This window comes from Lactiplantibacillus sp. YT640 (assembly GCF_049745435.1).
GTDB classification, from domain to species: Bacteria; Bacillota; Bacilli; order Lactobacillales; family Lactobacillaceae; genus Lactiplantibacillus; species Lactiplantibacillus plantarum.
This window is the reverse complement of record NZ_JBMNVY010000004.1, coordinates 1-57,671: the sequence shown is the minus strand read 5'-3', so window position 1 is coordinate 57,671 and position 57,671 is coordinate 1. Positions and strand designations below refer to the sequence as shown.

Annotated in this window: 57 protein-coding genes and 3 pseudogenes; 51 read left to right on the top strand and 9 right to left on the bottom strand. The window is 45.5% G+C overall.

The genetic code is table 11. From position 1 onward, the window contains the following. Nucleotides 1–65: 65 nt before the first annotated feature. The 41 genes and pseudogenes from ACOV1R_RS04300 to ACOV1R_RS04100 all read left to right on the top strand — a co-directional run bounded on the left by ACOV1R_RS04300 (nt 66) and on the right by ACOV1R_RS04100 (nt 42,164). Entirely contained in the window at nt 66–413 is a 348-nt protein-coding gene (locus ACOV1R_RS04300; RefSeq protein ID WP_003640380.1) for a putative DNA-binding protein, read from the top strand. Nucleotides 414–435: 22 nt separating this feature from the next. Further along, nucleotides 436–1,890: a signal recognition particle protein gene (gene ffh, locus ACOV1R_RS04295; RefSeq protein ID WP_003640381.1), complete on the top strand. Its 1,455-nt coding sequence runs from the start codon at nt 436–438 to the stop codon at nt 1,888–1,890. Nucleotides 1,891–1,986: 96 nt separating this feature from the next. After that, on the top strand, nt 1,987–2,259 hold the full coding sequence (gene rpsP, locus ACOV1R_RS04290; protein ID WP_003638633.1) for a 30S ribosomal protein S16: 273 nt from the start codon (nt 1,987–1,989) through the stop codon (nt 2,257–2,259). Nucleotides 2,260–2,276: 17 nt separating this feature from the next. Continuing rightward, nucleotides 2,277–2,534, top strand: coding sequence for a KH domain-containing protein (locus tag ACOV1R_RS04285; RefSeq protein WP_003640382.1), 258 nt, complete (start codon nt 2,277–2,279; stop codon nt 2,532–2,534). Nucleotides 2,535–2,694: 160 nt separating this feature from the next. Continuing rightward, on the top strand, nt 2,695–3,219 hold the full coding sequence (rimM, locus tag ACOV1R_RS04280; protein WP_003645145.1) for a ribosome maturation factor RimM: 525 nt from the start codon (nt 2,695–2,697) through the stop codon (nt 3,217–3,219). Beyond that, nucleotides 3,219–3,959 carry a tRNA (guanosine(37)-N1)-methyltransferase TrmD gene (gene trmD / locus ACOV1R_RS04275; RefSeq protein WP_003640384.1) on the top strand — a complete coding sequence of 247 codons (741 nt, stop codon included), beginning with the start codon at nt 3,219–3,221 and terminating at the stop codon, nt 3,957–3,959. Before rimM ends, trmD begins: the two co-directional genes overlap by 1 nt. A gap of 157 nt (nt 3,960–4,116) precedes the next feature. Then, nucleotides 4,117–4,473 (top strand): 50S ribosomal protein L19, encoded by a 357-nt coding sequence (gene rplS / locus ACOV1R_RS04270; protein ID WP_003640385.1) that lies wholly within the window; start codon nt 4,117–4,119, stop codon nt 4,471–4,473. A gap of 435 nt (nt 4,474–4,908) precedes the next feature. Next, on the top strand, nt 4,909–5,229 hold the full coding sequence (locus tag ACOV1R_RS04265) for a hypothetical protein (protein ID WP_003645144.1): 321 nt from the start codon (nt 4,909–4,911) through the stop codon (nt 5,227–5,229). Between the two features lie 627 nt (nt 5,230–5,856). Next, nucleotides 5,857–12,513, top strand: coding sequence for a mucin-binding protein (locus ACOV1R_RS04260; protein ID WP_424743353.1), 6,657 nt, complete (start codon nt 5,857–5,859; stop codon nt 12,511–12,513). A gap of 21 nt (nt 12,514–12,534) precedes the next feature. After that, nucleotides 12,535–13,005, top strand: a complete 471-nt coding sequence (locus tag ACOV1R_RS04255) for an alcohol dehydrogenase (protein ID WP_003645142.1) — start codon at nt 12,535–12,537, stop codon at nt 13,003–13,005. A 496-nt stretch (nt 13,006–13,501) separates the two neighbouring features. Continuing rightward, a complete protein-coding gene (locus tag ACOV1R_RS04250) occupies nt 13,502–14,266 on the top strand; it encodes an ABC transporter ATP-binding protein (protein WP_003640390.1) in 765 nt (254 codons plus the stop codon). Then, entirely contained in the window at nt 14,259–15,854 is a 1,596-nt protein-coding gene (locus ACOV1R_RS04245) for a hypothetical protein (RefSeq protein ID WP_016511669.1), read from the top strand. The genes ACOV1R_RS04250 and ACOV1R_RS04245 overlap by 8 nt, the downstream gene beginning before the upstream one ends. A gap of 472 nt (nt 15,855–16,326) precedes the next feature. Next, entirely contained in the window at nt 16,327–17,763 is a 1,437-nt protein-coding gene (locus tag ACOV1R_RS04240) for an anthranilate synthase component I family protein (RefSeq protein ID WP_054519031.1), read from the top strand. After that, a pseudogene (locus ACOV1R_RS04235) lies at nt 17,747–18,321 on the top strand (anthranilate synthase component II). The gene ACOV1R_RS04240 and the pseudogene ACOV1R_RS04235 overlap by 17 nt, the downstream one beginning before the upstream one ends. Before the next feature lie 24 nt (nt 18,322–18,345). Continuing rightward, nucleotides 18,346–19,365, top strand: a complete 1,020-nt coding sequence (trpD, locus tag ACOV1R_RS04230) for an anthranilate phosphoribosyltransferase (RefSeq protein ID WP_003645139.1) — start codon at nt 18,346–18,348, stop codon at nt 19,363–19,365. Further along, the gene (gene trpC / locus ACOV1R_RS04225; RefSeq protein ID WP_021357136.1) at nt 19,362–20,144 is read left to right on the top strand and encodes an indole-3-glycerol phosphate synthase TrpC; all 783 of its coding nucleotides are present in this window, start codon (nt 19,362–19,364) and stop codon (nt 20,142–20,144) included. Before trpD ends, trpC begins: the two co-directional genes overlap by 4 nt. Then, a complete protein-coding gene (locus tag ACOV1R_RS04220; RefSeq protein WP_011101491.1) occupies nt 20,141–20,767 on the top strand; it encodes a phosphoribosylanthranilate isomerase in 627 nt (208 codons plus the stop codon). The genes trpC and ACOV1R_RS04220 overlap by 4 nt, the downstream gene beginning before the upstream one ends. Nucleotide 20,768: 1 nt before the next feature. Next, nucleotides 20,769–21,968 carry a tryptophan synthase subunit beta gene (trpB, locus tag ACOV1R_RS04215; protein WP_054519032.1) on the top strand — a complete coding sequence of 400 codons (1,200 nt, stop codon included), beginning with the start codon at nt 20,769–20,771 and terminating at the stop codon, nt 21,966–21,968. Then, nucleotides 21,961–22,755: a tryptophan synthase subunit alpha gene (trpA, locus tag ACOV1R_RS04210; protein ID WP_003640398.1), complete on the top strand. Its 795-nt coding sequence runs from the start codon at nt 21,961–21,963 to the stop codon at nt 22,753–22,755. Before trpB ends, trpA begins: the two co-directional genes overlap by 8 nt. 160 nt (nt 22,756–22,915) lie before the next feature. Next, nucleotides 22,916–23,455 carry a cysteine hydrolase family protein gene (locus ACOV1R_RS04205; RefSeq protein WP_003645134.1) on the top strand — a complete coding sequence of 180 codons (540 nt, stop codon included), beginning with the start codon at nt 22,916–22,918 and terminating at the stop codon, nt 23,453–23,455. Beyond that, nucleotides 23,456–24,406: an alcohol dehydrogenase catalytic domain-containing protein gene (locus ACOV1R_RS04200; RefSeq protein ID WP_003645133.1), complete on the top strand. Its 951-nt coding sequence runs from the start codon at nt 23,456–23,458 to the stop codon at nt 24,404–24,406. It begins immediately after the preceding gene. Nucleotides 24,407–24,620: 214 nt separating this feature from the next. Beyond that, a complete protein-coding gene (locus ACOV1R_RS04195) occupies nt 24,621–25,121 on the top strand; it encodes a GNAT family N-acetyltransferase (protein WP_003644329.1) in 501 nt (166 codons plus the stop codon). A gap of 208 nt (nt 25,122–25,329) precedes the next feature. Beyond that, nucleotides 25,330–26,568: a hypothetical protein gene (locus ACOV1R_RS04190; protein WP_054519386.1), complete on the top strand. Its 1,239-nt coding sequence runs from the start codon at nt 25,330–25,332 to the stop codon at nt 26,566–26,568. 12 nt (nt 26,569–26,580) lie between these two features. Beyond that, on the top strand, nt 26,581–27,714 hold the full coding sequence (locus ACOV1R_RS04185; RefSeq protein ID WP_064578230.1) for an amidohydrolase: 1,134 nt from the start codon (nt 26,581–26,583) through the stop codon (nt 27,712–27,714). A gap of 288 nt (nt 27,715–28,002) precedes the next feature. After that, entirely contained in the window at nt 28,003–29,046 is a 1,044-nt protein-coding gene (locus tag ACOV1R_RS04180) for a zinc-binding dehydrogenase (protein WP_016511666.1), read from the top strand. 306 nt (nt 29,047–29,352) lie between these two features. Then, nucleotides 29,353–29,715: a DUF1648 domain-containing protein gene (locus tag ACOV1R_RS04175; RefSeq protein ID WP_003645128.1), complete on the top strand. Its 363-nt coding sequence runs from the start codon at nt 29,353–29,355 to the stop codon at nt 29,713–29,715. A gap of 289 nt (nt 29,716–30,004) precedes the next feature. After that, nucleotides 30,005–30,812 (top strand): annotated as a pseudogene (locus ACOV1R_RS04170) (oxidoreductase). 14 nt (nt 30,813–30,826) lie between these two features. Then, entirely contained in the window at nt 30,827–31,813 is a 987-nt protein-coding gene (locus tag ACOV1R_RS04165) for a helix-turn-helix domain-containing protein (RefSeq protein ID WP_128485040.1), read from the top strand. A gap of 461 nt (nt 31,814–32,274) precedes the next feature. Further along, on the top strand, nt 32,275–32,718 hold the full coding sequence (fabZ, locus tag ACOV1R_RS04160) for a 3-hydroxyacyl-ACP dehydratase FabZ (RefSeq protein WP_003640408.1): 444 nt from the start codon (nt 32,275–32,277) through the stop codon (nt 32,716–32,718). 74 nt (nt 32,719–32,792) lie between these two features. Next, nucleotides 32,793–33,779 carry a beta-ketoacyl-ACP synthase III gene (locus tag ACOV1R_RS04155; protein ID WP_015640345.1) on the top strand — a complete coding sequence of 329 codons (987 nt, stop codon included), beginning with the start codon at nt 32,793–32,795 and terminating at the stop codon, nt 33,777–33,779. Nucleotides 33,780–33,835: 56 nt separating this feature from the next. Further along, a complete protein-coding gene (gene acpP / locus ACOV1R_RS04150; protein WP_003640410.1) occupies nt 33,836–34,084 on the top strand; it encodes an acyl carrier protein in 249 nt (82 codons plus the stop codon). Between the two features lie 3 nt (nt 34,085–34,087). Beyond that, nucleotides 34,088–35,020, top strand: coding sequence for an ACP S-malonyltransferase (locus tag ACOV1R_RS04145; protein ID WP_003645125.1), 933 nt, complete (start codon nt 34,088–34,090; stop codon nt 35,018–35,020). Next, nucleotides 35,007–35,735 (top strand): 3-oxoacyl-ACP reductase FabG, encoded by a 729-nt coding sequence (gene fabG, locus ACOV1R_RS04140; RefSeq protein WP_015640346.1) that lies wholly within the window; start codon nt 35,007–35,009, stop codon nt 35,733–35,735. Before ACOV1R_RS04145 ends, fabG begins: the two co-directional genes overlap by 14 nt. An 18-nt stretch (nt 35,736–35,753) precedes the next feature. Then, nucleotides 35,754–36,986 carry a beta-ketoacyl-ACP synthase II gene (gene fabF / locus ACOV1R_RS04135; RefSeq protein ID WP_016511663.1) on the top strand — a complete coding sequence of 411 codons (1,233 nt, stop codon included), beginning with the start codon at nt 35,754–35,756 and terminating at the stop codon, nt 36,984–36,986. Continuing rightward, nucleotides 36,983–37,444: an acetyl-CoA carboxylase biotin carboxyl carrier protein gene (locus tag ACOV1R_RS04130; RefSeq protein ID WP_003645122.1), complete on the top strand. Its 462-nt coding sequence runs from the start codon at nt 36,983–36,985 to the stop codon at nt 37,442–37,444. Before fabF ends, ACOV1R_RS04130 begins: the two co-directional genes overlap by 4 nt. After that, nucleotides 37,444–37,857, top strand: coding sequence for a 3-hydroxyacyl-ACP dehydratase FabZ family protein (locus ACOV1R_RS04125; RefSeq protein WP_003645121.1), 414 nt, complete (start codon nt 37,444–37,446; stop codon nt 37,855–37,857). The genes ACOV1R_RS04130 and ACOV1R_RS04125 overlap by 1 nt, the downstream gene beginning before the upstream one ends. A 14-nt stretch (nt 37,858–37,871) precedes the next feature. Continuing rightward, nucleotides 37,872–39,260 (top strand): acetyl-CoA carboxylase biotin carboxylase subunit, encoded by a 1,389-nt coding sequence (locus tag ACOV1R_RS04120; protein WP_003645120.1) that lies wholly within the window; start codon nt 37,872–37,874, stop codon nt 39,258–39,260. Further along, entirely contained in the window at nt 39,229–40,071 is an 843-nt protein-coding gene (locus ACOV1R_RS04115; protein WP_003645119.1) for an acetyl-CoA carboxylase carboxyltransferase subunit beta, read from the top strand. The genes ACOV1R_RS04120 and ACOV1R_RS04115 overlap by 32 nt, the downstream gene beginning before the upstream one ends. Continuing rightward, nucleotides 40,064–40,834 (top strand): acetyl-CoA carboxylase carboxyltransferase subunit alpha, encoded by a 771-nt coding sequence (gene accA, locus ACOV1R_RS04110; RefSeq protein ID WP_003645118.1) that lies wholly within the window; start codon nt 40,064–40,066, stop codon nt 40,832–40,834. Before ACOV1R_RS04115 ends, accA begins: the two co-directional genes overlap by 8 nt. A gap of 20 nt (nt 40,835–40,854) precedes the next feature. Continuing rightward, a complete protein-coding gene (fabI, locus tag ACOV1R_RS04105) occupies nt 40,855–41,613 on the top strand; it encodes an enoyl-ACP reductase FabI (protein ID WP_003645117.1) in 759 nt (252 codons plus the stop codon). Continuing rightward, nucleotides 41,613–42,164: a 4'-phosphopantetheinyl transferase family protein gene (locus ACOV1R_RS04100; protein ID WP_003645116.1), complete on the top strand. Its 552-nt coding sequence runs from the start codon at nt 41,613–41,615 to the stop codon at nt 42,162–42,164. Before fabI ends, ACOV1R_RS04100 begins: the two co-directional genes overlap by 1 nt. A 193-nt stretch (nt 42,165–42,357) precedes the next feature. On the opposite strand, the gene ACOV1R_RS04095 is transcribed toward ACOV1R_RS04100, so the two are convergent. Beyond that, entirely contained in the window at nt 42,358–43,083 is a 726-nt protein-coding gene (locus tag ACOV1R_RS04095) for a DUF554 domain-containing protein (protein WP_003645115.1), read from the bottom strand. A 126-nt stretch (nt 43,084–43,209) separates the two neighbouring features. Here ACOV1R_RS04095 and ACOV1R_RS04090 point away from each other — a divergent pair, with 126 nt between their 5' ends. The 3 genes from ACOV1R_RS04090 to rsgA all read left to right on the top strand — a co-directional run bounded on the left by ACOV1R_RS04090 (nt 43,210) and on the right by rsgA (nt 46,126). Then, nucleotides 43,210–44,097: a LysR family transcriptional regulator gene (locus tag ACOV1R_RS04090; RefSeq protein WP_003645114.1), complete on the top strand. Its 888-nt coding sequence runs from the start codon at nt 43,210–43,212 to the stop codon at nt 44,095–44,097. Nucleotides 44,098–44,302: 205 nt separating this feature from the next. After that, the gene (locus ACOV1R_RS04085; protein ID WP_003645113.1) at nt 44,303–44,803 is read left to right on the top strand and encodes an acyl-CoA thioesterase; all 501 of its coding nucleotides are present in this window, start codon (nt 44,303–44,305) and stop codon (nt 44,801–44,803) included. A gap of 264 nt (nt 44,804–45,067) precedes the next feature. After that, nucleotides 45,068–46,126 (top strand): ribosome small subunit-dependent GTPase A, encoded by a 1,059-nt coding sequence (gene rsgA / locus ACOV1R_RS04080; protein ID WP_015640351.1) that lies wholly within the window; start codon nt 45,068–45,070, stop codon nt 46,124–46,126. A 60-nt stretch (nt 46,127–46,186) separates the two neighbouring features. Here rsgA and ACOV1R_RS04075 read toward each other — a convergent pair whose 3' ends face one another. Continuing rightward, nucleotides 46,187–46,738 (bottom strand): TetR/AcrR family transcriptional regulator, encoded by a 552-nt coding sequence (locus ACOV1R_RS04075; protein WP_003645111.1) that lies wholly within the window; start codon nt 46,736–46,738, stop codon nt 46,187–46,189. Nucleotides 46,739–46,827: 89 nt separating this feature from the next. On the opposite strand from ACOV1R_RS04075, the gene ACOV1R_RS04070 reads away from it, so the two are divergent. Next, nucleotides 46,828–48,531 (top strand): MFS transporter, encoded by a 1,704-nt coding sequence (locus tag ACOV1R_RS04070; RefSeq protein WP_015640353.1) that lies wholly within the window; start codon nt 46,828–46,830, stop codon nt 48,529–48,531. Nucleotides 48,532–48,691: 160 nt separating this feature from the next. Continuing rightward, nucleotides 48,692–49,558: an SPFH domain-containing protein gene (locus ACOV1R_RS04065; RefSeq protein WP_011101510.1), complete on the top strand. Its 867-nt coding sequence runs from the start codon at nt 48,692–48,694 to the stop codon at nt 49,556–49,558. Nucleotides 49,559–49,759: 201 nt separating this feature from the next. On the opposite strand, the gene ACOV1R_RS04060 is transcribed toward ACOV1R_RS04065, so the two are convergent. Together ACOV1R_RS04060 and ACOV1R_RS04055 are read right to left on the bottom strand one after the other, a co-directional pair. Further along, nucleotides 49,760–50,098, bottom strand: a complete 339-nt coding sequence (locus ACOV1R_RS04060; RefSeq protein ID WP_011101514.1) for a hypothetical protein — start codon at nt 50,096–50,098, stop codon at nt 49,760–49,762. A gap of 127 nt (nt 50,099–50,225) precedes the next feature. Next, complete coding sequence (locus ACOV1R_RS04055) at nt 50,226–50,426, bottom strand: hypothetical protein (protein ID WP_097558147.1); 201 nt, start codon at nt 50,424–50,426, stop codon at nt 50,226–50,228. 333 nt (nt 50,427–50,759) lie between these two features. On the opposite strand from ACOV1R_RS04055, the gene ACOV1R_RS04050 reads away from it, so the two are divergent. From ACOV1R_RS04050 to ACOV1R_RS04035, 4 genes and pseudogenes are all read left to right on the top strand, one after another. After that, nucleotides 50,760–51,932 carry an SAM-dependent methyltransferase gene (locus ACOV1R_RS04050; protein WP_097558148.1) on the top strand — a complete coding sequence of 391 codons (1,173 nt, stop codon included), beginning with the start codon at nt 50,760–50,762 and terminating at the stop codon, nt 51,930–51,932. A 137-nt stretch (nt 51,933–52,069) separates the two neighbouring features. Then, nucleotides 52,070–52,396 (top strand): transposase, encoded by a 327-nt coding sequence (locus ACOV1R_RS04045; protein WP_003645105.1) that lies wholly within the window; start codon nt 52,070–52,072, stop codon nt 52,394–52,396. 15 nt (nt 52,397–52,411) lie between these two features. Beyond that, nucleotides 52,412–52,720, top strand: a pseudogene (locus ACOV1R_RS04040) (DDE-type integrase/transposase/recombinase); the annotation flags it as partial. Between the two features lie 239 nt (nt 52,721–52,959). Beyond that, nucleotides 52,960–53,565, top strand: a complete 606-nt coding sequence (locus ACOV1R_RS04035; protein ID WP_003640437.1) for a lytic polysaccharide monooxygenase — start codon at nt 52,960–52,962, stop codon at nt 53,563–53,565. A gap of 374 nt (nt 53,566–53,939) precedes the next feature. Here ACOV1R_RS04035 and ACOV1R_RS04030 read toward each other — a convergent pair whose 3' ends face one another. Beyond that, on the bottom strand, nt 53,940–54,221 hold the full coding sequence (locus ACOV1R_RS04030; RefSeq protein WP_015825545.1) for a putative quinol monooxygenase: 282 nt from the start codon (nt 54,219–54,221) through the stop codon (nt 53,940–53,942). A gap of 389 nt (nt 54,222–54,610) precedes the next feature. Here ACOV1R_RS04030 and ACOV1R_RS04025 point away from each other — a divergent pair, with 389 nt between their 5' ends. Continuing rightward, on the top strand, nt 54,611–54,859 hold the full coding sequence (locus tag ACOV1R_RS04025; RefSeq protein WP_003640439.1) for a hypothetical protein: 249 nt from the start codon (nt 54,611–54,613) through the stop codon (nt 54,857–54,859). A 144-nt stretch (nt 54,860–55,003) separates the two neighbouring features. Here the strand turns inward: ACOV1R_RS04025 and ACOV1R_RS04020 are convergent, their stop codons facing one another. The 4 genes from ACOV1R_RS04020 to ACOV1R_RS04005 form a co-directional block, all read right to left on the bottom strand. Continuing rightward, complete coding sequence (locus ACOV1R_RS04020) at nt 55,004–55,489, bottom strand: TspO/MBR family protein (protein WP_003644344.1); 486 nt, start codon at nt 55,487–55,489, stop codon at nt 55,004–55,006. A 27-nt stretch (nt 55,490–55,516) separates the two neighbouring features. Then, nucleotides 55,517–55,975, bottom strand: coding sequence for a universal stress protein (locus tag ACOV1R_RS04015; protein WP_003644345.1), 459 nt, complete (start codon nt 55,973–55,975; stop codon nt 55,517–55,519). Between the two features lie 157 nt (nt 55,976–56,132). Beyond that, the gene (locus tag ACOV1R_RS04010) at nt 56,133–56,498 is read right to left on the bottom strand and encodes a DUF805 domain-containing protein (protein WP_003645101.1); all 366 of its coding nucleotides are present in this window, start codon (nt 56,496–56,498) and stop codon (nt 56,133–56,135) included. A gap of 146 nt (nt 56,499–56,644) precedes the next feature. After that, nucleotides 56,645–57,541 carry a diacylglycerol/lipid kinase family protein gene (locus tag ACOV1R_RS04005; protein ID WP_217203278.1) on the bottom strand — a complete coding sequence of 299 codons (897 nt, stop codon included), beginning with the start codon at nt 57,539–57,541 and terminating at the stop codon, nt 56,645–56,647. Nucleotides 57,542–57,671: the final 130 nt, after the last annotated feature.

Sequence of the window (57,671 nt, the reverse complement as noted above, 5' to 3'; positions counted from 1 at the left end):
ATGGCGATAAAATCGGTACTCTTATTTAGTGTGTAGTCTGTATGATAAGCGTGAGGAGTCCCCACATGGAAATTGAAAAAAATTATCGAATCAATTCGTTATTCGAGTTTTATGAACCGTTATTAACGAATAAGCAAAAAGCCTATATTCAACTGTACTACGCTGATGACTATTCCTTAGGCGAGATTGCAGCAGAGTTCTCAGTTTCGCGCCAGGCCGTCTATGATAACATCAAGCGGACCGAAAAGATTTTAGAAGGTTATGAGGCTAAGCTGCATCTCTACCACGACTTTGTGGAACGTAATCACGAAGTTGACGCGATCTCTGACTATATTAAGCAAAATTACCATGGGGATACCCAGTTAATTAAGATGATTCAACAACTAGTCAACTTGGAAGCTGACTCAGAATAATAATAAAGGTTAGGTGACACTAATGGCATTTGAAGGCCTAACGGAACGTTTACAAAAAGCAATGACCAATTTACGGCGCAAGGGGAAGATTTCGGAAAGTGATCTTCGAGCAACCATGCGTGAAATTCGGTTAGCATTACTTGAAGCCGACGTTAACTTTACGGTGGTCAAGGATTTTGTTAAAACGGTTCGCGAACGTGCGCTCGGCGCAAAGGTGCTGGAAGGTTTAAATCCAGCCCAACAAATCGTTAAAATCGTTGATGAAGAATTAACGAAAACAATGGGTGAAAAGGCAGTTCCACTGAACAAATCGCCGAAGATTCCAACGGTCATCATGATGGCTGGGCTCCAAGGGGCCGGGAAAACGACGACGGTCGGAAAATTAGCCCTCAAATTAAAGAACGAACAGGATGCCCGACCATTAATGATTGCGGCCGACGTTTACCGGCCAGCCGCGATTGAACAATTGCAACAAGTTGGTCGCCAAATCGACGTTCCAGTCTTCCAACTAGGAACCGATGTCGATCCCGTTGAGATTGTGCGTCAAGGGATGGCACAGGCACAAGAAAACCACAATGATTACGTGTTTATTGATACGGCTGGTCGGTTACAAATCGATGAGCAGTTGATGAACGAGTTGGCCAATATTAAAGATCTCGTTCATCCTGACGAAATTTTGTTAGTGATCGATGCGATGACTGGTCAAAACGCCGTTAATACGGCGGAGGGCTTTAACGATAAGCTGGATGTGACCGGGGTCGTCTTGACGAAGTTAGATGGTGATACTCGTGGTGGGGCTGCACTATCAATTCGGGCCGTCACTGGTAAGCCAATCAAGTTTGTCGGTCAAGGCGAAAAGATGACTGATCTTGATGTCTTCCATCCAGACCGGATGGCGGATCGGATTCTTGGTATGGGTGATATGCTGACGCTGATTGAAAAGGCGCAACAGCAATATGACGAAAAACAAGCCGAAGAAATGAACCTGAAGATTCAGGAAAACACTTTTGACTTCAATGACTTTATCGACCAATTAGACCAAGTTGACAAGATGGGGAACATGGAAGATATCATGAAGATGATTCCCGGCATGGCTAACAATCCAGCGATGAAAAATATCAACATGGACCCGAAAGACATTGCCCATATCCGGGCAATCGTTTATTCGATGACCAATGCCGAAAAAGCAGATCCGGATTTGTTGAACCCATCTCGGCGTCGACGGATTGCGGCTGGTTCCGGGCGGCCAATTCATGAAGTCAACCGGATGATCAAGCAATTCAACCAGACCAAAAAGATGATGAATCAAATGTCCAAAGGGAACTTTGCTGGTATGGAAGGTCTCATGGGTGGTGCCAATGGCGGTGGCGGTATCGGTGGTAAGATGCAACAAATGGCCATGAAGCGAATGGTTCGTCAAACTAAGAAGAAAAAACAAAAGCGCTTAGCCAAAGCAATGCGGCGTCGCAAACGCTAATTTATAAGTTTTTTTAGCCTGTCAAGAAAAAGTCCTTTACAAGCTATTGATTTACTGGTATATTATTACCTGTTAAAGAATTCGGGAGGTGTTTAAATGTCAGTCAAGATTCGTCTAAAGCGGATGGGTTCTAAGAAAAATCCATTTTACCGGATTGTTGTCGCAGATTCACGTTCACCACGTGATGGTCGTTTTATCGCCCAAGTCGGCACATACAACCCACTTACAGAACCAGCCCAAGTTAAACTTGAAGAGGAAGATATCCTCGGTTGGTTGAACAATGGTGCCCAACCTTCAGATACGGTTAAGAATATCTTATCTAAGGCCGGTATCATGAAGAAGTACCACGAAGCTAAGTTCACTAAATAATAAAGCGGTAATAGATCATGGCAGATATTAAAGCTTTAATCACCACGGTTGTCACCCCGTTAGTTCAATATCCAGACGATATTAAAGTTGATTTTAAGGAAACCACGCGTTATCTTGAATACAACTTAACGGTTAATCCCGAAGATATCGGCCGGGTCATTGGTCGGCAGGGACGGGTTGCTTCGGCAATTCGGACAATTGTGTATAGTGTCCGAGTTTCAGGACCTAAACGTGTCCGGCTTACGATCGAAGACGGACAACAAAAAAACTCTTGAGCGAAGCAGTGATGTTTTGTTTAAGAGTTTTTTTATATCTTGTTCCGGTTTTTGAGGACGAGTCAAAGTATCTCGATGACCGTCGTTGAGTAGATTAGTTGTAACATGTTGATGACATTTAAAACGAATAACAATCAAGCTAATTAAGAGGAGGAAGCTAATGGATTACTATCGTGTTGGCACCCTAGTTAACACCCACGGCATTCGTGGTGAAGTGAAAGTCGTTGTCGTGACTGATTTTCCAGAAGAACGCTTTAAAGTAGGGCAACAATTGAATTTATTTAAAACCCCAGATGAAACGACTGGCGGGATTACTGTCAAAATCGCGAAGGCCCGTGAGCAAAAGGGGCTGTACTTTCTTACCTTTGAAGGGCTCGATAACATCAATGATGTGGAGCGCTATAAGGGGTGGACGATCAAAGTTCCTGCTGAAGCATTACATGCCTTACCAGCGGGTGAGTACTACTATCACCAGATTGTCGGCCTACAAGTTGTGACGACCGCTGACGAGCCTTTAGGGACTATTAAAGAGATTCTGTCACCTGGTGCGAATGATGTTTGGGTGGTCAAACGGGATCATGGTCAGTCTGACGTCTTACTACCTAAGATTCCCCAGGTCATTAAAGATGTTGACTTGGATGCGGGCGTGGTGACTGTTGAACTAATGGAAGGGTTGATTGATTAATGCAAATCGATATTTTAAGCCTGTTTCCAGAGATGTTTGCGGGGCCGCTTCATGAGTCGATGATTGGCAATGCCATTGAAAATGACGTCATCAATGTTGATGTCACTAATTTTCGGGATTTTACGACCGACAAGCATAACCATGTGGATGATTATCCGTATGGTGGTGGTGCGGGCATGTTACTCCAACCACAACCAATTTTTGATGCTTTGGCCAGCGTTCAGGAAAAACACCCGGCACCCGGTCGCGTGATCTTATTGGATCCGGCGGGAGTCCAGTTCAATCAACACGTTGCTGAAGACTTTGCTCAGGAAGAACACTTGACCTTTATTTGCGGCCACTATGAGGGTTATGATGAGCGGATTCGGTCATTAGTCACCGATGAAGTCTCGCTCGGTGATTACGTTTTAACTGGTGGTGAACTGGGTGCAATGGTCATGATTGATGCGACGGTGCGGCTCTTACCAGGTGTGCTTGGTAATTCGGAATCGGCTCCGGGGGATTCTTTTTCGAGCGGTCTCCTGGAATACCCACAATATACGCGTCCTGCTGATTTTCGTGGTATGAAGGTACCAGATATCTTACTGAGTGGTGATCATGGAAAAATTGATGATTGGCGCTTAGAACAGGCGCTGAAACGGACCTATGAACGGCGCCCGGACATGTTGACGGGGCTATCATTGTCAGGAAAAGCTAAACAGATGTTAGCAGATATCAAGGCGGATGAGTCGGAAGTGTAGGCTATGCCGTTAATTAGGACAAGTTAGTCGTGAAGAGTTCAAAAAAACTTGCGTGCCCACCCTCGAATATGGTATTCTATTTATTGGCTATTGTGCCCATTAACGATGTTCCGCTGACCAGGTTGTCACGAATGTCGGCGAAAGGAAGAAATACATTATGCGTCAAAACCAATTGATCGAAAAGATCACCAATGAACAACTTCGTACGGACATCCCTGATTTCCGTGCTGGAGATACAGTTCGTGTTCATGCACGAGTTGTTGAAGGTACTCGCGAACGGATCCAATTATTTGAAGGTGTTGTTATCAAGCGCCATGGTTCCGGTATCAGCGAAACTTATACTGTTCGTAAGATCAGTAACGGTGTTGGTGTGGAACGGACATTCCCATTACACACACCACGCGTTGCCGCAATTGATGTCGTTCGTCAAGGTCGTGTACGTCGTGCCAAGTTATACTACTTACGTAACTTACATGGTAAGGCTGCTCGGATCCCAGAACGTCGTCGTGGCTAAATCACAACGTCAACAATCATCGGTTGCAGCTTAGGCTGAGCTGATGATGGAAAGCTAGTTAATCATTTTTAATGATTAACTAGCTTTTTTTATTGGCGAAGTTAGTGACACGCTCAATCGTCAAATCATCGACCAATTTAGGTCGGTTCACAATGTGAGCATGCTGTGCTTGGATTTATAATTTAACAATCTTACGAGATAGCTCGTAATTCCTAATTTGAAGTATTATGATAGTAATACGAGTACGCGATGCTTCTTGGGATGCGTCAATTAGCTGAATATGAATCACTTGATATCAGACTAAACTGATTTATTTGAACAGGGTTGTCGCGTACCTGACGTGTATAACTAGTGCTAAGCTGGCGGCCGGGTTAACTAAACGGGAGATTGCTCAAAGCGAGCACGATAAAATAAAAGAGAGTTAGGTGAAAGCCGATGTTTGGATGTACGGGGAAACATCAGGTCGATGAACAGGCGTTATTGAGTCAGTTAGTTGACTTCGTTCTCGACACTAGTCTTACCGACCGTGAACGTAAAATCGGGTTGATGGCCAAAGCCGATTTGGAGCATCATCGCTATTCAATTGCTGTGTTAAATAAATTAGTGGTTAGTTTTCAAATGGAGGCGCTACGCAACAAGGGCCTTTCGAAGGCTGCTTCAAACTTTTATGATCAGATTTATCCAATATTAGTCGCGGCCAAACCAATGGGAACGAATTTAGGCTATATTGGGATGCATAGTACCTATTTAGATTAGGGTGTGTCAGTGATGAAGTTACTAGCGAAACCAGACCGTCTTCAGACGGCTGACGATGGTTTTTGAACGTAAGAGGCTGGCGTTCATCGGAAGTGTGTTGGTAACAGCTTAAATGAGAACATCGTGCGCATGTCCGTGCCCCTTTGAATGAAACCTATTCAGAGGGGCTTTTTGGTGTGGAAAAACAGTTCATGATCTGCGCGTCTTAACAATATTAGGTGATATGGTTGGCGGGCGATAAAAATTGTTTGGTGCTGCTAAATAGCTGGTAAACGATTTTGGCCGTAGAACAAATGCTATACATTGTTTGATAAGTACCGAACTGGGATGTGGATGAGCCAGATTCAAAATAAGTGTGTCAATATGTTGGTTATATCAGTATTTTAATGCAGTGTTATAGCGTGAACTGATACTACAATTAAATAATCTCAAAAATAATTTCGTCTATTTTTTGTTATGCACTTGTTATTTCAACTTATTTGAACGCATACTAATGATTGAAGGGGTCAATTAGGTGATAGTTTGATGATTAACACAATCGTTTCGGCACGGTACGAAACGCACCAAATATTACTCAGCTAAATAACTTGATTGCTCCAGGTACGGTTGAACTTTGGAGGCAGAATTATGCGGAATCGTTTAAATAAGTTGGGATTGGAAAGTAAGTCTCACTATAAGCTTTATAAATCGGGGCGGCGCTGGGTGGCTGCTAGTATCACAGTATTTTCAGTTGGCATCGGTTTGACTTTTAGCCAAGTTGAACAAGTGAAAGCCGCAACGGGTACGGGGGTTGACACGGCCGACAATAGCGCTAGCGTTAGTTCCGACATGGCAGAACCGAGCAATGCCGTCGTACTAAAATCAGCTAGTACGGCGACAGTTACTAAGACCGCGACTCAGGATGCAAAAGCTGCTACTGATGTAACGGCCGCGACTCAGGATACTAAAGCGACTACTGATTCAACTGGGGCAACATCAGCTTCCAGTAATCGTCAGTCGACAGCAGCTACGAAGCCAGCTGCCGAAGTCGGTACTGCTTCAAGTCGCGCTGACTCAAGTGCTAGCATATCAAGTACTGATGGCGCAAGTGCTAGTGCACCAAGTGTCACCAGTAAATCTACTGACACGGAAGCCACATCAGCATCCGTAACTAAAACGGCTACTACGAGTGCTGACACAGATGTGCTAAACACTGAGACGACAAGTTCATCAGTGGCAAATGATCTCACTGATGCTACGACAGCTAGCCAAACGCGTACGGAAACTGGGAAAACAGCCAGCATACCTACTGCTGAAGCACCGACCATTACGACTGCAGTGACAAGTCGGGCACTCCCATTGACGGGTGCGCTAGCGAGCAGGTCAGCAAACACGCCGGTCACTAAGTCTACAGTACAGGCGGTTTCAGCTATCACCAGTGAAGCTGAAACGAAGCCGACCGTATCGTTAGTAACTACGGGGACCGTGTCGATGGACTATGGCGAGGCGTCGCTGGCGGATCTAGAATCTCATATTAGTTCTCCAGATGAGACGCCGGCTAACGACGTCGCCTACTACATTCAAGATGCAGCGGGCAATTACTTAGAAGATGTAAACGGCAACAAGGTCAATTTGCTATATGCACTTTTTCTGGACTCTGCTGATGTCAATGATTACGTTGATGTTGTGTATACGGATGAACATGGGCAGGTCACGAAATATTCCGGAGATACGGACTTTTCAACGCTCGACCAAATTGGTAGTTACTCAGTGACGATCAATGCAGCGGGTAAAGCTGGGATGAGCCGGGTTATGCAAGACTATAATGCTTACGATACCTCGACCAGTGATTTGGATGACTTTGTCCCAACCTTTTCGACTGGGGCCTCCGATTATACCTTTACAATTAACATTGTCCCTGTAAAAATCACAGCCACCACTGGTAAGAATGGGCTAATTATACTTCGGCCTTCACAGTTGTATACGGGATCATTGACAATGTTGCCGGTAGTCACCGTTAAAAATGCAACAAAGCAAAATATCCTTCAAATTAGTAACGGCGAAATCGGCGATGCTAAACCAGGCGTAGCCGGCAAGGTCGGTCAACGTGTTTTAACGTTGGCAGATTTTACTTATACGTATCAAGGCACCGAAACTAACTTGACCGGTGCGGACACTGGCAAATATGCAATCACCCTTAATGACGCTGGTCGGAAGGCAGTTCAAGCTGCGCTGGGGTCGAATTATATTCTGGATGATGCGGCAGTTTTCACCACGATTGGTGCGGTGCAGGCTGCTGGTCTCAGGTTAACGATAGCCAATGATACAGTGACCTATAATGGCAAGCCTCAGGGGACATCCGTAGCTGTAACGACTGGAACCGTGTATGATCACTTTGATTTTACTACGACGACTGACACGAACGTCGGTACCTATGACAACCTGACATACGCGTTAGCGGATCCCACGCAAGCGGCGATTTTGGTTAAAAACTATACCGTTACCACGACGGATGGGACGTTGGTGATCACGCCAGCAGATCTGACAGTCACGGTCAAGGATGATAATGCAGTTTATGACGGCCGAGCACATGGCACGACTGCAACTGTTACTAGCGGGACCAATTATGATCAGTTAGCATTTACCGCAGTTGCAGCAGATGGCAGTGGTGCGACGACTTATACTACGGTCGGCACTTATGCAATGACTGGGACTACGGCAGCCGATACCAGTAATTATAAAATTTCGTATGTCAATGGAACGCTGACAATTGATCCAGCCAAAGCAACAATTACGATTCCCAACAAGATTTATTGGTCGGATGGGACGCAAAAGAATTTGGCGGCGGTGGTTACTGGGACAGTTAATGGTGAGACCTTAAAGTATCGTGTGACCAACGGCATGAGTGCGGTTGGAACTAAGACAATTACGGCCACTCCTGATGCTGATGATTCGGTGAATAAAAACTATACCATTTCAGTCATTCCTGGCACCTTGACAATTGGTGATATTGCGGTTAAGTACCTCTACGAACATGTAGATGCTAATGGTGAGACTCAGGTAGATGCTTCGGAAACTGGTACGGCGACACATGCTACGGACGCAACGGCCACGGACTATTTGACCTACACGACGGCAGCCAAACCCAAGACGGGCTATGTGTTAGCACCCAATACTGGACTAGCCTATAATGGCACGTTAACTGATCAGGGCGGTACCGTGACGTATCGTTATTTGGCCAAGACTGAAACGGCGATCGTAACGTATTTTGACCAAACTGATAACAAGGTTATTAAGACGGAACCCTTACAAGGAGCGTACGGGACAACGGATGCGTATCGGACGGCTGATACGATTGCCGCGTATGAGAATGCGGGCTACGACCTGGTCGATGATGACTATCCAACAGCCGGGGTGGTCTATGATCAGGACGGCAGTGTTCAAGAGTACCAGGTTACACTTGTTCATAAATTTGTAACACGCACGCCAGATAATCCGGGTACGCCAGGTGAGCCGGTCGACCCCGATAATCCAAACGGACCCACATATCCAGTGGGGACTGACTTTGAGGATTTAACTGAGCAAGTCAGTCAAACCATTCAGTATTTATACAAGGATGGTCGCACTGCTAAACCGAACAATGTTCAAGCGGTTAATTTTAGTCGTAACGTCACGGTGGATGAAGTTAATGGCACAGTCGTCTACACGGATTGGTTGACTGATGATGGGACCATGACTGGTCGTTTTGAGGCCGTTGATTCACCTTCGATTACTGGTTATACGGCTGACCCAACCAGTGTTGCGGGTCGTGATACGGTGAGTGGGACGGATCTCAGTCCAGATGTACAAGTTTATTATCAGGCTAATCCTGAAAAAGCCACGGTGACCTATGAAGATACGACAACGGGAGCGGTGCTGACGACAGATCCGGTAACTGGTGATTATCAGACCGTCTCGAATTATCGGACAGCAGATCGAATCGCTCAGTACCTTAATATGGGCTATGAACTGGTCAGTGATGATTATCCAACATCCGGTGCTGTGTTTGATAAAGACGGAAGTACTCAGGCTTATACTGTCAAATTGCAACATAAACTCCTGCCGCTCACCCCAGAGAACCCGGGTACGCCAGGCGAGCCGATCGACCCCGATAATCCAAACGGACCCACATATCCAGCGGGTACGGCTGTGCAAGACTTGATTAAGCAGGTTGGTCAAACCATTCACTATCAGTATCAGGATAAAAGTACTGCTGCCGACGCTAATACGCAAACAATCACTTTCAAGCGCAGCGTGACGGTCGATGAGGTTAACAATAAGCTAACTTATACCGATTGGTTGACTGGTACGGCAACGACTGGTCATTACATGCCAGTCGATTCACCGGAAATTAAGGGCTATGTTGCTGATTCAACGCGTATTGCGGGTAATGACGAGGTGCACAATGCGGATGCTGACACGAACATCGTGGTCACGTATCAGGCTAAGCCAGAGAACGCCACGGTCACGTATGTAGACGTCACTACGGGTAAAACGCTCGCTATAAAAAGCTTGACTGGTGACTATCAGACTACGTCCAGTTACCGGACGGCTGAAACGATTGCGAGCTATGTCAAGAATGGCTATCAACTCGTACGTGATAACTATCCCACTTCAGGGGCGGTGTTCGACGTCGATAATTTTGCCAAAACTTATACCGTGACACTGAAGCATAAGTTAGCCACGGTTACACCAGAGAATCCGGGTACGCCGGGCCAACCAATTGATCCGGACAATCCAGACGGACCGAAATATCCAGTAGGAACGACCGCTCAAGATCTGACGAAACAAGTTAGTCAAACGATTAAGTATCGGTATCAAAATGGGGCTTCGGCTGGCACTGACAGCGTTCAACTGATTACGTTTAATCGGGATGCCACGATTGATGAAGTTGAGTCTACCGTAGTTTATACTGATTGGCTGGATGGGACTTCAGCTACTGGTCGTTATACCACCGTGACGTCACCCGTCATTACTGGCTATACGGCTGATAAAACACAGGTTGCTGGTCGTGATTCAGTTGCTAATACAGATTCAGACACACAGGTGGTCGTCACCTATGCGGCAAAACCTGAAAAAGCAACGGTCACTTATGTGGATGTCACGACGGGTAAAACGCTCGTTACGGCCAATTTGACTGGTGACTATCGGACACAATCCAATTATCGGACCGCTGAAACCATTGCAGGTTATGTTAAAAACGGTTATGAACTGGTACGTGATAATTATCCCGTATCGGGGATGCTGTTCGATGTCGATGATTTTGCTAAAACTTATACCGTGACACTGAAGCATAAGTTAGTTACGGTTACACCAGGGAATCCGGGTACGCCGGGCCAACCAATTGATCCAGACAATCCAGACGGACCGAAGTATCCAGTAGGAACGACCGCCCAAGATCTGACGAAACAAGTTAGTCAAACGATTAAGTATCGGTATCAAAATGGGGCTTCGGCTGGCACTGACAGCGTTCAACTGATTACGTTTAATCGGGATGCCACGATTGATGAAGTTGAGTCTACCGTAGTTTATACTGATTGGCTGGATGGGACTTCAGCTACTGGTCGTTATACCACCGTGACGTCACCCGTCATTACTGGCTATACGGCTGATAAAACACAGGTTGCTGGTCGTGATTCAGTTGCTAATACAGATTCAGACACACAGGTGGTCGTCACCTATGCGGCAAAACCTGAAAAAGCAACGGTCACTTATGTGGATGTCACGACGGGTAAAACGCTCGTTACGGCCAATTTGACTGGTGACTATCGGACACAATCCAATTATCGGACCGCTGAAACCATTGCAGGTTATGTTAAAAACGGTTATGAACTGGTACGTGATAATTATCCCGTATCGGGGATGCTGTTCGATGTCGATGATTTTGCTAAAACTTATACCGTGACACTGAAGCATAAGTTAGTTACGGTTACACCAGGGAATCCGGGTACGCCGGGCCAACCAATTGATCCAGACAATCCAGACGGACCGAAGTATCCAGTAGGAACGACCGCCCAAGATCTGACGAAACAAGTTAGTCAAACGATTAAGTATCGGTATCAAAATGGGGCTTCGGCTGGCACTGACAGCGTTCAACTGATTACGTTTAATCGGGATGCCACGATTGATGAAGTTGAGCCTACCGTAGTTTATACTGATTGGCTGGATGGGACTTCAGCTACTGGTCGTTATACCACCGTGACGTCACCCGTTATTATTGGCTATACGGCTGACCGGGCGCGGGTCACGGGAAACGATGCAGTAACTAGTGCGGCGCAACCGACCAACATTATTGTGACGTATGCGATTAACGCAGAAAAGGCGACGGTCACCTATGTTGATGTCACCACGGATAAAACGCTCGCGACCGTCAGTTTGACTGGCGATTATCAGACATCATCCGATTACCGCACGGCTAACACAATTGCTGATTACAGTAATCAGGGCTACGTGCTTGTCCGCGATAGCTATCCAGTTTCAGGAGCTATTTTCAATGATGATGGTGTCGTTCACAGCTATCTGGTTCAGCTTGCACATGTGACAACTGCGACAACCGAGACCAAGACAATCACGCAAACCGTACATTATCAGAGTACGACTGGCACGCAGTTGCACGATGATACGGTCAGAGCGATGACATTCACTCGTACTAAACGGGTTGATCAGGTCACCGGGGACGTAACGTATAGCAATTGGTCGACTAATCAGGCGGATCACACTTTTGAGCGCGTCGCGGCGTTCAGTATTCCGGGCTATCATGCGGTGGTAACGGGTACTCAGGCAGTCATGGTTACGCCAGCTAGCGTGGATGATGTTCAAACGATTCGTTACGTTACCGATAGGCCTTCAACCGGTGAGACACCAAAAACACCGGTGAAGACGGTGACAGTTAATAAGTCGGATAAAATTAAGACGACTGACACGCCAGATAAAGTCGCAACGGTCAAGACGCCGGATAAGGCTCAGACCGTCGCAACAACAACTGCTAAACAAGCTAGCGTCAAGCGGTCAGTGGATCTCAAACAAGCACAGGCTGTTGAACAGCCTGCTCAGACACGACCAGCCAATGTAAAAACGGTTAAACTGGCGAAGACGACTAAATCCGTTAAGCCAACCGCGGCTCATCAATCAGCCACCCACAAACAAGCGACTTTACCGCAAACCAATGATAATCGGCAAGCTAGTGTTGCGGCGGAACTACTTGGTTTGACCGCAGCAACCTTACTAGTTGGTGTGAGTGCAATTTTGAAGAAACGTCATAATTAGCCGTTAAATGGAGGCGTTAATATGACTACTTTAATCGATATCACGGGTCAGAAGTTTGGCCGCTTAACAGTCATTAGACGTTGTGGAACTGCCAAAAATGGCAATGCCCTCTGGTTGTGTCAGTGTCGCTGTGGCAATCAGACCAAAGCTGATTCGTACGCGTTGCGGCATGGGCGAGCAAGAAGCTGTGGGTGTTTGACACGAGAAAGTCGGTCGCAGTTAATTCGACGTAATCCCAAAACGGCTGCCAGTATGGGGCGGTTAAGCAATCTGAAAATTCATGATCATCACACTGATTTACCGTCAAAGATTATGTCTAAGCGTAATAAGAGTGGTGTCATCGGTGTCAGCTGGGATAGCAATACTCAAAAATGGGTGGCGACATTTTTCTACAAGGGGCGCTACCTGTTACACAAGCCGTTTCAGCATTTTGAGGACGCTGTTCTTGCCCGCCAGGCGATGGAAAGCCGTTATTTAAATAACAAAGTGTAAATTAAAGTTCTTCCTTGATAGGGCCTGATGCCTTGTCAGAGAAGAACTTTTTTGCGTTACAGCAACGGTACCAGCTTCTTAATTGGACTTAGTGGAGTTCTTTCAGAATTGTAAGTAACAAAAAGGCCTAACATGGGAATGCCAGCGGATAAATTGTGCTTGATTTATGGAGATGAAAATTCCTAAATGATTTGCTTGTATATGACAATTATTAAAAATAAGACGGTCCCTGATCGAACTAGAATCATAAGTATCTTGGGGGCAGGTGATTTAACGGTTCTTGGTTGCAATATGTTTTTTAATCAACAGTCTGATGAAACTTGCCCTAGAAGTTGAGGTTAACTGATGCTTCTGGATCGGTGAAATCGTTAGTTTCGTGATGGAACTAGTCATTGGCGACAGAAGCGTTAATCAATGAGCAACGTACCGCTCCGGTTTCGAATTTTCGGACGATTCCGGTATAATAAACGTAACTGATGACTAGGGGGATAATCACATGATTGAAATTCACGAATTAACGAAGCGTTATGGGGATAAGACAGCATTGAATCAGCTTACTTTAACCATCGCATCAGGACAAATCTTCGGTTTGTTGGGCCACAACGGGGCGGGGAAATCAACGACGATCAAAAATTTAGTCAGTATCATTAAACCGACGAGTGGCACGGTTACGGTCGATGGCTTAGACCTTGAACAGCAACGACAAGCCGTCAAAGAAAAGATCTCTTACGTACCGGACACACCCGATATTTTTCTTCAACTTTCGGCGATGGAATATTGGGACTTGATAGCTGCCGCTTACCAGCAATCAGAGGAAGCCGTTCAGCAACGGCGACAGCAGCTGGTGTCACTGTTCGATATGACTGAACACGTTGACGAACCCATGGCTAGTTATTCACACGGGATGCGGCAAAAAGCCATTTTGATTGGGGCGTTGCTTCCCGATCCAGATATTTGGATTTTAGACGAGCCGCTGCAAGGGTTAGACCCCCAAGCTGCTTTTGATTTAAAAAATTTGATGAAGGCCCATGCTGCCAAAGGCAAGACGGTCATTTTTTCCACCCACAATCTGGATACGGCGCAGCAGTTATGTGACCGATTGGCAATTTTGAAGCAGGGGCAATTGATTTATACCGGTTCGGTTGAACAATTACTAGCTCAACATCCGCAACAATCACTTGAGGCGATATATTTACAAATGGCCGGGCGGTTGACGGATGATCACCTTGTCGATGCGCTGGAGGGTGAGCATGATGCATAAAAGTCAGTTACGTGTTTTGTTGGCTGTTAATCTCAGGTTGTTGAATCCGCAACTAACGGATCGGCTACGTAAAAAGGGCGCTTCGGGGCCAGCCTTGAGTAAGAAGCTAATGCGGCAATTTTACTTGAATGCCTTGATGTTTCTTGGCATTTATGGCTTGACGATGTTGGCCTTTGATTTTAGCAAGTTGCCAGGCATGTTTACGTTCTATGTGGCGTTATTTATCTTATTGGGAGTTTCACAGAGTATCTCCGGTATTTATAACGTCTTTTTTGCCGGCAATGATCTTGTTGAATACTTACCGTTACCTTTCCGCAATCAAGAAATTTTTATGAGTAAGATTTTGGTCGTGATATTCAACACGGTACCCTTTACCATTCCGTTACTTTTAATTTTTATCATGACCGCAACACGGGCCGGAATCTTTGTGGTGTTAGGTGTGCTGATGGCCGTCTTGATGTATGGCCTAATACTGAGTCTGTTACTATGCTTGTGCGCCCTAATAGTTTTTGGCTTAACCAAGCTAACCGTGTTTCGCGCCCATCAAAAAATGGTGATGAACGTCATGTTAGGCCTTAACGCTGTCTTAGTGCTAGTCGGGCTCTACTTCATGAATCGCGGCTCATCATCTGACACCGGAACGCAGGTTGACCGCGCAGCATTACCCCTATTGATACCGATTTTTAAAGTTTTCACGACGCCGTTGACAATGACGAGTTTGCTAACCTGGGCGAGTTTAATTGTCATCTCGCTGATTTTGTTCGCACTGACAGGACGGTTTGTTTTGACCCACTTAGCGGAACAGCTTACGCAAGTCAACTCAGTGTTAGTGGCAACACCACCGCGTCGACATTCACGACAACATAACCGCAATAAAATTTTGCGTACCTACCAGTTTCAGTTACTGAAAGAACCCAGTTTAGCCTTACAATTATTCACAGATTCAATCCTGCTGCCATTGATTTTAGTCGGGACCGTTTTCTTTTCGGGGACCGCTCCTAATTTTAGCCGGCTATCGCTGAACTGGCTCGGTGTCTGGTTTGTCAGTGGGATGGCCGGTGCGATCGTCAATGTTAATCAAACCTCATTAGTCGGTAATCTCATTTCACTTGATAAAATGAACTTTGACTTTGTGCGTGCACTGCCAATCCCAATGTCCCGTTACTTACGACAAAAGTTTTACTTGGGTTATTGGTTCCAGGTCATGATTAATGGCGTGATGGTTCTAGTGGTGGGTATCGCTGGGCGAGCACCATTAGCCCTAGATTTGGCTCTAATATTGGGCGCTGCTTGGGGGACGTACCTAGCTGCCCAACATTACTTTAAGCGTGATTATCAGCTACGGCTGACGAATTGGACTAATGTGACCCAATTGTTTAATCGGGGCGGCGGTAATCTTGGTTTGATGCTTAACTTGTTGGCCTGCAGTATTGTGGGTGTGCTGACAATTGTGATCTATAGTGTGCTGATTCAGCTGTTCGCGGCGGCAGCTATGCTGATTAATATCATTGTATTAGTTGGCGTCGGAATTATTTCTGCTGGTTTGGTCTGGCATTACTACAAGACTTTTTGGCAGCAACTTGACTAATAAGTGTTAATTTCACAGTCACATAATATTAAATTAAGATAAAAGTGTTGACAAATTGCTCATTGAGTTTTAATGTTAATGACAACTTAATATTCGTCCATGAAACCGATGAAGTGGAGATCAAGATAATGATGCCCGTAAAGAGAGTCGCCGTTGCTGAGAGTGCGATCGAACGCAAATTATTAAATGGACCACTGAGGGCGCGACTAACGAACAGTTTTGTTCTACTACCTCGCGACGATAGGGAGTCGTCAATTCCCGGGAATGTGTTTGCATTTCGCTAAGCTGGGACCCAAGTCTAACCTGAATGGGGTAATTTGGTGTCCAACCAAGGTGGTACCGCGGAAAAATCCGTCCTTGACTGTCATTAGTCATGGACGGATTTTTTTGATAGGGGGCAGTTCAATGCAGCAACGATGGCAATTAACCACAACTCAAGTAAAACTATCTTATTAATGAGGAGTGGTTCAATATGAATCCAACATTACCAACCTTGATTCCTTATCAGGATCATTATCCCTACGTACCAGTGATGGTCAAACGACCACTCGTCACATTTGACCCCATTGCGGTTGCTAAAATTATCCACCAGATGGGGAACGGTTTCGCGCTGACGATTGATCGGCACCAACGATATAGCTATTTTAGTTTTAAACCACAGCGAAGTCTCACGGATCGGCAACTAGCCAAGCACCAACGACCAGCTAATGAGACACTCCAAGCCATTCTAAACCAATATCGAACACCACGAATTCATGGATTACCACCATTTACGGGGGGCTTGATAGGATACTTCGGCTATGAGTATGTTCAACAATTTGTACCCAAGTTGCATTTGAAATCACCAGCAACCGCAGATCTCGATGACTTAGGTTTATTCTTAGTTACGAGTGTGCTCGTCTATGATCATCGACATCATGAGCTTGGGTTGACACAGCTGATTCCAACTGCGGATTTAGCGGCAACTTACGCCGTGACTCAAACGGCTCTAACGCAACAGTTAGCCGCCATTATTGAACAATTGCAGCAACCAATAGCTTTGCCACCATTTGACTTGCAGCAACCATTACACATGCAAGTGGACCAAGCGACCTATGCGCGTCAGGTTGACCGAATTCGCCAACACATCTACGCTGGTGATATTTTCCAAATGATATATGCTAATCCATGTTTGGGGACCATGAGCGGGTCATTGCTGGCAGTTTATCAGCAACTTCAAAAAACAGCGGCCCCGTATACCTGTTATTTTAAACAGGCTAATTTCGAAATGACGGTGGCCTCACCAGAAACGTTAGTAACGAAGGATGGGGAACAAGTCGCGACGTATCCATTGGCCGGGACGAGACGCCGTGGTCGAACACCTGCCGAGGATCGGCAGTTGGCTCATGAATTACAAACCAGCCCTAAAGAGATTGCCGAGCACAATATGTTAGTTGATTTGGGACGTAACGATTTAGGACAAGTTGCAAAGTTTAAAAGTGTCCGGGTGACTAATTTACGGCGATTAATTCGTTATTCGCAAGTCATGCACTTAGGGTCTCGAGTGGCCGCAGAAGTGGCGCCGACTACTACAGCACTCCAAGTGCTTGCCGCTACTTTTCCAGCTGGGACGTTAGCTGGCGCGCCTAAGATTGAAGCAATGACCCTGATTAATCATTATGAGCAGGTGCCGCGGGGTGTTTATGGTGGTTGCTTTGGTTACTTGGATTGTAACGGTAATTTGGACATGGCGATTGGCATCCGGCTGGCCTACCGGATAAATGAACGGTTGGTGATTCCAGCGGGTGCGGGCATTGTTGCTGACAGTATCGGCGCTCAAGAATTTAAGGAGTGCCAGAATAAACAACGAGTGATCGTTAATGCAGTACAAGACGCGAAAGGACGAGTTAAAGATGGAATTATTAATTGATAACTATGACAGCTTTACTTATAACTTGTATCAACTAATTGGTCGTCTGACGCCCGATGTACGGGTCATTAAAAATGACGATTTGACGGTTGCTGCAATCAAGGCATTACAACCTGACCATATCATTTTATCACCAGGGCCGGGGACGCCAGCCCACACGGGAGTTAGTCCACAAGTCGTGCAACAATTAGCTGGTCAGGTCCCCATATTGGGGATTTGTATGGGATTAGAAGTGATGGTCACCGCTTTTGGCGGTTCGCTGCAAGGCGCCCAGCATTTAGTTCACGGGCAAGCCACGTTAATGCACGTGCAGCCGTCATCACTATTTAAAGATTGTCCGATGCAGTTCATGGCAGCGCGCTACACTCGTTGGTAGCTGATGCGGGCCGTTTGCCCGTTAACTTTCGAATCATTGGGACAAGCGATGATCAGGAAATCATGGCAGTGGAAGATGTGGGCCGTCAGCTGTACGGCGTTCAATTTCATCCAGAATCAATCATGACGCCAGCCGCCGTTGGTGAGCAACTGATCCGTAATTTTTTAGCACTTAAACATTAAGCAGACGAGAGTGGAGGAATACTTATGATTGAAACAGCGATTGCACAACTCACTAACCAAGAAAATCTAGACTTTACAATGAGCCAACAAGTCATTACGGAAATTATGAAAGGTCAGGCCACCGACGCACAGATTGGGAGCTTTTTGACCGCCTTAGCCATCAAAAAGGCAACTATCGATGAAATTGCTGGTGCAGCAACTGCGATGCGTTCCCAGGCGTTACCTTTTAAAGTTAAACGGCCCACGCTAGAAATCGTTGGGACGGGCGGTGACCGGTCGAATTCGTTTAATATTTCGACGACCACTGCGCTAGTGGTCGCCGCTGCGGGTGTACCAGTGACCAAGCACGGCAATCGTGCGGCGTCGTCCAAGAGTGGTGCGGCGGATGTTTTAGAAGCACTCGGTATCAAAATCGATCTAACGCCCGCTCAGAGTCTAGCATTGCTAGAGCGGACCAATTTTGCCTTTATGTATGCGCGCGAATATCATCAGGCGATGCGATTTGTCGCTCCGGCTCGGCAACAAATCAAGATTCCAACTATTTTTAATATACTGGGTCCCTTAGCCAACCCAGCTCATGCTGAGATGCAACTATTAGGGGTATACCGGCAAGCTTTAATGGCTCCATTAGCCGAAGTGTTGACGCGTTTAGATGTTAAACATGCCATGGTCGTGCATAGCCGAGACGGCTTAGATGAAATTTCAGCGGCAGCCCCTACGGATGTGATCGTAATTAATCATGGGCAGCAAGTAACGCGAATCCTGACGCCTGAACAGTTTGGACTGACGCGTTGTGACCATGCGGCTCTTATTGGTGGTAGTGCCCAAGTTAATGCCGCCATCACGCGGGCAGTACTCACTGGAGAACCGGGGGCCCCTCGTGACGTGGTGTTGATGAATGCCGCCGCGGCGTTGCATATTGCCAAGCCACAGTTGGATCTAGCGGCCGCTTTTGAGTTGGCCCAGCAAACAATCGATCAAGGAGCGGCCGCGGCTAAGTTGGCCCAATTAATTCAGAGTAGTCAGGCGGTGATGGCCTCATGATTTTAGATCAACTCGTCCAGGCGAGTCAGCAATGGGTTCAGAAGGTGCCAGTTAGGGAGCGTGTGAAGCGCATTCAACAAGCTCGAAAAATGACCACCCCCGTTTTATCATTTGAAGCAATGCTGGCCCAGCCGGGCTTACAGCTTATTGGTGAAGTTAAGCGGGCGTCACCTTCTAAGGGGCTGATTGCGGCTGAGTTTGACTATTTACAGATTGCGCAAGACTATGTTGCTGCTGGGATCGATGCCATCTCAGTGTTGACCGAACCCCGGTATTTTAAAGGACAGTTGTCTTATTTACAAGCCATTGCGCAAACGGTCTCGGTACCCACATTACGTAAAGATTTTATTGTAGCTGCTAGTCAGATTGCGAGTGCTCGTATTGCTGGTGCTAGTGCGGTTTTATTGATTGTTGCTATTTTAACACCGGTTCAACTGCAGGCTTTCATTACGTTGGCTCATGAGCTGAATTTAAGTGCGCTAGTTGAAGTCCATACAACGGCTGAGATTAAGCAAGCGGTGGCGGCTGGGGCCCGGATTATTGGCATTAATAATCGGAATTTGAAAGATTTCAGTGTCAATTTTGCAACGAGCTGTCAGTTACGGCAAGCAGTTCCAGCTGAGTGTTATGTGGTCGCTGAGTCTGGTATTCAAACGGCCACACAGGCTCAACAGTTGGCCGCTGCTGGCTTTGACGCCATGCTAGTTGGCGAAACATTGATGCGTGCACCAGATAAAGGTCAAGCCGTCATGCAATTGCGGGCGGGGGTGCGTGGATGACTCAAATCAAAATTTGTGGCTTAATGCGACCAGCGGATGTCGTGATGGTTAATCAAGCGCTCCCAGACGCAATTGGGATGGTATTTGCCCCCGGTCGTCGACGACGGATTACGATGGCGACCGCGCGCCAACTGTCACAGCAATTAGATCCGCGTATCCGGCGTGTTGGCGTGTTTACAACTAATCAATTATCGGAAATTTTAGCTCTCGTGCAACAACACATTATTCAGGTGGTCCAGCTACACGCTACCGTCGATGATCCTCGGATTGCGTCCTTAATGGCCGCCCATGTGCCGGTGATTCAAGCGATGACGCCAGCGAATGCTACGCAATGTCAAGCGGATTACTTATTATTGGATAATGCCCGTCCAGGTAGTGGACAGGTGTTGGATTGGAATCAATTACAATCACAGCGTCCCGTCCGGCCGTTTATCTTGGCTGGTGGTTTAACACCGACGAATATCGTAACGGCAATCAACAAGGTGTACCCGGCAATGGTCGATGTGGCTAGTGGCGTCGAGACGGCGGGCAATAAAGACCGTGAAAAAATCAATCTGATGGTCCAACGGGCGCACCAAACGGGCGTGTCAACACCATTATTAACAGAAATTAGGAGGAATTAGTATGATTAAAAATCAATCACAGGCGGGGCGTTACGGCGACTTTGGTGGTCAGTACGTTCCAGAAACATTAATGACCGAGCTACAGCGGTTGGATCGCGCCTTTCAACATTACCGACAGGACGCGCAGTTTCAAGAAGAGTTGACTGACTTGTTGAATAACTATGCGAACCGGCCATCGTTGTTGTACCATGCACAACGATTATCAGATCAATTAGGTGGTGCTCAGATTTATTTTAAACGTGAGGACTTGAACCATACGGGTGCGCACAAGATTAACAATGTCTTGGGGCAGGCACTGTTGGCAAAGAAGATGGGCAAAAAGCGATTGATTGCTGAAACTGGGGCTGGACAGCACGGGGTCGCAACTGCAACTGTTGCTGCTTTGTTCGGGATGGAATGCGACGTCTTTATGGGTAAGAAAGACACGAATCGTCAAGCATTGAATGTTTACCGGATGCAACTATTAGGGGCCAAGGTCCACCCGGTCACGACTGGTTCAATGGTGCTAAAGGATGCGATCAATGCGGCCTTACAAGAGTGGACGCGGCGCTGTGATGATACAGCTTATATCATGGGCTCTGCAACGGGACCACACCCATTTCCAATGATGGTACATGAATTTCAAAGTGTCATCAGTGTAGAAGCCCGACAGCAGATCCTGGACCAAACAGGTCATTTGCCGGATGCCGTCGTGGCTTGTGTTGGGGGCGGCAGTAACGCCATTGGAAGTTTTGCGGCTTTTCTTGATGATACGTCAGTTGAGCTGATTGGCTGTGAGGCAGCGGGTAAGGGTGTTCAAACGCCGTTGACGGCTGCGACGATTGAACGTGGTCGGACTGGTATCTTCCATGGCATGAAGTCACTCTTTTTACAAGATAAAGCCGGACAAATTGCCCCGGTCTATTCAATCTCGGCTGGGCTGGATTACCCGGGCGTCGGACCGGAACATGCCTACCTGGCTGCGAGTGGCCGGGCGCAATATGTGGGGATCACCGATGACCAAGCAGTACAAGCATTTGAACTGATTGCTAAGGTCGAAGGGGTGATCTGTGCGATTGAGAGTGCCCATGCAGTCGCCTACGTACAACAATTAGCACCAACGATGCGACGTGACCAAACTATTATTTGTACGTTATCCGGTCGTGGAGATAAAGATGTGGCGGCAATTGCAAAGTATCGAGGGGTGACAATTGATGACTGATTTAACAACAATTTTTAAAAATCATAAGGCGTTTATTGCTTTTGTAGTGGCCGGTGATCCTAATTTTGAAGCGACAGTTGACCAAGTTGTTGCGTTAGCAGAAGCGGGTTGTGATCTCGTTGAGATTGGCATTCCGTTCTCAGACCCTGTGGCTGATGGTCCCGAAATTCAGGCCGCTGATCTCCGTGCGTTTGACCAACACATCACACCCCAACGCGTTTTTGAATTGGTGGTGGCAATTCGAGAGAAGACAACTATTCCACTCGTATTTTTAACCTATGCGAACATTGTTTATCAGTTTGGTTATGCTGCCTTTGCCCAGCAGTGTCAAAGTTTGAATGTCGCAGGCTTGATTATTCCCGACATGCCACTAGAAGCCTCTGGTGAACTTCGACCAACCTTAGACCACTATGGTATTGCTTTGATTCCATTGATTGCGCCAACGAGTGATGATGCACGCATCGCAGCGATTGCCCAGCAGGCGCGGGGCTTCATTTATGTCGTATCATCACTAGGTGTCACGGGGACCCGGCGACACATCACGACTGATTTAGCAACACTGGTGGCGAAGATTCGCCATGCGACTACGTTACCTGTCGCAATTGGTTTTGGTATCCATGAGCCAGCCCAGGCCCAGGCCATGGCACAAATTGCGGACGGGGTCATCGTTGGTAGTGCAGTCGTGCATTTGATTGCGACGCACCAACCAGCGACAGCAGTCTTAAGAGACTATACGCGACGGATGCGGCGCGCATTGGATGGTCGCACGGCTGATACAGTTGACTGATCTTGTTTGTTACGATGTTGTTGTGCCGGGCTACTTCGATTAAATGCTGGGAAACGCTAGGATAATGTGCTAGTCTAAAAACAGCTTACTGCTTTGTGGGCGTCGTTAATAATAGTTGACGCTAACCAAGCCAGTTAAATTAATTTAAGGAGGGCTCAACATGGCGGATGTACTGATTATTATTGATATGCAAGTTGGTGTCTGTCGCGGGTCCCAACCGGTTGCCAATTTGGCAACCGTGATTGCGGGTATTCAACAGCGCATTACGAGTTATCGGGCTCAAAATAAGCCAATCGTGTTTGTGCAACATCACGATGCTGACTTAGTCACTGGTTCTGCCGATTGGCAGATGATACCAGAGTTGCCAATTGAAGCAACCGATATTGTGGTCCAGAAAACGCACGCCAACGCTTTTTATCACACGGATTTACAAGCCCAATTGACGGCGATTGGATGTCAAACACTTGAAATCTGTGGTGCGCAAGTTGAGTTTTGTGTGGATACGACGGTTAAAATGGCTCATGGGTTAGGCTACCACCTCGAAATGGTTCGGGGGTTGACGACAACGACGGCCAATTCCATGATGAGTGCGCAACAAACGATTGATTTTTATCAAGATCGGATTTGGAACCACCGTTTCTTGACGTTGGTAACAGCATCGGGCCGTATTGACGATTTGTTAGAAAAGACGGGTGATTAGTTGAAAGCATTATTTTTTAATGATTTTGGCGATGCGTCGGTCCTACAGTACGGTGAGGTGGCGGACCCAATCGTTACTGCAAATACTGTATTGGTTAAAACAACGTATATCGGGCTCAACTTTGCCGACATTTATCGTCGTCGTGGTACCTATCATTTGGAAAAGCATCAACCGTACATTGATGGTTATGAAGGCGTGGGAACGGTTGTGGCAGTTGGTAAGCAAGTGGCGAATTTTAAACGCGGTGATCGGGTGTTATTCGTTGACGTGCCGTTTGCCAACGCTAGCCTTGTCGCGGTTCCAGCTGATCAGGCGATTAAAGTACCACGGGCAATCAATGATCAGCAGGTCGCTAGCATTGGATTGCAGGGCATGACTGCGGAGTTCTTAGTCCATGACTTAGCACAAAGCCAACCGCACGATCGAGTCTTGATTCATGGCATCAGCGGTGGTGTTGGGCAGCTATTAACGCAACTGCTCGTGGCCAATGAGGTGGCTGTTTATGGTGTGGCGTCAACACCGGCGAAAGCTGAATTGGCCTATCAAGCTGGCGCAACCACCGTTTTTATGCGCCATGATCCTTGGGACACGACCCATCATAATTTTTTTGATACGGTGTTTGATGGGGTCGGTAAGACACTACCAGTTAGTCTGGCGACTACCAAGCACCGTGGGCGGGTCATTTTTTATGGCATGGCAGCTGGCAATCCACCAGTAATTGATCCAGTCAAGCTAATGTCCGAATCCAAGAGTTTGATGACTGGTGATTTATGGGATTATTTGGACAGCGCGGCTGCTCGTCAGTGCCGTGCCAATCAATTGTTTGATGATGTGCTCACGCATCGCGTGACGATACGACCAGCGACAGTCTATTCATTAGCAGAAGGAGCCGCTGCGCACCGGGCCCTTGAGACCGGGCAAGTTGCTGGCAAGATTTTATTGCGCCCATGAAGTACTTGAATCGTATTTGAAATTAACTGGTTTAATCGAATATCACCAAACGGCATCGGGCAGTTTTTCCGATGCCGTTTTTGTGGTGGATTAGTAGTGCAGGCTGAATCGAGCGCCAGTTAGTCAATTCAACAATTGAATTATTAAAATTCCCAGTCATGACCACGGACTGTTACACTAAGTGCTAAATCGGTCAAATGGAAGTGTGATGGTCATGATTCAATTAGTACGTTATTCGACGACACGGGGAGCACTGAAGCAAATACAACAGTATCAACTGGTTAATGTGATGTACACGGCGACGCCACAACAAGTTATTCGTGCTTGCAAATCTGATTTAGAACGAACGGCCGTTATGATTATGAATGGCAACCAATTAGTGGGCTTTTTCTGTTTGCATGTTGGTCAAGGACCGCTCAGTTACGGTGAAACGGAAGTGAATACGATTTTGTTGCGAGCTTTATCTGTTGATGATCGCTTTAAGCATCAGCGGGTTGCGTCTGACGCGCTTGCCGAATTACCACGTTATCTTGCCAGTCATTATCCGATGATTCAAACAATATTATTAGCGGTCAATCATGCCAATCATGTGGCGCAACATTTATACCTGACCCATGGTTTCACTGATACGCATCGCCGCATAGATGGTCGATTGGGGCGTCAATTTATTTATGAACGCCCAGTCCATTGTCCCATGGATTTAAATTTTGATTGAAATTTGCTTAGTTAGTTCAGTCAATCTAGTATTTGGAATCTTATCGGAACTAGGTGCGATACTTTAGAATCGTTTGTGTCGTTGCGAATGAGATTAGATTTAAACGAAATCTGATTGAACGGCTCGTTTTACGATTGGCTTTCTGTTAGATTATGATAATACGATTAGAAAAAGCCGATCGTAAATTAAGCTAATGGAAGTGATGGTAATGGTAGCAATTCTTTCTCTAATGGTTGTCATGGGTTTTATGATGCTTGGCGAGTGGGTTTCCACGCGCAGTCGGGCCTATGTTCCATCCGTATTTATTACGGCACTCTTATTTCTAGTGGGTTTTTGGACAATTGTTCCCAAAAACATTGTCCCTTCTGCTTCATTTGGCACTGCCTTTATTCAAATTACCCAAGCCGTTTTATTGGTTCATATGGGGACGTTGATGGATCTGAAATTGTTGTTAAAACAGTGGCGCGCAGTTGTGATTGCCCTGAGTGGCGTGGTTGGGACAGTGGTGCTCACGATGGGAATTGGCCGTCTTTTATTTGATTGGCACACGATCGTTGCCAGTGTGCCCCCGTTGACGGGTGGGTTAGTGGCTGCCTTTCTGATGACAGCTGGACTCAAGGCCCAACATATTACCGCACTTGTGGCGTTTCCGGTGGCAATGTTTGTCATGCACAGCATGCTCGGTTATCCGCTAACCGCGTGGATGCTAAAACGGGAGAGTCGCCGACTATTGCAAGTCCGACATGTAGACGTCACGGTCGCGACCGCTGATTCTGCCACCAGTGCGACAGTTCAAACAACGGCGCAATTACCAGTGTGCCCGCTACCAACCGTACCAGCGAAGGTGAAATCAGTTCAACCTCAATTACGGCATTGGCAACTACCGGCTGCTTATGATACTTCAGCTTTTATGTTATTTAAAGTCGCTGCTGTGACTGGGCTAGCTGAATGGACTGCCCAGTTAGCCCATGGCACGATTAATCAGTACATCATTTGTTTAGTGTTTGGTGTTATCGCGCATCAGTTGGGCTTTTTAGAAGATGCGGTGTTGGAGAAAGCGGGCGTCTTTCACTGGCTGATGTATGGTTTGCTAGCTTATATTTTTGCCAATCTAAACATTGTTAAAATCAGCATGTTAAGTGGTATTTTGATCCCGATTGTAACGTTGATCGTTCTTGGTGTTTTAGGGATGTGGATTGCATCTAGCTTATTGGCGCGACCGTTGGGATTTAGCCGCGAAATGGCTTTTGCAAGTGCATTGACTGCCTTATTTGGTTTCCCCGCGGACTATATCGTCACCCATGAAGTGACCGAAATTATGGGATCGACTGCGGAGGAAAAGCAATATTTACTAGACCAGATGTTACCTAAAATGTTAGTGGGCGGTTTTGCAACCGTCTCAGTGGCGTCAGTGATTATTGCGTCAATCTTCTTGAAAATTTTATAGGGGGCTTTTCAGATGATGACAACAACTTTAGCAGCTTGGATGACAACCTTGCGCCATCAATTACACGCACACCCAGAGTTAGCACTGCAGGAAGTCGCGACGACCGCTTTAATTAAGCAAACATTGACTGAGTTGAACATTCGGTTGGTAGACTATCCGGGAGAAACTGGGGTGGTGGCCGAGATTGGGCATGGTGCGCCAATCATCGCGTTGCGCGCGGATATTGATGCACTCCCAATCCAAGAAGACAATGAGTTATCCTTTAGATCAACGATTCCTGGTCGGATGCACGCTTGTGGGCATGATTTTCACACGGCCGCCTTATTAGGGGGAGCGCGATTATTGAAAGTGCATGAGGCAGATCTCAATGGTACGGTGCGACTGATCTTTCAGCCTGCGGAGGAAGGACACCGCGGTGCCAAAATGATGATTGATAATGGTGTTCTAGCAGGTGTTCGTGCGATTGCGGGATTCCATAATATGCCGAATTTACCAGTCGGCACTTTAGCGATGAAGTCTGGACCACTCATGGCTAGTAATGATAATTTTGACGTCACAATTTTGGGCCAGGGCGCCCATGCAGCGATGTCCGAAGCAAGTCATGATCCCATCGTGACGCTTGGTGAATTGATCAGTAATTTACAGACCATTCGTAGCCGAAATATTGCGCCAGACGCAGCACTGGTGCTAACGATTGCTGCCGTCCAAGCGGGAACGACTTTTAACGTGATTCCAAATACGGCGAATTTACGAGGCACGATTCGGACCTTCAACACGGCTAACCGGGATCTAGCTAAAGTACGTTTTTACGATATTGTGCGTGCAACTGCCAAGATGAATCAGCAAACCGCTACAATTGATTGGGACCGAGGACCAAGCTGTGTCAACAATAACGCGGCACTTACCGCTGTACTATCACGTGTTCTGAAAGATGATTTTGATATTGTGCCTGCCCAGCTATGCAATGCCGACGATGATTTTGCGTTATATCAAGAATGTATTCCAGGATTCTATGGATTCTTAGGTTCAGGCGGCAATGGGACCTTACATCAATCAAATTACCGCTGTGATGACGCAGGCCTAACCTATGGCGCTCGCTTCCATGAATTGGCAGCTACGGCACTATTAAAGTGGGTTCGAGCTTGAATTGAAAGTGGTCAATCGACAAAGGGAAGACGCCCGACCTTGCTAGGAAACTAACATGGTTGGGCGCATTTTTTATGGAAAGCTTCTGAATGATAAGTAACAAGCGAGTCTGGTCACAATTATCTGAGTAACTAAAGTATTTGTTGATACCCGACTTGGTGCAATCATTAACTGATACGTGCAGATTATTGTTATAATATATGTGTATTAGTTTTAATATTATTATTTTAATGATGAAGGGAACGACCGCTGATTGAATTTTGGTTGAGGCGGCCAAAGGTGATTAGGATGAAATCAACAATTTTCGAAAAAGCTGGACTAGTATCTGTTCAGGAAGTTGACAAACCAACATTACAATCTGATGATGATGTCATTGTGCGCATCGTGCGGACTTGTGTTTGTGGTTCCGATTTGTGGTCATATGCGCATGGTGATGACAAGGCTGCCCATTCGATCAACGAAGGACATGAAGCTATCGGAATCGTTGAGGCAATTGGCTCGGCCATTACGACGGTCAAGCCAGGCGACTTTGTCATCACCCCATTTACCCATGGCTGTGGTGAGTGCACGGCTTGTTTGGCTGGTTTCGATGGTACTTGTGATCGGCATCCGGACCACACAAATTGGTCTAATGGCTTTCAAGCAGAATACATTCGCTTCACTTATGGTAATTGGGCGTTAGTTAAGATTCCTGGTCAACCTAGTGACTATACGGAAGGGATGCTCAAGTCATTGTTGACGCTGGCAGACGTGATGCCGACTGGTTATCATGCGGCACGGTGTGCAAACGTTCAAAAGGGCGATAAAGTCGTGGTTATTGGTGACGGTGCCGTTGGGCAATGTGCTGTGATTGCAGCTAAGTTGCGGGGTGCCGCGCAAATCGTCTTGATGAGTCGCCACGAAGATCGGCAGCAAATGGCACTTGCTTCTGGCGCGACCGCGGTTGTTGCTGAACGTGGTGACGAAGGCATTGCGAAGGTACGCGAAATCCTTGGTGGCGGCGCGGATGCGGCGTTGGAATGTGTCGGCACTGAAGCGGCCATTGACCAAGCTTTAGGTGTTTTGCATAATGGGGGTCGCGTAGGCTATGTGGGTGTACCACATTATAATAACCGGCCACTTGGGTCAACCTTTGCTCAAAATATTGCGGTTGCTGGTGGTTCCGCCTCCGTTACGACTTATGACAAACAGTTCTTACTCAAAGCAGTTTTGGACGGTAATATTAATCCGGGCCGGGTATTTACGCAAACGTATCCATTAGCCGACATTAATCGGGCTTATCAAGACATGCAAAATCGAAAGACAATTAAGGCTATGATTACCATTGATTAATCTCGACTAGGTAACTAGTCGCTTAAAAGCAATCGATTAAAAGTCGTTTCAGTACTGATTCATCGTGCTGAAACGACTTTTTCGATGGCGATAATTTAATGGTAAAAATCAATCAAGCTTAGTTGATCTAGACTAGTCTTTGCGTTGGTATTAGAAAAAAGACATGCAACCAGTTGAACCGTGTCATTAAAGCTAGCTGGTCGCACGATTGTAGTTGGCTTCGATAATTAACCGTTTAAAAGAACGCATTTTGCTGTCCGTGCTGTCGCCAGCTTGCTATACTGGGTCAAAAATGAGGTGAGCGTAATGCGAGTCTTTACTTGGATCGTGCGAACAATTGTGGCTGGTGCCGTTTTGATATGTGTCATTATGATTGGTTTGGCACCGCAAACAGTTGTCACACATTTTAATAGTGCCGGCTTGGCTGATTCATTCGGCAGCCGCTGGTGGCTAGTGATGTTACCACTATTAGTTGTGGTAACGGGTGAAGTCATGATTAAGTTAGCCCGTCAAAAACGGCGCAAGCTCGGACTCTTGCAACTGCCGACGCTAACAGGCTTTGAAGGGCAGTGTTTAGGTGTCATGGTGGGTTTCAGCGTCCTGTTGTGGGTTATATTGCAATCGGAAGTGCAGTGCCGGCTAGTTAGCGGGGGCATTGGCGGATGGTGATTAGGATGAGAAATTGGCAGCAGGATGTTTATGAATTCGCCTGAAATTAATTTCAAGCGAATTTTTGGTGGTGTAGTTATTTTAAAATGCTTAGACCATCAGGGCTTGATCAACAGCGCCAGGCGTAATGAGTGCGATTTTGCAGTTGTCTGAGTTGATTAATATCAGCTGTTAATGGCCTGCGCCAAAAAATGGCATGTTATGTTATGATGATGACGTGATAAATCATTAAGCCGTTGCGATTTTCTATGTAAACTATTGTTATTGAAAAACATAGGAGGTCATTGAGATGGCAGTTATTTTAATTACGGGTGCAAGCAGCGGTATTGGGTTTCAGACAGCGAAAGACTTAGCACAGCAAGGTCACGTTGTTTACGGTGCGGCGGTTGAATAAACTTGAAGCACTAGCCCCATACGGCGTTAAGCCCTTGTCACTAGATATAACCAATGAGCAGTCGCTTAGTCAGGCCGTAGCAACTTTAATTGCCAGTGAAGGACGCATTGATGTTTTGATCAACAATGCGGGGTATGGCTCATATGGCGCTGTGGAGGATGTTTCCATTGATGAAGCCAGGCAACAGTTCGAGGTTAATTTATTTGGGATGGCTCGGCTGACACAATTAGTTTTACCGTATATGCGCGCGCAACGTGAAGGACGCATTATCAATACCTCTTCCATGGGTGGACGGTTGGTGAGTTATATGGGCGCATGGTATCACGCAACCAAGTACGCTGTCGAAGCGTTTAGTGACGCATTACGAATGGAGACTAAAGACTTTGGCATTAAAGTTGCAATTATTGAACCTGGTGGGATTAAAACCAACTGGGGATTCATTGCTGCGGATCATTTAGAAGCCTCAGCACGTCACAGTGCATATCAAACACAAGCGACCAAGGCTGCCGCGGGTATGCGCCGACAATACTCGTCGCGAATGATGTCTGATCCAAAAATTATTTCTAAAGCTATTTCGAAGGCGGTCAATCAGAAACGACCACGGGTGCGTTATTTAATTGGATTTGGGGCTAAACCGCTGGTACTTGCTAAGGCGATTTTACCGACTCGTGTTTTTGATTTTATCATGATGCATGCCAGTTAGTAGGAGTGATTAGTGTGAAGATTATGGTTTCTGAACAGTTTCAGTGTTTTATGGCAAGCCTTGGCGTTGATTTAAATACCCTGCTTGAAGCTGCCGGTATTAATAAAGTGGTTTGGCAAGAACAATTAATGCTTTCTGATGTGGAGTATTGGCAGTTAATGAACGAATTCGACAACCAATTGACGGATGAAATGATTCTTAGTTTAGGGAATATTACTAACATTAATACGTTTATGCCGTCCTTTTTTGCAGCATTAGCTGCTAAAAATGGTGAACAAGCGATTGCACGCATGGCAAACTATAAATCATTGGCAGGTCCGGTTCATTTAGAGATAGTGACCAAGCCAGATATTGTCAATATTCATATTTTGGGAAATAGTCTTGGCGTCGAGTTGCCGCGTTTCACGATTATGACGGAACAATTGTTGTTAATCAGCTTGTTACGAGTAGGTACGGGAAAACTCATCAAGCCAATTTCAGTTGGTAGTAAGTATCCGTATGGTGATCAGATTGATGCCGTGATGGGCATTCGACCTCAACAATTGGCTGATAATTGCATTCAGTTTCAAGTCACGGACTTACAGCGGGCGTTTATTTCGGCCAATAATTCAATGTGGGCATTTTTGCAACCAGGGTTAGACCAACAAAAACTGGCTATTGAACACAACCAATCATTGCTCGCGACTGTTCAAGCACTATTGTTGAAGAAAATTCCTAGTGGTTCCTTCTCAATTGACGAGATTGCAACAAGTTTGAATCTCAGTAAACGAACCTTGCAGCGTCATCTTAGTACTTTAAGCACCACATTTAATGATGAAGTCCAAATTGCGCGTCGAACCCTAGTGGTACCCTTGATGAAAGATCAATCGCTAAACTTGATTGAAATCAGCTATTTGTTAGGGTATTCAGACCCAGAGTCTTTTTCGAGAGCTTTTAAAAAATGGTTTCATCAGAGTCCATCCGTTTACCGCCAACAATCTCTGGGGATGTTCAAAAATTAACAGGCATTGCCGTTTAGGTTAAAAGTTATGGGCGTTAAAATCTTATGGATGTGATGGCTTTAGACTGATGGGTAATCCTTTAAATTAATAGATCGTCATAACAATTGTGTTTAAGAATGCTAGTTCTTAGATGCAATTTTTTTTGCGTGCATTTAAGCTAGTGACAGTTGAACAGATTGTATCACTGCTTGCTGAAGTCAAAACTTGTTAGCAATTTGATTATAAACTTTATAGTCAAATTGCTAAACTGTGCCAGTTCGTTGACGGATTATGACCGCAAAAAATGGATCGTCAAGAAATTTTCGCAAAAAAATAAAGCTCGATTAGAGCCCAGCTTACCGGGATTTGGCTACTAAAAAATGTAACATACTGTAAATTAATCTGCTGAAATCAATTGACAAGATTTGGCCGGACGATTAACTTAATGCCATTCCCAAACGCCGTGAAAGGAGCGACTAACTATGAGTGTGTTAGAAGCAAGTGAAATTATGCAATTAATCCCCAACCGGTACCCAATTTTATTCATGGACCGGGTGGATGAATTAAATCCGGGTGAATCGATCGTGGTGACGAAAAATGTCACGATCAATGAGTCATTTTTCCAAGGGCACTTTCCCGGTAACCCGGTCATGCCGGGCGTGTTGATTATTGAAGCTTTGGCGCAAGCCGCGTCGATTCTGATTTTGAAATCTGAAAAGTTTGCTGGTAAGACGGCTTATCTTGGCGCCATTAAGGATGCCAAGTTCCGCAAAATTGTCCGTCCCGGTGATGTCTTGAAGTTGCATGTCCAAATGGTCAAGCAACGGTCCAACATGGGAACGGTGAGTTGTCAGGCGATGGTCGGTGACAAGGCAGCCTGCACAACTGATTTAACCTTTATCGTTGGTGCAACTGATTCAAAATAGAAAGGTGGTAATGGCAATTCGGCGATTGTCGTTTGGGAAAGTTTTTTAAAAGCATTGCCGAATTGTAACCAACCATGACAACTAATTTTTCGATTTTAGCGAGTGCTAAGGCACTGCCGACGACCAAAGTCACGAATCAAGAACTAACGCAACTGATGGCGACTTCTGATGATTGGATCAAGCAGCGAACGGGAATTCGTTCTCGCCACGTCGCGACCGATGAGACAACGACGAGTTTAGCTGTTTCAGTTGCCCAGCAGTTGTTGCAGCAAAGTCGGCTAGCGGCGACGGCGATTGATTTGATCATCGTGGCAACCATGTCACCGGATTATTTGACACCGGCGACGGCTCCTCAAGTACAGGCAGCAATTGGGGCTGAAAAAGCAATTGCCTTTGACATCAATGTTGCCTGTGCGGGCTTTGTTTATGGGATGCAGTTGGTTCACCAATACTTACAACCGGGCCAGACCGCTTTGTTAATCGGTAGCGAGACCTTGAGTCGGTTAGTAGACTGGCATGATCGTAGCACTGCCGTTTTATTTGGTGATGGTGCGGGTGGTCTATTGATTACTGCTAAGCCTAATACGGCCACTGGGCACTGGCTGGGCGGTCATTACGCGACGTTTGGCGCTGACGGGCATTATTTAACGGCGGGACAGCAACCTCAGGTGAATCCGTGGTCGACACGGACTGATGGTGCAGATTCTAACCGCTGGGCCTTTCAGATGAATGGTCGGCGGGTTTATGACTTTGCCACTAAGCAAGTGCCGCACTCAATTGAGCAGGCGTTGATGCAGGCACGGCTCGAGTCGAGTGATATTAAAGCATTTGTGCTTCATCAGGCCAACGCACGTATTGTTAAGAGCGTTGGTCAAAAATTAAACTTAGCTACGGAACAATTACCGATGAACATTGCACAGTATGGCAATACTGCGGCAGCCAGTGAACCGATTCTATTTGCCGAAATGGTTGCCCAAAAGCAAGTTCAACGTGGTGACAAGCTGGTGTTTACCGGTTTTGGCGGCGGGTTATCCGTCGGTAGTGTCGTAATTGAGTATTAATTGATAACTGAAATCAAGCATTTAAAATTAATTTAAAAATTCTGGAGGAATCAACAATGACTAAAACTGAAATTTTTGACCAAATTAAAAAGATGATCGTGGAACAATTAGACGTGGATGCTGACAAGATTACGATGACAACGAACTTTACCGAAGACTTAGCACTTGATAGTCTGGACGTTTTTGAAGTGATCGATAAGATCGAAGACGAATATGATATCGAAATCGAAACGGATGACGCTTTAGCCACGGTTGGTGATTTAGTTGATTATGTGGCGACTCATCAGGAAAATAGCGAGGACTAAGTTATGAAAACGGCAATCTTATTCAGTGGTCAAGGACAACAGTTTGCCGATATGGGGGCCGATCTTTATCAAACGTTACCAGCGTACCAAGCCACGATTGACGAAGCTAATCAAGTGTTGGACTGGGATCTGCGGGTAACTGCTGATTGGATCGATGATGCTCAACGGATGCCGGTTGCAATTACAGCGATGAATATGGGGTTATATCGTGCTTTAACAGCGTTGCTTAATGAGTGTCCAACCGTGTTAACAGGATTGAGCCTTGGCGAGTATGCCGCATTGATTGCAGCTGGCGTCCTGCCATTTGCTGATGGCTTGAAGTTAGTTGCCGATCGGGCTAGATATATGCAACGAGCGGGATTACAGCATCCCGGGGAGATGGTCGCGGCGTTGAAGGTAACGCCGGCACTGGTTGCAGCCGCTTGTCAAAGTGCCCAAGCAGTGGGGGTTGCGTATCCCGCTAATTACAATCTAGCTGATCAAATTGTTATTGGTGGCGATGCAGCTGGTATTCAAGCTGCGCGAACCTATTTAAAAACACACGGCGTTAAACGGGTGGTCCCATTAGACGTTGCGGTGGCTTCACACACGCCGTTAATGGCAGCAGCGAGTGAGGCGTTGGCGCAACGATTACGATTTGTTAATATTGCAGCACCCCAAATTCCGGTCATCAGTAATACGACCGTGACCCCCTTTAGCCAGGCAACTGTCAAGGAAACGTTGGTAAAACAGTTAGTATCGCCAACGCACTTTGCGGCCTGCTTACAACGAATTGCGACATATGAGGTCGATGAGATTATTCAAGTTGGACCGGGGCATAGTTTAGCAACTTTTGCCAAACAAACATTGCCGGGGGTAAGGGTTTGGTCAATTGAAGATATGACAGATTGGCAGAATTATTGTCAGGATACTGAGGAGGTACGTGAGCGTGGATGAAGTGATTTTAGTCACTGGAGCTGCTAAGGGTATTGGTTTGGCAACAGTCAAACGGTTGGCAGCTCAGGGGGCCAGCGTTATTTTAAACGTTCATCATGAAATTGAAGCGGCCGATTGGCAAGCATTAACGGCTGAATATCCAAGGTTGACGCAATTAGTTGGTGATGTGAGCGATGATCAAACGGCGGCTGATTTAATTGAGACCGTGATGACAAATTTTGGTCGCTTAGATGGACTCGTGAATAACGCTGGTGTGACCCATGATCAGTTATTAACGCGGCTACACGCGGAAGATTTCATGAGTGTGATTCAAACAAATTTATTGGGCACATTTAATATGACCAAATACGCTTTAAAAGTCATGCAGCGACAGCGACAAGGCGCCATCGTTAATGTTGCTAGTGTGGTCGGGTTACATGGCAATATCGGCCAGGCGAACTATGCGGCTAGTAAGGCTGGAATTATTGGTTTAACTAAAACGACGGCAAAGGAAGGGGCTCGGCGCCAAGTGCGGTGTAATGCGGTGGCCCCAGGAATGATTACGACGGCCATGACGGCACAATTGAATGACCGTGTAACGGCGGCTGCCTTAAGTGATATTCCACTCAAACGCTTTGGGACGCCCGACGAAATTGCCCAAGCAATTGACTTTTTATTGCACCAACCGTACTTAACGGGACAAGTGCTAACAGTTGACGGTGGCATGACGATATAAGATATGGGAGGTTATCCAATGACAGAACGAGTAGTTGTGACTGGAATGGGTGCGGTGACGCCCCTCGGTAATAGTGTTGATGAATTTTTAACGGGGTTATTCGCGGGACAAGTTGGGATTAAGCCCATCACGAAGTTTGACGCGACGCCCACTGGGATTACAGTTGCCGGTGAGGTTAAGGATTTTCAGCCAGAAGAACGAATTGAAAAGAAATTAGCGAAAAGATTGGATTTATTTTCCGTTTATGGTCTATACAGTGCAAGTGAAGCGATGGCGCAAGCCGGACTAAATGAAGCAAATATTGATCCAGAACGATTAGGCGTTATTTATGGTTCGGGTATCGGTGGTTTAACGACGATTGAAGCGCAAGTGATCAAGATGCACGACAAGAGTCCCAAACGAGTTTCACCGTTATTCGTCCCTAATTCAATCATCAACATGGTTGTTGGTAATATCGCGATGCAATTTAACGCACAGAATACCAGTCAAGCGATTGTGACCGCGTGTGCGTCGGCGACGAATGCCATCGGCGATGCGTTTGAATATTTGCGTCAAGGAAAGGCAGATGTGATCATCACGGGTGGTTCAGAAGCTTCCGTCAACGAAATCGGTATTGCAGGGTTTGCGTCCCTGACTGCGTTGTCGAAAGCCACTGACCCAACGTTGGCTTCATTACCGTTTGATCGTCAACGCAATGGGTTTGTGATGGGTGAAGGGGGTGCGACGTTAGTCTTAGAAACGTTGGCCCATGCCCAAGCCCGAGGCGCCCAGATTCTTGGTGAAGTCGTGGGTTACGGAACGACTAGCGATGCTTATCATATGACAGCCCCCCGACCGGATGGTGCTGGTGCCAAACGTGCAATGCAACAAGCCGTTGCGGAAGCCGGCATTCAGCCGCGTGATGTGGATTACATCAATGCTCATGGAACAGCCACACATGCGAATGATAGTGCCGAAGCTCAAGCAATTAGCGCGTTGTTTGGTCAAGATATACAAGTCAGCAGTACTAAAGGAATGACGGGGCACTTATTAGGCGCTGCGGGTGCAATTGAAGCTGTTGCAACGATTGGTGCTCTGCAAGCGGGTCAGTTACCTGCGAATATTGGTTGTACGGACCAAGATCCTGAGTGTCCAGTCAATTTAGTAACGCCAGCAACTCAACATCAAGCCGCAACCTATGCTTTGAGTAATTCATTTGGTTTTGGGGGCCATAATGCCGTGGTTGCCTTTAAGAAGTGGGTGAATGTATGAGTATGACGGATACGGAAGCGATGACCGCCCTGATCAATCAGTTTAATCAATCCAGCGCTCAAGTCATGGACGTCAAGACGACAACCTTTGAACTGCATTTGAATAAACAAGCTGAAACTGCTGAGACAAATTCAGCGCGTTCACAGCCGGCAGTGACCGACTCTACGGTACCAGTGGTCAAACCGACGACTGAAGTGGCGACTCAATCGGGAACAACGATGGTCACGGCGCCCCTAGTTGGGGTGGCTTACTTAGCTGCCGACCCGAAACAGGCGCCGTTTGTTCAGGTGGGTGATCGTGTCAAGTCAGGGGAAACCTTGTGTGTAATCGAAGCGATGAAAATGATCAACGAAGTCCCTAGCCCAGTTAGTGGGATCGTTAAAGAAGTTTTAATTAAGAATGCAACTATGGTTGAATTTGATGAACCATTGTTTGCAATTGAGGAGACGACCGTTTAATGGAAGTTACGGATTTAATTCCCCAACGGTTTCCGCTGCAATTATTAGACCGTATCATAGCGGTCCAACCAGGTGTCAGCGCAACAGCGGAAAAATTAGTCACGATTAATGAATGGTTTTTTCAGAGTCCGACACTGACCGGAAGAACGATGATTCGGCCAGTATTATTAGAAATTTTGGCTCAAACGGGAGTTGTGGCTTTACTATCGATGCCGGAGCATCATGGTAATAACGTCTTTTTTGGCGGAATTCGGCAGGCTGATTTTAAGACGGATGTGCGCCCAGGTGACCGGTTAGAAGCGATGGTAACGTTAACTAAGTTGCGTCGTCAAATCGGAACAGGCCATGGCGTGATTACCTGTGCTGGTCGTGAGGTTGTTAGTGCTGATTTAACCTTTGTAATGCAAGCCTGAAGGAGGTATGGCGATTGTTTAAAAAAGTCTTAGTCGCGAACCGTGGTGAAATTGCGGTCCAAGTTATTCGCGCGCTTCATGAGATGGGGATTAAAGCGGTCGCTGTCTATTCAGTGGCTGATCAGGAGAGCTTATTTGTACATCTGGCTGATGAGGCGGTCTGTATTGGGGCGAGTCCCGTCAACCAGTCATATTTGAATATGCAAGCAATTATTAGCGCTGCTAATTTGACCGGGTGTCAGGCGATTCATCCAGGCTACGGCTTTTTATCTGAGAATGCGGAATTTGCAAAAATGTGTGCGGATTGTCAGTTAACGTTTATTGGACCGCGTCCTGAGGTGATTGACCAGATGGGTGACAAAGAAAATGCCCGGCAGACCATGCAACGATTAGGCGTACCCGTGATTCCCGGCAGTCCATCGGTGCTTAAGGATGTTGAGGCGGCTATGCAAGCTGCCCATACCTTAGGTTACCCAGTTATGATCAAAGCCGCTGCTGGGGGTGGCGGTAAAGGGATTCGCGCTGTTAGCAATGATCAAGATTTAGCGAAGGCCTTTCGAACAGCTCAGCAGGAAGCTCAAGCTTCATACGATGATCATCGGTTGTACTTAGAAAAAATCATTGCCCCGGCGAAGCATATCGAAGTGCAGGTCTTAGCCGATCAACAGGGGCATGTTATTTATCTACCAGAGCGCGATTGTTCGCTACAACGGAATCATCAAAAAGTGTTAGAGGAAAGTCCATGTGCGGTCATCACGACTGCTGAACGGACCAAATTGGGACAATTAGTGGCTAACGCAACCAAAAAGTTGGGTTATACAAATACGGGTACCTATGAGTTTTTAATGGATCAGCAGCATCATTTTTATTTTTTGGAAATGAATACGCGGTTGCAAGTTGAACATACGGTTACTGAAATGGTAACGGGTATTGAATTGATTAAAGCGCAAGTACAAATTGCAGCTGGTATACCATTAAAAATTAAACAGGCGGATGTGAAAATTCATGGTGTTGCCATGGAGTGTCGCTTGAATGCGGAGGATCCGTACCACGATTTTCGACCGCAACCTGGAAAAATCACCCGGTTGATCTACCCAATGGGGACACTGGGAGTCCGGATTGATGCTGGTGTGGTGACTGGTAGCATGATTGCACCGTTTTACGACTCGATGATTGCAAAAATCATTGTTCACGGTATTAATCGGAAGATGGTCAGTCGCAAGATGCATCGTTGTTTATTGGAATTGACCATCGATGGGGTTCAAACGAACCGGACCTTCTTAGCAGGATTAGTTGCAGATTCGACTGTTAGCCGTGGTACCTATACCACAGCTTATATCGAACAAGACTTTTTGAAAGGATGGTTAAGTGATGCCCAAGCGCAAGTTTCAAGCACCCACTGAACGGCAGTTAGCTGTTCGACGGGATAATATCCCAGACGCGTTATTGACGCGCTGTCCAGTTTGTCATGAAGATTGTTATACCCAAGATCTCGGTGAATTCAAGGTATGTCCCCATTGTGATTATGGGTTTCGCTTGCCTGCTTGGCAACGTGTTCAACAATTGACGGCGAGTTTTGAAGAGCGGGATGCGGACCTAAGTGCGCCCGTCAGTTTTGATGACCCTGCATATTTAGAAAAGTTGCAGCGTGCCAAAGCAGCCTCACACTTGAATGAGAGCGTATTGACTGGTATTGGGACGTTAGCGACTTATCAATTTGGCTTAGGTGTCATGGAAACTAAATTTATGATGGGGAGTTTGGGGGCGGCAACCGGTGAGAAAATTACGCGATTATTTGAAACTTGTACGACCCAAAAACTTCCCGTTGTGATGGTTACTGCTTCTGGCGGGGCGCGTATGCAAGAAGGCGCTCGTGCATTGATGCAAATGGCTAAGGTGTCCACGGCGGTTGCAAATCACCGAAAAGCTGGACTGTTGTATATTACAATTTTAACTGATCCAACCACTGGTGGTGTCACGGCTAGTTTTGCGATGCAGGGTGACATTATGTTGAGCGAGCCACGAGCGCTCATTGGATTCGCGGGTCGGCGAGTCATTGAACAAACCATTCAACAGACACCACCTGCGGATTTTCAACGGGCGGAAACCTTATTAGCCAATGGATGGTTAGATCAAATTGTACCCCGACCAGCCTTACGGAAAACACTACAACGATTATTAACAATCACTCAGGGAGGTCATCAGGATGTCTAAAGTAACGGCCTATGAACAAGTTCAAGCAGCCCGTGATGCTAGTAAGATTAGCATTCAAACGTTGATTGATGGCTTGACAGAGGATTTTTTTGATTGTCATGGTGATCGTCAACGGGCGGATGATCCAGCTGTAATCGCCGGCTTAGCAACAATTGCTCAACGGCCCGTCACCATTATTGGTATTCAGAAGGGTCAAAATTTGGCCGAGAATCAAGCTCGGCATTTTGGCTGTGCGACGCCTAGCGGTTATCGAAAAGCATTGCGGTTAATGCGGCAAGCAGAACAATTACGGCAGCCGGTCGTGACCTTAATCAACACGCCGGGTGCCTATCCGGGTGTTGATGCGGAATATGAGGGACAAGGACGAGCAATTGCTGACTGTTTGTTAGCAGGATTACAATTGCGAGTACCATTTTTGAGTTTGATTGTTGGTGAAGGTGGCAGTGGTGGTGCATTAGCCTTAGCATGTGGTGATCAAGTCTGGATGTTGGCGAATAGTACTTACTCGGTGTTATCACCTGAAGGCTATGCCACTATTTTATGGAAAGAATCGCAACGTGCTGCTGAAGCTGCGGAAAAAATGCGCTTGACGCCGACAGAATTATTGGCAGATGGGATTATCGATCGGATTATTCCTGAAGTAGCAACCGCAGCAGATTGTCAACCGCTGAAAACAGCCATTGACGAGACGTTAACTGCTTTAACAGCAAAGTCGGTGGCGGAACTGGTTACGCAACGCCAAGCCCGTTATCGGCAATTTTAAATAAGTGAGGAATGATAAGTATGGATGGAATTTTATCGGGTAAGACCATTGTGGTCATGGGTGTGGCCAATCAGCGCAGTATTGCCTGGGGGTGTACCGAGGCATTAATTGCACAGGGGGCCCAGGTTATCTTGACTTACCAAAATGACCGTTTGAAGCAAAGCTTACAACGGTTTGTTGCGCCAGATGTGCCGTTAATTGCCTGTGATGTTGCTGATGATGACAATGTTGAGCGGGCATTTGCAAGCATTAAACAACAGTATGGTGCCATCGATGGGATTATCCATGCTATTGCTTATGCGGATAAAGCAACCTTAGAAGGTGATTTTGTGAATACCACGAAAGCTGGATATGATTTGGCACAAAATATTAGTGCGTATTCGCTGATTGCAGTTGCCCGAGCAGCTCGGCCAATGCTGAAACCAGGAGCCAGTCTCGTAACGTTGACGTATTTTGGATCAGAGCGAGCCGTACCAAATTATAATATGATGGGGGTTGCTAAGGCCGCGTTGGAAGCAAATGTGCGTTACTTGGCACGTGACCTTGGACCACAACAAGTCCGCGTGAATGCAATTTCAGCCGGAGCAGTCAAAACGTTGGCGGTAACGGGTATTCATGAGCATCAGCAATTATTAAAATTATCTCGCAGTATGACAGTTGATGGAGAACCGGTAAAAACGCGTGAGATCGGCAACGTGGCTGCCTTTTTATTAAGCAATCTATCGACTGGAATGACCGGGGACGTGGTATACGTGGATAAAGGGGTCCACTTAAGTTAATGCCAATCACTCAAGTTGTCTTTAAACGGCAGTGGCTTCAGATGCCGGTCGATGTTTCTAAAAAAATGCGGCGGGTCACTCAGCGAACCGTGAGTCGCCAATTAATTCAGCAAGTGTTATCGGTACCATTAGCTTATCATCGATTGGGCCAGCCGTATTTTCCAAGTCATCCTCGATTAGGTGTTAGTGTTAGTCACACGCACCAGTTAGTGATGGTGGCGGTCGGTCCGGGACCTTTGGGGATCGATGTTGAACAGGTCCGTCCATATGATGTAACTGCCATTCGGCGAGCCTTTACATCGGCGGAATGGCAGCTATTACAGGCTTTATCGGTGCAAGATCGTTATCGGTTAGGGTGGCAACTTTGGACGGCTAAAGAAGCGGTATTAAAGTTAGTGGGCTGCGGCTTGACCCATGCGCCCCGCCGTGTCGAGGTTCTTGATTTACAACGTGGACTAGCGTGCTATCAAACACAGTTATACCAGTTGACGCCGTTAGAATTGCCTGCGACCCACGAGGGATTTTTGGCTCGTCCCTTGTCGGTTGGCTGATTGGAGCGCATGGTTGGTATTAACTTTAGTACGCTCTTTTTTAAGTTTAGTGAACAATGGCCACTGGATTTTATTATCGGCCAACTGGTTGACCTGCTAGTGCAAGCCTTCTACGTGCTGACTAAAAGCAGTTCTGAGCAAGCCATAATTGTGGGCTCAGAACTGCTTTTTAATTTATCCTTCAATAATTTATCTATAATAATGGCAATGCAAAATTCATCCATAACCATGAAATCGGCATGATAACGACCATCATCGGAATCATATCGGCGGTCGGAAACATCTTGACGGCAATAATGCGAAAGCCGCTGGCAACCATTAAAATACCACCGACCGCTTTGAAATCTAGAATCATGTCAGGAGTGGTCAAGGGAAAGACTAGGTGAGCGACTAAGAATAAAGCAGTCAGGATGATTAGTTGGGGAACAGCAATTAAGGAAACAACTAACCCTAAGTTAGCACCGAAAATTACCGCAGCAAAGAAGTCCAGAATTGATTTGGAAATCAAAATTGTGGCGTCGCCGTTCATCCCTTCAGTTAAAGTCCCATAAATACCAGTTCCACTGGCACAAAATAATACGATTACCGTGACCATTGTCTGTTCAAAGGCCTGTTTCTCAAAAGTTGCTGGTGCTTTGACAAACCGTGAAATGAAACGTTGCATCGCGGCAGCGCCGTGATTGATTGCAGTTCCCAAATGGCAAAGCAATCCAATACCTGTTCCGATAATAACGGCAAAGATGACCGCCGCTAGATTTTTTAATGGTGCAATCGCGTAAATCCCCATACACATGGAACAGATCCCAAAGGACATATTCAGCCCATCTTTTAAACGTTGTGACATTCGTTTGCCGGTCAATGCGCCCACAATACCCCCGAAAAAGATCGCACACACGTTAGTAATAATTCCAATTGGCACGCAAGCCCTCCTCAATATTTAATTGATAAAAACAACAGCTATTAGTTTAGAGCTTGTTTCGGATAAGAACAATTCTGAATATGTGGTAAACTATTCTAAATAGGAATAGTTAGAAGAGGGTTAATTATGGAAACACGGAAATTGGCAGTGTTTGTTGACCTTGCCACGACCCAGAACTATAGTCGCAGTGCTGAACGCATGTTTTTGTCACAGTCGACCATTTCAAAATACATTATGGCTTTAGAGCGCGATTGGCAGGTCCAATTATTTGAACGTGCGCATCGGCAAGTCACGTTAACACGGGTTGGGCAACAATTATTGCCACGGGCCCAAGCAATTCTGCGCGAAGAGCGTCAGCTACAACAAGTTCTGGCCGCTAATACCGCTCATAATGCGCAGTCGCTGGTTGTTCAGGGACTACCATCTTTAGCACAATACCAGGCTTTTCATATTATCACGGCATTTACGAAGCGGTATCCGGAAGTGAAATTACAATTTAGTGAGGCGAGTGTCGATCGGTTAGCGCATGCACTGGATCATACGAATGTCGACATTGTATTTACACGGATTTTCGGGGATCAACCCAATAATTATGACGTTTTATTGAATGAGACCGATCAGTTTGTGGTCCTTGTTCCGAAAGACGATCCGTTGGCGCAACAAGCTGAGATTAGTCTGTCGATGCTGGCACATGAATCAATTTTATTATTGAAAGATACCATCGGTGAAGATAACCCGTTGTTTTCGGCATTTCAAAAAATGCATACGCCACAGATGGTTTATGATGGTCAACGAATTGATCTCATTTTAGAAATGCTGAATCAGGGTGATGGTGTCTCGGTTGTCATGGCGCGGTCATTTGATCTCACTGGTTTTGACAACATTAAAGCCATTCCACTGACGCCTACTATTCGCAGTCAGATGGCTTTCATGAAGCGTCCAGATAATCACGCTGCCGTGGTTGCTAAATTTTGGGCGTTTGCGACGAAGTATAGCCAATCGCTTTCAGATTAATTGTGGCGGCTGATCACATTCTAACGATGTGTCTTGAATCGGAATCAAAGCCGACGATGACATAAGGATAAAAGCAGTCGGTTTCGGTGGTCGTAGCAGGAAGGACGTGTCCGAACAACAATCGAGCTAGCTAGTCTGTTTTAATCACATTGTAGGTCGTTTGCAGTGATATAAATAAAATAATTAAAGATGACGGGGTGCAGACATGGAACCAATTCATATTTCACAGACTTTATCAATTAGCAATCACCGTGTGTTTTCAGCTGATTTGAATGAGCACGACACGGTTTTCGGCGGAAAAATCTTGGCGACTATCGATGATAATTCATCGATTGCCGCATCGCGAGTGGCTCGAATTGAGACGGTGACCGTGTCAGTCGATCAGGTCAATTTTTTATTGCCGTTTCGGTTACAAGACTCAATGTGTGCGGAATCTTACGTTTCGGGCGTTGGTCACCGCTCCATCGAGGTATTTACTAAAATCATTGGTGAACACTTGAAGACCGGCGAACGGTTTTTGGGATTGACCTGCTTTTCAACGTTCGTGGTGACGGACCGTAATATTGAATTACCACTGTTAGTCGCTGATAAACCAGAATACACGTTTGTTGCTCAGGGCTATCAAGAGCGGCAGGCCGCCCGGTTAGCCAAACTAAAGCGCCAGCAAGACTTTAATGCGCACATTAGCGTTGAATTGCCGTGGTGAATCGCTTTAAATTGACAATTTTGGTGAGACTTGTTAAATTGTAATTATCAAATATAGGAGGGGTGTTTTATGTCGGGCATTCGTTAGGGTGTTGTTGAGCGAAAAAAGTGGGTTGGACCCGCTTAGTTTCGTGTACCCTAATGTGACGAATAGCCTGGCAGATAGACATGTCGGACGGTTTTTGCGCACAGTTGGGATAAGACTGGGCGCATTTTTAATTCGCAGAGCGTTAGGGTAAGTCACTTTGCGAAAGGATTATAAAAATTGACAATTAATTTAATTAAATATGGATTGACGACGGCGGTTCAAGCCGACTTGACTAAGGAAAACGGTCAAATACTTGGCCGGATTATCGGCCAACATCGTGATTGGTACCAAGTCATCACGACGGCTGGGGAACGTTCAGCACAAGTTACGGGAAAACTGGCTTATGAAGCGGCCAGTCCCGCGGCATTTCCGGCGGTTGGGGATTGGGTGTGCCTATCTTCATCCGCTGATAATCAGGCGCAGATTGAAGCAATCGCGCCACGGCAGAGTGTCTTGGCGCGCGGTGCCGTGAACCGCCAAGACGGCCAAATCATTGCGACAAATATTAATACCATCTTTATCTGCATGTCATTGAACGCGGATTTTAATGTGCGGCGGTTAGAACGTTACCTGACGATTGCGTGGGATAGCGGTGCACTTCCGGTCATTGTCTTAACCAAGGCGGATCTCTGTACGGATCTAGCCACTAAGTTACGGGCTGTGGCGGATGTCAGTGTCGGCGTACCGACGATCACTTGTTCGGTCGAAACGGGTCAGGGTTTGGATGAATTGCAACCATACCTAACGACTGGTCAAACGGTGGCCTTCGTGGGCTCTTCGGGTGTCGGTAAGTCGACTTTGATTAACCGATTGTTGGGCCAGGATATCTTGGCGACGAAATCGATTCGTACAGATGATGACAAAGGGCGGCACACAACGACGAGTCGGCAATTAATACCGCTACCAACGGGCGCCTGTGTCATTGATACACCAGGAATGCGTGAGTTACAAATCTTCATGGGTGATTTAAATCAAACTTTCGCGGAAATTGCCTCATTGGCGACACAGTGTAAGTTTAGTGATTGTACCCATACTAGCGAGCCTGGTTGTGCGGTACGGGCAGCAGTTGAGGTGGGCACGGTAACGTCTGAACGGTTACAAAGCTATCAAAAATTACAACGTGAAATGAGCTATCAAGGACTCAATTCACGCCAGTTGGAGCAGGCTAAAATTCAGCGGATGTTCGGTGGCAAACAAGCGATGAAGCGTGTTAAACAACGTTACCATCGCGACTGAGTTGATAAGTAAATTAAAGAAGCTACTAAACGGGATGTCGGCAACGGCACCCCGTTTTATTTAGGACCTACTTTCGTTATCGCGTAGAGTGAACCGAGTGACCTGTTGAGCGAGATAGGCCGGTGTTTCAACCATCCCATTCTGTTGCCAATGAACGAGCATATTGATGACCGCACCAGAAAAATAAGCCGTGTAGTACGGTTGGCGAAGCGCGGTATTGCTTGAACCGATAATACGGTCTTGTTTGATGAGTAATGCAAAGACGGCTTCGAAACTTTGAATAAAAATCTGGGTTTTTTCATTTTTGATCAATAACGCATTTGTCGCTGCCATTTGTTGCATGAGAGTGAAATATTGAGTCATCAATACCTGCAATTTAACCTTTGATTGTCGCGGTAATTGGCGCAGATATTGAAGGATAGTCTGTTTTTGATAGGCCAAAATAATCTGATCGAAGTTGGTGAAATTACGGTAAAAATAGGTGCGAGAAACCTGAGCGTGCTGACAAAGTTCTGTGATTGAAATACGACTGAGTGGTTTTTGCGACATAAGCTGTAGTAAGGCCGCATAAACCGCAGTTAAATTTTGGCGTTTTCGTGTTTGTGGGTTCATTGGTTACAACATCTCCTTTTTTGTAACGTAAGTATTTATTTATGACCATTTTACCAGATATACTCCCATTAACTTAACGGGAGGCGATTATGATGAAAAAATCGACGAAAGTAATTGCAATGATGATGATTGGCATTTTTCTATGTATGCTTGATACGACGGTTATGAATATTGCGTTGCCAGCAATTCAGACGGGACTAAATACTGATTTGACGCACCTGTCGTGGGCACTGAATATTTACACCGTCCTGTTTGCTAGTCTGGCGATTCCACTCGGTCGGTTAGCGGATGTCTGGGGACGTGGGCGGATGTACTTGATTGGACTCGGGCTCTTTGGTATTGGTTCACTAACTTCTGGATTGAGTCTCAGTGTCGGGCTGCTGATTACTGGCCGAGCGATTCAAAGTATTGGTGCGGCCATCGTCTTCCCGGCTAGTATGACGATTGGTATTCAGAGTGTTGCACTCAGCAGGCATACGGGGGTCATTGCAAGCTTGGGCGTGATGCAAGGGCTAGCCGCAGCGTTAGGACCAACCATTGGTGGTGCGGTCACTCAATTTTGGGGGTGGCGGGGAATTTTCCTGATTAACGTGCCTTTAGTTGCCGTCGCGTTGTGTGGTTGCATCGCCTGGCTATCATGGCGGCACCCTAGTCATGGTCAAGTAAAACTAGACCTCGGTGGGAGTGCCTTAGTGATGACGACCTTATTGGCATTGACGTTGGTCCTGGTTAAAGGTAATGACTGGGGATGGACGAGTCGCGTAGTCCTGAGCCTGGGCGTCACTAGTGCGCTAACATTGATTGCCTTTGTCTGGATGGAGGCCCACGTCTCAGCGCCGATGGTCCCATTAGCCCTATTTAAAGACCGACAGTTTAACGGTGCGGCGTTAGCGACCGTGTTATCAGGGGTCTTTATGGTGGGACTATTAGTCTTGATGCCGAGTTTCTTCACGAAAGTTCAAAGTAAGACGGAATTGATGGCGGCGATTATGATTACGCCCGCTTCAATGATGATTTTTATTTTTTCACCAATCAGTGGTTTCTTGTTAGCAAAGCTTGGTGCGCGGCGCGTGATCTTTAGTGGTAGTCTCGCAATAGCTACGGGTTATGGGGTACTTAGCCTGATGAGTCCTAGTCAGTACTGGCAGTTTGCATTGGCGGCGTTACTGGTTGGTGCGGGCTACGGCACGATTATTGGGCCAATTACGGTATTAGCGGCCGGTGATTTTACCGGTGAGTTACTGACAGCGTCACAAAGTGTGATTGGCGTGTTTCGGCAAATTGGCACATCGTTGGCCGTAGCCATTTTTGTGTCAGCTTTAGCCGCTAATTTGACAACGGCTAAGACACAGATACGAACGTATGCAACGACGACGGTCACTACTTTATCAATTCCTAAGCAAGCCAAACGTGATACGTTACGCGTGGTTGACCACCAATTAGCAACTGAGCAAACCGCGCAAACGGTCCACGAGCCAATCACGGCGGCTAAGGCCCGCCGGTTGGTTGCTGCCAATTATATGCAAGTGTTAAAAGCACGGTCATTGCAGTCCGCTCCAGTGCGTATCAAAGCTCAAATTCATCAGCAGGTGGCCCAAAAGGTTCACAGTCAAGTTAAACACACTAACCAGCGAATAAGGACTGCTGCATCAGCGATTAAGGCCAAAGCCAAAATTGAGTTAACTGCTGCGTTTATGCGCCCCTACCAAGTCGCTTGGCCATTCACGCTATTGCTAGTGATGACGACCTGGTGTTTTGCGGGACGGGAGCGGAAAAGTGGCAAGCCGAGTTAAGTCACGTTGATGGGGATGGACTTCACGCACGTTTGAATAGTTGAGCCGGTAGGGCCGCGAAGGCGATCGCCATTACTGACTTTGGAACTTGCCATCGAACTTAGCTTTGCGAGCATGTGAGACGCTTATGCTATAATAAGGGCCAAAGGGGGTAGTCTTGATGAAAGAAAAACAAGTGTTTCATATCAATGGCTATATTGGTCTAGTGTTAGCGATCGCATTTGTGTTAGTTGGCGGTTGGCTGGTTTGGGCCGGTGCGACTGGCGATCATTTTGCGAGTATCTTTTTGGGCGCATTGCTAATTATTATTGCGGCCTTTGGGGCTAGTTCGCTAACAATTGTGGGCCCCAACGAGGCGCGCGTGTTAACATTTTTTGGTAAGTATATCGGGACAATTCGTGATTCAGGGCTGTTTATGACCGTTCCGTTAACCAGTAAGTTTTCCATTTCACTGCGGGTCCGCAATTTTAACAGTGCCATTTTAAAAGTTAATGACCTCCGGGGAAATCCCGTGGAAATTGCGGCCGTTATCGTGTTTAAAGTTGTTGATACCAGTATGGCACTCTTTGCAGTGGATGATTATGAACAATTTGTTGAGATTCAAAGTGAATCAGCGGTGCGGCACGTGGCCTCTGAATATCCATATGATACGTTTGATGACGACAAGAAGATTACGCTGCGGAGTAATCCAACCGAAGTTTCTGACCGGTTAACGGAAGAACTTCAAGAACGGCTAAATGTTGCGGGGGTCGAGATCGTTGAGACACGCTTAACGCATCTCGCATACGCGACTGAAATCGCCAGTGCGATGTTACAACGCCAACAATCTTCGGCAATTCTATCTGCTCGCAAGGTCATTGTGGAAGGGGCCGTTTCAATTACGGAAGACACGATCGCCCGTTTAGAGAAAGATACGGGGATGCAGCTATCAGACGATAAGAAACTGCAACTGATCAATAACATGATGGTCACCATTATTTCGGAGCGGGGTACTCAGCCGATTGTGAATACTTCGGAAGTTAAGTAGGAACGTTGATATAACAACAATCAAAGTTGTAGCAGTAACATAAAAGGCGCTCATTTGCTGAGCGCCTTTTATACTACAGTTAAGTTTAAACAGTAACAAAAATTGACATCATGACCCGCTAATCTTTTAAAAAGATGCTCTTTTGGGGATGCCTGCAATGGGTCAAATCGTAGCTGGAACACTCTTTATGAATTGCTAGGTTTACTTTCCAATACCGCTCATGGCAATTAGGCCATACCAACCGTGGGCAAACATTTTATTTGTAGAAGTTGTTAAGTTGGCAATTAACTGATCTTGTTCAGATGAGAAATGGTATTTTTTAGCGACAGCCATCACTTGAAGTTGACCGATTAATTCATTGATTGCGTCGGGTATTTGTTGATAACGCTTAGTAACTGAATCTGGTTGGTTGATAGTTGCGTAGGCTTGGCTAATTAATTTTCTGATTTCAACTTTTTCAATTGGAACTGAAGTGTTTAGCTGTTCTAAAAGCTGATTAACAGTTGTTAAACGCGCTAATTTCTGTTGCTGTTTCATCATTGAATCCCCCAGTGTAGTGTTTAGTTTAAACAAATGAATTAGTTATAGTGATATAAATTTCACGTCACCACTATATAGGCTAACATACAAATGAATACTGTACTGCATCAGCAATTTAGTTTTTATGTTAATTTAGTTGTCCGTTTAGATAGGCTTTGCCAATAATAATAATTAACCCTATTATGATTAATAATAAACTAACATAATTAAGTGGCCGACTTTTGTTCTGATAGTGAGTGAACCAGCCATACTTGATCCGGGTGTTAAAGACATTGATGATGAGGCCAATGCCAGTGATGAGGCCGCCAATTGCGATAATGAAATCCATTTGTAATACCTCCATTTAGTTTAAGCAATTTAGATGTAATGACTGCAGTAAATATTGATGCTGAACAATCTCGATGTTTGGCAACAGACACTAGTTCTTGGTATTTAAAAAAATAGGTCATTCTGAATTTAACATCAGTAGTTTAAGATTATCAATATAAATATTATGAACAGCATAATTTTCAGTATAAATAAAACTGGCAGTCATTGCTATTATTAGAAATACCGTTGGCTGTTCAATACAGGTTCAGTGAAATAAAGACAATCAATCTTTCAGAAAATCAAATTCAGGTATATAATGTTTCATACACAAAACATTATATAGGAGACTGTTATGTTAGACAAAATCATTTATAAAAACTTATTTAGTAAAGCGTTCGATGTTACTATTGAAGTCACTTATTGGGATGGGCAAATTGAACGGTATGGTACCGGCATACCAGCTGTTAAAGTTCGATTAAATAAAGAAATCCCAATTAAGTTATTAACTAATCAGCCAACATTGGTTTTAGGTGAAGCATACATGAATGGGGATATTGAAGTAGATGGGAGCATTCAGGAACTAATTGCCTCTGCTTACCGCCAAAAAGACAGTTTTTTGACACATAATTCATTTTTGAAACACTTACCAAAAATATCACATTCCGAAAAAAGCAGCACAAAAGATATTCAAAGTCATTATGATATCGGCAATGATTTTTATAAACTATGGTTAGATGGTACCATGACCTACTCCTGTGCGTACTTTGAACATGACGATGATACTTTAAAACAGGCACAACTCAATAAAGTGAGACATATTTTAAATAAGCTGGCAACCCAGCCTGGTAAAAGATTATTGGATGTTGGGAGTGGTTGGGGAACATTATTATTTATGGCCGCGGATGAGTTTGGGTTAGATGCAACGGGTATTACTTTAAGTCAAGAACAATATGATTATACACAAGCGCAAATCAAGCAACGTCATTTGGAGGAAAAAGTGCATGTGCAGTTAAAGGACTATCGAGAAGTCACTGGCCAATTTGATTATGTCACCTCGGTAGGTATGTTTGAACATGTTGGTAAAGAAAATCTAGGGTTGTACTTTAATAAAATTCAAGCGTTCTTAGTTCCAGGAGGCCGAGCTTTAATTCATGGCATTACAGGTCAACATGAAGGTGTCGGCGTTGATCCATTTATTAACCAATATATTTTCCCAGGGGGCTATATCCCAAATGTTGCTGAGAATCTCAAACATATTATGGCTGCTAAGTTACAATTTTCAGACATTGAGCCCTTGCGGCGCCATTACCAAAAGACGTTAGAAATCTGGTATCACAATTATCAGCAAGTCGAACAACAGGTCGTCAAAAGTTATGGTGAACGATTTGATCGCATGTGGCAATTATATTTACAGGCATGTGCAGCTGCTTTTGAGGCCGGAAATATCGATGTTATTCAATATCTATTAGTGAAAGCGCCGAGTGGAACTGGCCTTCCAATGACTCGCCATTATATTTATGATTGATCTTGTCGGTTCTGCGGTAGTCGTATCGAAATATAGCTCCACAATAAACATGTAGTTTCATTGATCTGTTATGATCCCTTTATGGTTGTCAGATGAAATGATATAATTCATCTGATATTTCATGGAGGGATTTTCGTATGCCAAGATCTAGATATTCAGCAGTTGAAAAGTTAGCTCTAATTACTGAGTTCCAGAACGCTAACCGTTGTCAGGTCCGTCAGAAGAAACGTTCACGTATCCAGCAACAGGAACAGTATTTACAAGACAATGTTTTAGACCAACAGTTTAACGCTAGTCGGCCAAATCAGGCCTGGTTGGCCGATTCGACTGAATTGGTCTATGGAGTCAATGGCCAATACAAAGTGCGTCTAAGTGGCGTGCTGGATCTTTATGGTCGGCATTTAATTGCCCATAGGTTAAGTGAGACTGAAACTTCAAATGCGGAGATTCAGGTTTTTCAATGAGCCTTTAATTTCGCGGGTGATGTCCATCCCTTAGTGCATACTGATCGGGGCTCAGCGTACACTTCGAGCGCATTTAATCAGTTTTTGGCACAGCATGAAGTTACACGCAGTATGTCACGGCCAGGAACGCCATATGATAACGCACCAATGGAACGTTGGTGGAATGAATTTAAGGTACGCTGGATAGCGCGGCACGCCAGACCAGCCACCTATAAGGAGCTGGTCGCTTTAGTCGAAGAAGGTATCACCTATTTTAATCAATTAGACCGTTCACCAGCAAGAAACGACCTCACACCAGCAGAATATTGGAATAAGGCCGTTTGAAGTGAATCAAAACTTATATTATTTCAAATGACAACTTGACAGGGACTAGTACATCCCTTATAAGAACACGAGGGATTTTTTATTATGCATTTGGAATGATTGACAAGGAGGGCAACCATTCCAGACTTGTTCAGTATTAGGCTGGAATCGATAAGCATAGAAAAGATTTCGGATCTCTGTGCATCTTGGTGGCTATCATGTTTTCAGGGCGTTATAGTGACAATTGAGGAGGGGATCTTATGTTGAGCACCAAGAAGAATCATGTATTACGGTACTTATTTATTATAGTTGGTATGATGATCGCGTTTTTAGGTTGTGGCGTGATTCAAGTTTCAGCACATGGCTTTGTGACGAACCCGGGTGGAAGAGCTTATCTGGGGAGTACTTGGTATCCAGGTGGGCCTTTGAATACCAATATTGGTTCGGTTATGTATGAACCACAGAGTATTGAAGCGCCCCAAAATACATTTATTGATGGCAAAATTGCCAGTGCCGGTATTGCTAACTTTGCACCACTGGACGAGCAAAATGCCAAACGGTGGTATAAGACACCTGTGAAGGCCGGCAATCTTAGTGTGACTTGGCAGTTAACTGCTCGTCATAAAACTAGTACTTGGGATTACTATATTACCAAGCCTGGCTGGAATCCAAACGCACCACTTAAGTTTAGTGATTTCAAGAAGATAGCTAGTTATAATGACAATGGTGCCATCCCTAGTGAATTTGTAACCCACCAAGTCAATATTTCTGCTAATGAAAAAGGCTATCAAGTGTTACTCAGTGTTTGGAATATAGCGGATACTGGTAATGCGTTCTATCAAGTCTCAGATATTGACGTACAGTAATTAGATGAGGTCTAAATTTACTTTGAGGTGATTTTAGACTATAAAAGTTGTCTTTGAGATATCGTAAAGGTCTTACTGGCGTTTATTGGCTAGTAAGACCTTTTTAAATGTGCTTTAAGGATTCATAGAAGCGAATAGCGATGACCGGTCTTTACTGATTAGTGAAGTACAGGTTGCTATTGTAAATTAGTGGTAATAATTAAGCGGATGCCGGGAATCGGATTTGCGATTACAGCTTGGCAGCTGGCATTTTAGCATTAAGGGGTACGCGCATGAGCATCCTCTCAATGCAAGTTAGCTGAACAAAGGTGGCTCAAATTTGTGATTCAATAGGTGACTGTCAGTTGCGCTCATGTGACTACAGTACCAAGTCGCTAGTGATCCATCCGGGTAATTTCAGGCTCAGTTATCAGATACTCGTTGATATGGGCGAGAAAGTTTTGAAAGTGCGGCGTTTCATTGTGAAAATTAACGGCGGCTTGGTCTTGCCAGTGCTCAATAATCTCGTAGTCACTGTTATGATCCAGTTGCTTGAAGTGGCCGTAGAAACCGTTGCCGGGTTCTTGTGAAGAATTGACCACTAGTTCATGAATAAAGGCTTCATATTGAGTGGTTAACTCGGGTTTGACGTGTAGTGCGACATTAATGACTTTCATTGAATACTCCCCCTGTTGTTCGTGCTTGTAGACTGACCGCCACTCGGTGGTGAACTTTAAAATTGCAAAATTCGTTAAGTGACTAAAGGTCACCACCATACTACGGTAATCATACAAAAAGAATATTCTGATTATATCGTACGAGACCAGGATTGTACAATGAAAACAGGTATCAATTATGCAACTGCATCTGATTAATTACTCATTTATCAAGGCCGATTGGTGCGGGCGAAAATTTAAACGAATTAGGCGGTATATCGGGGTATCAGTGACCTGTACGATTATCATTTTTTAGTAATAATAACCAGCAGATGTATATTTATGGATTTGTCATTCAAGACGCGGTATATTAACAATGTTAAATACTAATTCCTAGGGGGTGGACAATAATGAGTAAAGTTTATACGGATGTGTTCAACATCAAGCATACGGATTGTACGGTAGTCGATACCATTAACGAATTTAGTCGAATTTTTATTATCCAGGATAAACACGGCTCACGGTTTACGTGTCTCAAAGATGATGCCCGCCCAGCTAAAAAGGGTAGTGGCCATTGGACGAGTGCCAGTCCGGAAGATGCGCCACAAGATTACGCTGTGCCGTATCGTTCAAGAAAACGGCAACGTAGAACGCTTTAAATAGTTGATTGGTAATCAGTGCCGATACACGGGGCCCTGGCGGTGACAACACCAGTTAAGCCGCGTTAAAACTTTAATACAATAAGATAACGGTCCCATCAGTAACAATGACTGATGGGACCGTTATTTGATTTGCGATTATATTTAATTTAATAATGCGACGCCTAATGTCAAATAAGTTGCAAAACAGATCCAGACCAAGTAGGGGACCATCAAAATTGCGGCTAGCCGACTACTGCGATAGAACTGTAATATGCAAAGTAAGACGACTAAATCAAGCACAATGATAATGACTAAGCCCCACCAATAAGCCGACTGGCTGAAAAAGATGATGCTCCAAATAAAGTTTAGTAACAGCTGGATACCAAACAGGGTGGCGTCCATGAGGCGGTCACGGTGTGTCGTAGCCTGCTGGAAAACTAAGTAACCAGCAATCGCAATCAGCGCATATAGGATCGGCCAAACGATGCCAAAGAGGCCATCTGGTGGTGATAGTACTGGCAAGTTGAGCCCATTGTAAACGGCCTTAATGTCTCCCGCGAGCCATGCCGACAGACTACCGATTGCTTCGACGACCACAATGAAAATGAGCAGATGAAGCCAATTGAATTTAGGGCGTTCTTTGATCATTGATTTTTCCTTCCTTCTATTAGTCGTCTAATCAGGGTCGTCAATTGTGTTAATGACTGTCACGTTGACTTCCGCTTTTTGTACGACGTACGCGGTTGTTGAGCCTAGCAAAATTCGAGAAACCGCGTTGGTGCCGGATTTGCCCATGACGATTAGATCAATTGCATATTTTTTGGGAATATCAGTTGCAATGCTAGCTTTTGGTGAACTATTAACTTGAATTGGTAGGGATTCGACTTGTGCTGCCGAAGCCATTTGCTGACCACGATCCAGAATGTCCTGACTATTATCTTTTGCGACTTTTAGAAGGTTTGTATATAGCGTTCCCCCGTAAGCTGCAGGACTATACGCATTCAGGCGTGTAATATCAATAACATTGACCAGAAATAATTTAGATTTAAACGTCTGGGCTAGTTTGACCGCGTGTTTTAAAGCCATGTAGGCATTATCAGAGCCATCAAGCGGGACTAGAATATTTTGATACATCCTCAGGACCTCCTAAATGAAATGATGTTATTTATTATATTAATGATAACATTCACATAATTAGTGCGTCTATTAATATGATTAACTGCCAGCGCTCAGTCACAAAAGGCGCAACCATTATGGGCCGCTTAGCCAATAAAAGTTGCGCCTAGTTAAATTATTGCCAACGATTTGAGCGTGACGGCAACACCATTAAGATGAAGAACCAAATGGTCCCAATTATTGGAACTAAGTCAATTAAAATCCACCATGCAGTGTGATCACTGTCATGCAATCGCCGAAACTTCAACGAGAGTGTTCCTAACCAAATGATTAATGCGATGAGTTTACTCATCGTATTAACACTCAGATCGCTCCAATTGTAAATATCCTCGATGGGGTGTCCCATAATCATCTGAATAATTGCAATGATAATACCACCAAGAATGTAGTTAATGATAACGGGCCACCAGTACTCAGAGCGTGTTGCTGTACCCGAAAAGTTTAAAAGATTGTCCCAAAATTTGCGATAAGCAGATGCCATCGTAATCCCCCCAATAAAGTTATGATGTGAACATTATTATTTTTTCCCTGTGTTAATTGGGATTAATTAATAACTATGTTTAACTATAATCAAAAAGTTAATAGTACGCAATCAATATGTTGATTATATTAATAAAAAATACGTCGTTATTCGATGACTGCTGGTACGATCAATTCGAAGCGGTCCGTCAAATAGGTCAATTCAATTGGTAGTTTAACCGCTGGGTCGCCGTCAATACGTGTCGTCACGGCTTGACCAGTTGCACTCGTAATTCGTGCACTGGTTGCCGTTAGCTGTGTAATGGCCTTGGAGTTTTGCAAGTTCCCCGTTAGTGCGAACCAAAAATATGGAATTACTTGCCGCCAGCCAATGTTGTTAAGTAGACTAATATGCATTTTTCCTGGAGCAGACGCGCTATAGACGTGTCCACCGACTGATTTGGTCGTTGTAATCAAACAGAACCATGTTTTTAAGGTGTGGCTTCCTTCGTGTTTGAATTGATATCGAATTGGCAGTGACTTATTGTGACCAATATGGCGAATAGCACGGTAAAGATAGCTTAATTTACCGAATCGCTGCTTCTCAGATTGTCGAACTTCATTGGAAATGTCAGCCAAATTACCGAATGTCAGTGAACTCACGACTGCCCGGCGTTGATTACAAACTAGCATGCCGACTGCTTGGGTTGCCGGCTGAGTACAAATTAGTTCGATGGCCGCTTGGGGGTCAGTTGGTAACTGGTAGCGGGTTGCAAAATTATTAACCGTTCCCATGGGAATAACGCCGATACGAATATGTGCTTCAGCTTGGATTAGGGCTGTCATTGCAACGTTCAGTGTGCCATCTCCACCAACAATAATTAGTGCTGACAGTTGAGGAAGCGTTTGCTTAATTAACGCAATTGCCCGGGGGATTCCTAGTGTTGTCAGTAATTGAGACTCAATGCCGTGGTTCGATAGCGCTTGCGCGGTTTGATGGGCGACGGTTGCCGCTTGCCCATTACCCGCTTGTCCGTTATAGAAAATGCCGTAAGTTGTTGCCATGACAATCACCTCTTGATTAAAAAATTAAGTTTATTCATCGCTTATTTAGGGACTGTCTGAAAACTAAAAATTCAGGTATAATCTGAGGAAAAACGAATCGAGGCATTCCGATGACAACACCTAAACGATA

Bases quoted from the DNA above. Each gene is read 5' to 3' on its own strand.
- ACOV1R_RS04045 (WP_003645105.1), top strand. From the start codon at position 52,070: ATGCCAAGATCTAGATATTCAGCAGTTGAAAAGTTAGCTCTAATTACT.
- ACOV1R_RS04185 (WP_064578230.1), top strand. From the start codon at position 26,581: ATGATGACAACAACTTTAGCAGCTTGGATGACAACCTTGCGCCATCAA.
- ACOV1R_RS04180 (WP_016511666.1), top strand. From the start codon at position 28,003: ATGAAATCAACAATTTTCGAAAAAGCTGGACTAGTATCTGTTCAGGAA.
- trpD (WP_003645139.1), top strand. From the start codon at position 18,346: ATGATTGAAACAGCGATTGCACAACTCACTAACCAAGAAAATCTAGAC.
- rplS (WP_003640385.1), top strand. From the start codon at position 4,117: ATGCGTCAAAACCAATTGATCGAAAAGATCACCAATGAACAACTTCGT.
- fabF (WP_016511663.1), top strand. From the start codon at position 35,754: ATGACAGAACGAGTAGTTGTGACTGGAATGGGTGCGGTGACGCCCCTC.
- ACOV1R_RS04190 (WP_054519386.1), top strand. From the start codon at position 25,330: ATGGTAGCAATTCTTTCTCTAATGGTTGTCATGGGTTTTATGATGCTT.
- ACOV1R_RS04100 (WP_003645116.1), top strand. From the start codon at position 41,613: ATGCCAATCACTCAAGTTGTCTTTAAACGGCAGTGGCTTCAGATGCCG.
- ACOV1R_RS04175 (WP_003645128.1), top strand. From the start codon at position 29,353: ATGCGAGTCTTTACTTGGATCGTGCGAACAATTGTGGCTGGTGCCGTT.
- ACOV1R_RS04090 (WP_003645114.1), top strand. From the start codon at position 43,210: ATGGAAACACGGAAATTGGCAGTGTTTGTTGACCTTGCCACGACCCAG.
- ACOV1R_RS04260 (WP_424743353.1), top strand. From the start codon at position 5,857: ATGCGGAATCGTTTAAATAAGTTGGGATTGGAAAGTAAGTCTCACTAT.
- ACOV1R_RS04015 (WP_003644345.1), bottom strand. From the start codon at position 55,975: ATGTATCAAAATATTCTAGTCCCGCTTGATGGCTCTGATAATGCCTAC.
- ACOV1R_RS04155 (WP_015640345.1), top strand. From the start codon at position 32,793: ATGACAACTAATTTTTCGATTTTAGCGAGTGCTAAGGCACTGCCGACG.
- ACOV1R_RS04075 (WP_003645111.1), bottom strand. From the start codon at position 46,738: ATGAACCCACAAACACGAAAACGCCAAAATTTAACTGCGGTTTATGCG.
- trpC (WP_021357136.1), top strand. From the start codon at position 19,362: ATGATTTTAGATCAACTCGTCCAGGCGAGTCAGCAATGGGTTCAGAAG.
- ACOV1R_RS04050 (WP_097558148.1), top strand. From the start codon at position 50,760: ATGTTAGACAAAATCATTTATAAAAACTTATTTAGTAAAGCGTTCGAT.
- ACOV1R_RS04060 (WP_011101514.1), bottom strand. From the start codon at position 50,098: ATGATGAAACAGCAACAGAAATTAGCGCGTTTAACAACTGTTAATCAG.
- ACOV1R_RS04245 (WP_016511669.1), top strand. From the start codon at position 14,259: ATGCATAAAAGTCAGTTACGTGTTTTGTTGGCTGTTAATCTCAGGTTG.
- fabZ (WP_003640408.1), top strand. From the start codon at position 32,275: ATGAGTGTGTTAGAAGCAAGTGAAATTATGCAATTAATCCCCAACCGG.
- ACOV1R_RS04035 (WP_003640437.1), top strand. From the start codon at position 52,960: ATGTTGAGCACCAAGAAGAATCATGTATTACGGTACTTATTTATTATA.
- fabI (WP_003645117.1), top strand. From the start codon at position 40,855: ATGGATGGAATTTTATCGGGTAAGACCATTGTGGTCATGGGTGTGGCC.
- acpP (WP_003640410.1), top strand. From the start codon at position 33,836: ATGACTAAAACTGAAATTTTTGACCAAATTAAAAAGATGATCGTGGAA.
- ACOV1R_RS04025 (WP_003640439.1), top strand. From the start codon at position 54,611: ATGAGTAAAGTTTATACGGATGTGTTCAACATCAAGCATACGGATTGT.
- ACOV1R_RS04030 (WP_015825545.1), bottom strand. From the start codon at position 54,221: ATGAAAGTCATTAATGTCGCACTACACGTCAAACCCGAGTTAACCACT.
- ACOV1R_RS04300 (WP_003640380.1), top strand. From the start codon at position 66: ATGGAAATTGAAAAAAATTATCGAATCAATTCGTTATTCGAGTTTTAT.
- rpsP (WP_003638633.1), top strand. From the start codon at position 1,987: ATGTCAGTCAAGATTCGTCTAAAGCGGATGGGTTCTAAGAAAAATCCA.
- trpB (WP_054519032.1), top strand. From the start codon at position 20,769: ATGATTAAAAATCAATCACAGGCGGGGCGTTACGGCGACTTTGGTGGT.
- ACOV1R_RS04205 (WP_003645134.1), top strand. From the start codon at position 22,916: ATGGCGGATGTACTGATTATTATTGATATGCAAGTTGGTGTCTGTCGC.
- ACOV1R_RS04065 (WP_011101510.1), top strand. From the start codon at position 48,692: ATGAAAGAAAAACAAGTGTTTCATATCAATGGCTATATTGGTCTAGTG.
- rimM (WP_003645145.1), top strand. From the start codon at position 2,695: ATGGATTACTATCGTGTTGGCACCCTAGTTAACACCCACGGCATTCGT.
- ACOV1R_RS04070 (WP_015640353.1), top strand. From the start codon at position 46,828: ATGATGAAAAAATCGACGAAAGTAATTGCAATGATGATGATTGGCATT.
- ACOV1R_RS04240 (WP_054519031.1), top strand. From the start codon at position 16,327: ATGAATCCAACATTACCAACCTTGATTCCTTATCAGGATCATTATCCC.
- accA (WP_003645118.1), top strand. From the start codon at position 40,064: ATGTCTAAAGTAACGGCCTATGAACAAGTTCAAGCAGCCCGTGATGCT.
- ACOV1R_RS04085 (WP_003645113.1), top strand. From the start codon at position 44,303: ATGGAACCAATTCATATTTCACAGACTTTATCAATTAGCAATCACCGT.
- ACOV1R_RS04195 (WP_003644329.1), top strand. From the start codon at position 24,621: ATGATTCAATTAGTACGTTATTCGACGACACGGGGAGCACTGAAGCAA.
- ffh (WP_003640381.1), top strand. From the start codon at position 436: ATGGCATTTGAAGGCCTAACGGAACGTTTACAAAAAGCAATGACCAAT.
- ACOV1R_RS04055 (WP_097558147.1), bottom strand. From the start codon at position 50,426: ATGGATTTCATTATCGCAATTGGCGGCCTCATCACTGGCATTGGCCTC.
- ACOV1R_RS04250 (WP_003640390.1), top strand. From the start codon at position 13,502: ATGATTGAAATTCACGAATTAACGAAGCGTTATGGGGATAAGACAGCA.
- trpA (WP_003640398.1), top strand. From the start codon at position 21,961: ATGACTGATTTAACAACAATTTTTAAAAATCATAAGGCGTTTATTGCT.
- ACOV1R_RS04020 (WP_003644344.1), bottom strand. From the start codon at position 55,489: ATGATCAAAGAACGCCCTAAATTCAATTGGCTTCATCTGCTCATTTTC.
- ACOV1R_RS04255 (WP_003645142.1), top strand. From the start codon at position 12,535: ATGACTACTTTAATCGATATCACGGGTCAGAAGTTTGGCCGCTTAACA.
- ACOV1R_RS04125 (WP_003645121.1), top strand. From the start codon at position 37,444: ATGGAAGTTACGGATTTAATTCCCCAACGGTTTCCGCTGCAATTATTA.
- ACOV1R_RS04130 (WP_003645122.1), top strand. From the start codon at position 36,983: ATGAGTATGACGGATACGGAAGCGATGACCGCCCTGATCAATCAGTTT.
- ACOV1R_RS04005 (WP_217203278.1), bottom strand. From the start codon at position 57,541: ATGGCAACAACTTACGGCATTTTCTATAACGGACAAGCGGGTAATGGG.
- ACOV1R_RS04145 (WP_003645125.1), top strand. From the start codon at position 34,088: ATGAAAACGGCAATCTTATTCAGTGGTCAAGGACAACAGTTTGCCGAT.
- ACOV1R_RS04265 (WP_003645144.1), top strand. From the start codon at position 4,909: ATGTTTGGATGTACGGGGAAACATCAGGTCGATGAACAGGCGTTATTG.
- ACOV1R_RS04285 (WP_003640382.1), top strand. From the start codon at position 2,277: ATGGCAGATATTAAAGCTTTAATCACCACGGTTGTCACCCCGTTAGTT.
- ACOV1R_RS04115 (WP_003645119.1), top strand. From the start codon at position 39,229: ATGCCCAAGCGCAAGTTTCAAGCACCCACTGAACGGCAGTTAGCTGTT.
- trmD (WP_003640384.1), top strand. From the start codon at position 3,219: ATGCAAATCGATATTTTAAGCCTGTTTCCAGAGATGTTTGCGGGGCCG.
- ACOV1R_RS04010 (WP_003645101.1), bottom strand. From the start codon at position 56,498: ATGGCATCTGCTTATCGCAAATTTTGGGACAATCTTTTAAACTTTTCG.
- ACOV1R_RS04220 (WP_011101491.1), top strand. From the start codon at position 20,141: ATGACTCAAATCAAAATTTGTGGCTTAATGCGACCAGCGGATGTCGTG.